At 60.8% G+C, this 56,744-nt stretch carries 47 protein-coding genes and 5 pseudogenes (1 of these 52 running past the window's edge); 25 read left to right on the plus strand and 27 right to left on the minus strand.

The window, feature by feature from the left end; all coding sequences use genetic code 11:
- The first annotated feature begins 132 nt into the window (after positions 1-132).
- The 8 genes from ACFOJE_RS13590 to ACFOJE_RS13625 are packed head-to-tail and all read left to right on the plus strand — an operon-like array spanning position 133 to position 10,608.
- The gene (locus tag ACFOJE_RS13590) at positions 133-477 is read left to right on the plus strand and encodes a hypothetical protein (RefSeq protein WP_377814926.1); all 345 of its coding nucleotides are present in this window, start codon (positions 133-135) and stop codon (positions 475-477) included.
- A gap of 41 nt (positions 478-518) precedes the next feature.
- Positions 519-1,091, plus strand: coding sequence for a restriction endonuclease subunit S (locus ACFOJE_RS13595; protein ID WP_377814927.1), 573 nt, complete (start codon positions 519-521; stop codon positions 1,089-1,091).
- Between the two features lie 3 nt (positions 1,092-1,094).
- Entirely contained in the window at positions 1,095-2,618 is a 1,524-nt protein-coding gene (locus tag ACFOJE_RS13600; RefSeq protein WP_377814928.1) for a type I restriction-modification system subunit M, read from the plus strand.
- Positions 2,608-3,828, plus strand: coding sequence for a restriction endonuclease subunit S (locus tag ACFOJE_RS13605; RefSeq protein WP_377814929.1), 1,221 nt, complete (start codon positions 2,608-2,610; stop codon positions 3,826-3,828). Before ACFOJE_RS13600 ends, ACFOJE_RS13605 begins: the two co-directional genes overlap by 11 nt.
- A gap of 13 nt (positions 3,829-3,841) precedes the next feature.
- Positions 3,842-5,377, plus strand: a complete 1,536-nt coding sequence (locus ACFOJE_RS13610) for a hypothetical protein (RefSeq protein ID WP_377814930.1) — start codon at positions 3,842-3,844, stop codon at positions 5,375-5,377.
- A gap of 36 nt (positions 5,378-5,413) precedes the next feature.
- Positions 5,414-6,526, plus strand: coding sequence for a PDDEXK-like family protein (locus ACFOJE_RS13615; RefSeq protein WP_377814932.1), 1,113 nt, complete (start codon positions 5,414-5,416; stop codon positions 6,524-6,526).
- Between the two features lie 11 nt (positions 6,527-6,537).
- On the plus strand, positions 6,538-9,813 hold the full coding sequence (locus ACFOJE_RS13620) for a type I restriction endonuclease subunit R (RefSeq protein WP_377814933.1): 3,276 nt from the start codon (positions 6,538-6,540) through the stop codon (positions 9,811-9,813).
- 6 nt (positions 9,814-9,819) lie between these two features.
- Positions 9,820-10,608: a M48 family metallopeptidase gene (locus ACFOJE_RS13625; protein WP_377814934.1), complete on the plus strand. Its 789-nt coding sequence runs from the start codon at positions 9,820-9,822 to the stop codon at positions 10,606-10,608.
- On the opposite strand, the gene ACFOJE_RS13630 is transcribed toward ACFOJE_RS13625, so the two are convergent.
- The 3 genes from ACFOJE_RS13630 to ACFOJE_RS13640 all read right to left on the minus strand — a co-directional run bounded on the left by ACFOJE_RS13630 (position 10,609) and on the right by ACFOJE_RS13640 (position 16,687).
- Positions 10,609-13,695 (minus strand): hypothetical protein, encoded by a 3,087-nt coding sequence (locus tag ACFOJE_RS13630; RefSeq protein WP_377815053.1) that lies wholly within the window; start codon positions 13,693-13,695, stop codon positions 10,609-10,611. It abuts the gene before it with no gap.
- A gap of 68 nt (positions 13,696-13,763) precedes the next feature.
- Positions 13,764-16,211, minus strand: coding sequence for a hypothetical protein (locus ACFOJE_RS13635; RefSeq protein WP_377814935.1), 2,448 nt, complete (start codon positions 16,209-16,211; stop codon positions 13,764-13,766).
- Positions 16,208-16,687, minus strand: coding sequence for a hypothetical protein (locus tag ACFOJE_RS13640; protein ID WP_377814936.1), 480 nt, complete (start codon positions 16,685-16,687; stop codon positions 16,208-16,210). The genes ACFOJE_RS13635 and ACFOJE_RS13640 overlap by 4 nt, the downstream gene beginning before the upstream one ends.
- A 504-nt stretch (positions 16,688-17,191) precedes the next feature.
- Between ACFOJE_RS13640 and ACFOJE_RS13645 the strand changes: the two genes are divergently transcribed.
- On the plus strand, positions 17,192-17,746 hold the full coding sequence (locus tag ACFOJE_RS13645) for a hypothetical protein (RefSeq protein ID WP_377814937.1): 555 nt from the start codon (positions 17,192-17,194) through the stop codon (positions 17,744-17,746).
- 122 nt (positions 17,747-17,868) lie between these two features.
- Here ACFOJE_RS13645 and ACFOJE_RS13650 read toward each other — a convergent pair whose 3' ends face one another.
- From ACFOJE_RS13650 to ACFOJE_RS13660, 3 genes are read right to left on the minus strand one after another with little or no spacing between them, the layout of a single operon-like run.
- Positions 17,869-18,471, minus strand: coding sequence for a DUF6088 family protein (locus ACFOJE_RS13650; RefSeq protein WP_377814938.1), 603 nt, complete (start codon positions 18,469-18,471; stop codon positions 17,869-17,871).
- Positions 18,472-18,485: 14 nt separating this feature from the next.
- On the minus strand, positions 18,486-18,749 hold the full coding sequence (locus ACFOJE_RS13655) for a BPSL0761 family protein (RefSeq protein WP_377814939.1): 264 nt from the start codon (positions 18,747-18,749) through the stop codon (positions 18,486-18,488).
- A gap of 58 nt (positions 18,750-18,807) precedes the next feature.
- On the minus strand, positions 18,808-19,368 hold the full coding sequence (locus tag ACFOJE_RS13660) for a hypothetical protein (protein ID WP_377814940.1): 561 nt from the start codon (positions 19,366-19,368) through the stop codon (positions 18,808-18,810).
- Positions 19,369-20,346: 978 nt separating this feature from the next.
- On the opposite strand from ACFOJE_RS13660, the gene ACFOJE_RS13665 reads away from it, so the two are divergent.
- On the plus strand, positions 20,347-21,540 hold the full coding sequence (locus ACFOJE_RS13665) for an AAA family ATPase (protein WP_377814941.1): 1,194 nt from the start codon (positions 20,347-20,349) through the stop codon (positions 21,538-21,540).
- Positions 21,541-21,639: 99 nt separating this feature from the next.
- Here ACFOJE_RS13665 and ACFOJE_RS13670 read toward each other — a convergent pair whose 3' ends face one another.
- The 3 genes from ACFOJE_RS13670 to ACFOJE_RS13680 all read right to left on the minus strand — a co-directional run bounded on the left by ACFOJE_RS13670 (position 21,640) and on the right by ACFOJE_RS13680 (position 23,781).
- Positions 21,640-22,557: a hypothetical protein gene (locus ACFOJE_RS13670; RefSeq protein ID WP_377814942.1), complete on the minus strand. Its 918-nt coding sequence runs from the start codon at positions 22,555-22,557 to the stop codon at positions 21,640-21,642.
- 4 nt (positions 22,558-22,561) lie between these two features.
- Positions 22,562-22,726 (minus strand): hypothetical protein, encoded by a 165-nt coding sequence (locus ACFOJE_RS13675; protein ID WP_377814943.1) that lies wholly within the window; start codon positions 22,724-22,726, stop codon positions 22,562-22,564.
- 65 nt (positions 22,727-22,791) lie between these two features.
- The gene (locus tag ACFOJE_RS13680) at positions 22,792-23,781 is read right to left on the minus strand and encodes a helix-turn-helix transcriptional regulator (protein WP_377815055.1); all 990 of its coding nucleotides are present in this window, start codon (positions 23,779-23,781) and stop codon (positions 22,792-22,794) included.
- A 213-nt stretch (positions 23,782-23,994) separates the two neighbouring features.
- On the opposite strand from ACFOJE_RS13680, the gene ACFOJE_RS13685 reads away from it, so the two are divergent.
- From ACFOJE_RS13685 to ACFOJE_RS13695, 3 genes are all read left to right on the plus strand, one after another.
- A complete protein-coding gene (locus ACFOJE_RS13685; RefSeq protein WP_377814944.1) occupies positions 23,995-25,869 on the plus strand; it encodes an inositol monophosphatase family protein in 1,875 nt (624 codons plus the stop codon).
- Positions 25,870-25,896: 27 nt separating this feature from the next.
- Positions 25,897-27,285, plus strand: a complete 1,389-nt coding sequence (locus ACFOJE_RS13690) for a hypothetical protein (RefSeq protein WP_377814945.1) — start codon at positions 25,897-25,899, stop codon at positions 27,283-27,285.
- A 580-nt stretch (positions 27,286-27,865) separates the two neighbouring features.
- Positions 27,866-28,264, plus strand: coding sequence for a hypothetical protein (locus ACFOJE_RS13695; RefSeq protein ID WP_377814946.1), 399 nt, complete (start codon positions 27,866-27,868; stop codon positions 28,262-28,264).
- A 255-nt stretch (positions 28,265-28,519) separates the two neighbouring features.
- Here ACFOJE_RS13695 and ACFOJE_RS13700 read toward each other — a convergent pair whose 3' ends face one another.
- From ACFOJE_RS13700 to ACFOJE_RS13715, 3 genes are all read right to left on the minus strand, one after another.
- A complete protein-coding gene (locus ACFOJE_RS13700; protein ID WP_377814947.1) occupies positions 28,520-28,717 on the minus strand; it encodes a hypothetical protein in 198 nt (65 codons plus the stop codon).
- A 140-nt stretch (positions 28,718-28,857) separates the two neighbouring features.
- A complete protein-coding gene (locus ACFOJE_RS13705; protein WP_377814948.1) occupies positions 28,858-29,037 on the minus strand; it encodes a hypothetical protein in 180 nt (59 codons plus the stop codon).
- A 237-nt stretch (positions 29,038-29,274) separates the two neighbouring features.
- The gene (locus ACFOJE_RS13715) at positions 29,275-29,625 is read right to left on the minus strand and encodes an antitoxin Xre/MbcA/ParS toxin-binding domain-containing protein (protein WP_377815056.1); all 351 of its coding nucleotides are present in this window, start codon (positions 29,623-29,625) and stop codon (positions 29,275-29,277) included.
- On the opposite strand from ACFOJE_RS13715, the pseudogene ACFOJE_RS13720 reads away from it, so the two are divergent.
- Positions 29,581-30,680: pseudogene (locus ACFOJE_RS13720) on the plus strand (IS3 family transposase). The gene ACFOJE_RS13715 and the pseudogene ACFOJE_RS13720 overlap by 45 nt on opposite strands.
- Before the next feature lie 28 nt (positions 30,681-30,708).
- On the opposite strand, the pseudogene ACFOJE_RS13725 reads toward ACFOJE_RS13720, so the two are convergent.
- From ACFOJE_RS13725 to ACFOJE_RS13735, 3 genes and pseudogenes are all read right to left on the minus strand, one after another.
- Positions 30,709-30,864, minus strand: a pseudogene (locus tag ACFOJE_RS13725) (IS3 family transposase); the annotation flags it as partial.
- Positions 30,865-30,999: 135 nt separating this feature from the next.
- Positions 31,000-32,904, minus strand: a complete 1,905-nt coding sequence (locus ACFOJE_RS13730; protein WP_377814949.1) for a type IV pilus biogenesis/stability protein PilW — start codon at positions 32,902-32,904, stop codon at positions 31,000-31,002.
- Positions 32,901-35,708, minus strand: coding sequence for an ATP-dependent DNA helicase (locus ACFOJE_RS13735; protein ID WP_377814950.1), 2,808 nt, complete (start codon positions 35,706-35,708; stop codon positions 32,901-32,903). The genes ACFOJE_RS13730 and ACFOJE_RS13735 overlap by 4 nt, the downstream gene beginning before the upstream one ends.
- 180 nt (positions 35,709-35,888) lie before the next feature.
- On the opposite strand from ACFOJE_RS13735, the pseudogene ACFOJE_RS13740 reads away from it, so the two are divergent.
- A pseudogene (locus ACFOJE_RS13740) lies at positions 35,889-36,020 on the plus strand (IS5/IS1182 family transposase); the annotation flags it as partial.
- On the opposite strand, the pseudogene ACFOJE_RS13745 reads toward ACFOJE_RS13740, so the two are convergent.
- The 4 genes and pseudogenes from ACFOJE_RS13745 to ACFOJE_RS13760 form a co-directional block, all read right to left on the minus strand.
- Positions 36,018-36,179, minus strand: a pseudogene (locus ACFOJE_RS13745) (SbcC/MukB-like Walker B domain-containing protein); the annotation flags it as partial. The pseudogenes ACFOJE_RS13740 and ACFOJE_RS13745 sit on opposite strands and share 3 nt — an antisense overlap.
- 489 nt (positions 36,180-36,668) lie before the next feature.
- The gene (locus tag ACFOJE_RS13750) at positions 36,669-36,995 is read right to left on the minus strand and encodes a hypothetical protein (RefSeq protein WP_377814951.1); all 327 of its coding nucleotides are present in this window, start codon (positions 36,993-36,995) and stop codon (positions 36,669-36,671) included.
- A gap of 62 nt (positions 36,996-37,057) precedes the next feature.
- A complete protein-coding gene (locus ACFOJE_RS13755; protein ID WP_377814952.1) occupies positions 37,058-37,606 on the minus strand; it encodes a DUF5384 family protein in 549 nt (182 codons plus the stop codon).
- Positions 37,607-37,614: 8 nt separating this feature from the next.
- Positions 37,615-38,124 (minus strand): hypothetical protein, encoded by a 510-nt coding sequence (locus tag ACFOJE_RS13760; protein WP_377814953.1) that lies wholly within the window; start codon positions 38,122-38,124, stop codon positions 37,615-37,617.
- A gap of 470 nt (positions 38,125-38,594) precedes the next feature.
- On the opposite strand from ACFOJE_RS13760, the gene ACFOJE_RS13765 reads away from it, so the two are divergent.
- From ACFOJE_RS13765 to ACFOJE_RS13775, 3 genes are read left to right on the plus strand one after another with little or no spacing between them, the layout of a single operon-like run.
- The gene (locus tag ACFOJE_RS13765) at positions 38,595-39,242 is read left to right on the plus strand and encodes a CsgG/HfaB family protein (RefSeq protein WP_377814954.1); all 648 of its coding nucleotides are present in this window, start codon (positions 38,595-38,597) and stop codon (positions 39,240-39,242) included.
- Between the two features lie 39 nt (positions 39,243-39,281).
- Complete coding sequence (locus ACFOJE_RS13770; protein ID WP_377815058.1) at positions 39,282-39,644, plus strand: DUF4810 domain-containing protein; 363 nt, start codon at positions 39,282-39,284, stop codon at positions 39,642-39,644.
- Complete coding sequence (locus ACFOJE_RS13775) at positions 39,641-40,300, plus strand: DUF799 domain-containing protein (RefSeq protein ID WP_377814956.1); 660 nt, start codon at positions 39,641-39,643, stop codon at positions 40,298-40,300. The genes ACFOJE_RS13770 and ACFOJE_RS13775 overlap by 4 nt, the downstream gene beginning before the upstream one ends.
- Before the next feature lie 134 nt (positions 40,301-40,434).
- On the opposite strand, the gene ACFOJE_RS13780 is transcribed toward ACFOJE_RS13775, so the two are convergent.
- Positions 40,435-41,385: a MerR family transcriptional regulator gene (locus ACFOJE_RS13780; protein ID WP_377814957.1), complete on the minus strand. Its 951-nt coding sequence runs from the start codon at positions 41,383-41,385 to the stop codon at positions 40,435-40,437.
- A 166-nt stretch (positions 41,386-41,551) separates the two neighbouring features.
- Between ACFOJE_RS13780 and ACFOJE_RS13785 the strand changes: the two genes are divergently transcribed.
- Both ACFOJE_RS13785 and ACFOJE_RS13790 read left to right on the plus strand, forming a co-directional pair.
- Positions 41,552-42,004 (plus strand): PAS domain-containing protein, encoded by a 453-nt coding sequence (locus ACFOJE_RS13785; protein WP_377814959.1) that lies wholly within the window; start codon positions 41,552-41,554, stop codon positions 42,002-42,004.
- Between the two features lie 671 nt (positions 42,005-42,675).
- A pseudogene (locus tag ACFOJE_RS13790) lies at positions 42,676-44,136 on the plus strand (ELM1/GtrOC1 family putative glycosyltransferase); the annotation flags it as partial.
- 337 nt (positions 44,137-44,473) lie between these two features.
- Here the strand turns inward: ACFOJE_RS13790 and hemH are convergent.
- Together hemH and ACFOJE_RS13800 are read right to left on the minus strand one after the other, a co-directional pair.
- Entirely contained in the window at positions 44,474-45,499 is a 1,026-nt protein-coding gene (gene hemH, locus ACFOJE_RS13795) for a ferrochelatase (RefSeq protein ID WP_377814960.1), read from the minus strand.
- Positions 45,500-45,512: 13 nt separating this feature from the next.
- On the minus strand, positions 45,513-46,433 hold the full coding sequence (locus ACFOJE_RS13800) for a TIGR01777 family oxidoreductase (RefSeq protein WP_377814961.1): 921 nt from the start codon (positions 46,431-46,433) through the stop codon (positions 45,513-45,515).
- A gap of 282 nt (positions 46,434-46,715) precedes the next feature.
- On the opposite strand from ACFOJE_RS13800, the gene ACFOJE_RS13805 reads away from it, so the two are divergent.
- On the plus strand, positions 46,716-48,065 hold the full coding sequence (locus tag ACFOJE_RS13805; RefSeq protein WP_377814962.1) for a methyl-accepting chemotaxis protein: 1,350 nt from the start codon (positions 46,716-46,718) through the stop codon (positions 48,063-48,065).
- An 18-nt stretch (positions 48,066-48,083) separates the two neighbouring features.
- On the opposite strand, the gene ACFOJE_RS13810 is transcribed toward ACFOJE_RS13805, so the two are convergent.
- Both ACFOJE_RS13810 and ACFOJE_RS13815 read right to left on the minus strand, forming a co-directional pair.
- Entirely contained in the window at positions 48,084-48,845 is a 762-nt protein-coding gene (locus tag ACFOJE_RS13810) for an EAL domain-containing protein (protein ID WP_377814963.1), read from the minus strand.
- Between the two features lie 104 nt (positions 48,846-48,949).
- Complete coding sequence (locus ACFOJE_RS13815) at positions 48,950-50,215, minus strand: GGDEF domain-containing protein (protein WP_377814964.1); 1,266 nt, start codon at positions 50,213-50,215, stop codon at positions 48,950-48,952.
- A gap of 581 nt (positions 50,216-50,796) precedes the next feature.
- Here ACFOJE_RS13815 and ACFOJE_RS13820 point away from each other — a divergent pair.
- Genes ACFOJE_RS13820 through phrB form a run of 3 tightly spaced genes read left to right on the plus strand, consistent with a single transcriptional unit; the run spans position 50,797 to position 54,148 of the window.
- On the plus strand, positions 50,797-51,759 hold the full coding sequence (locus tag ACFOJE_RS13820; RefSeq protein WP_377814965.1) for a YbgA family protein: 963 nt from the start codon (positions 50,797-50,799) through the stop codon (positions 51,757-51,759).
- Positions 51,760-51,761: 2 nt separating this feature from the next.
- Complete coding sequence (locus ACFOJE_RS13825; RefSeq protein WP_377814967.1) at positions 51,762-52,703, plus strand: MerR family transcriptional regulator; 942 nt, start codon at positions 51,762-51,764, stop codon at positions 52,701-52,703.
- 5 nt (positions 52,704-52,708) lie between these two features.
- Complete coding sequence (gene phrB / locus ACFOJE_RS13830; protein ID WP_377814969.1) at positions 52,709-54,148, plus strand: deoxyribodipyrimidine photo-lyase; 1,440 nt, start codon at positions 52,709-52,711, stop codon at positions 54,146-54,148.
- A 70-nt stretch (positions 54,149-54,218) separates the two neighbouring features.
- Here phrB and ACFOJE_RS13835 read toward each other — a convergent pair whose 3' ends face one another.
- From ACFOJE_RS13835 to ACFOJE_RS13845, 3 genes are all read right to left on the minus strand, one after another.
- A complete protein-coding gene (locus ACFOJE_RS13835) occupies positions 54,219-54,539 on the minus strand; it encodes a hypothetical protein (RefSeq protein WP_377814970.1) in 321 nt (106 codons plus the stop codon).
- Positions 54,540-54,723: 184 nt separating this feature from the next.
- The gene (locus ACFOJE_RS13840) at positions 54,724-55,032 is read right to left on the minus strand and encodes a DUF6482 family protein (protein ID WP_377814971.1); all 309 of its coding nucleotides are present in this window, start codon (positions 55,030-55,032) and stop codon (positions 54,724-54,726) included.
- A gap of 78 nt (positions 55,033-55,110) precedes the next feature.
- Positions 55,111-55,686, minus strand: a complete 576-nt coding sequence (locus ACFOJE_RS13845; protein ID WP_377814972.1) for a chalcone isomerase family protein — start codon at positions 55,684-55,686, stop codon at positions 55,111-55,113.
- Positions 55,687-56,069: 383 nt separating this feature from the next.
- Between ACFOJE_RS13845 and ACFOJE_RS13850 the strand changes: the two genes are divergently transcribed.
- Positions 56,070-56,744: the 5' portion of a glutamate-cysteine ligase family protein gene (locus ACFOJE_RS13850; RefSeq protein ID WP_377814973.1), read on the plus strand. It continues 474 nt past the right edge of the window; the window shows 675 of its 1,149 coding nt (coding positions 1-675); the start codon lies at positions 56,070-56,072; its stop codon lies off the right edge, out of view.

Below are 56,744 nucleotides of genomic sequence, written 5' to 3' on the forward strand. Positions count from 1 at the left end.
AGACTGTTCGGAGGGAAGCCCTGGCGTTTTCTGTAGGATCGCTACTGCATAAAAATAAGTTGACACTGCGCGAGAACAGGACGATATTCGCCCTGCCGCCGAAAACTCTGTACGAAAGAAACAGAGAAAAAGTTGTGCGGCAGGTTGCAGCCTGCCGCAATTGCGATAACTGACCCGTTAGGAGAGCTAAAGCACACGGGACTCTACCAAATCACCTACGACCTGCGTAAGCAGCGCGACTATCAATCCCTCCATGCCCGGATCAAGGCTTATGGCGCCTGGTGCCGGCCGCTGGAGTCCACATGGATAATCAGCACCCCCCAGAGTGCCGCCCAGGTACGGGACAACCTCAAGGCAGTCATGGATCGGGATGACGGACTTCTCGTCACCCGCCTTCAGGGCGAGGCTGCCTGGTATGGGGTGCCGCCTGAAGTCAGTAGCCGGCTGAAGAGCCTGCTGGAAAGCGGCGCGGCCTGACCATCCTGCGCCAAGGATGGCGCTTCTAGCCAGAGGTAAAGATGCACACTCAAATCACCAAGCTGGGCGAGCTGGCTGACGTGCGAACAGGCCACACCTTCCGGGGGGCGCTGGAGCACGATCCAGCAGGCGATGTCCGCATCCTGCAGATCAAGGATCTGCGTCAGTGCGCCGAGATCGACCACGGCAGTCTGATCGCGATCTCCTGGGAGGCTCGTACCGCCCCTCACTTGCTGGAGCAGGGGGACATCGTGGTGATCGCACGTGGCGAGAGCAATACGGCAGCACTCTATAAAGGTGAGCTGCCGATTGTCGCCACCAGCCAGTTTTTCATCGTCAGCCCCAGGCAACCAGGCGTTCTGCCGGAGTACCTCTGCTGGATCATCAACCTCCCGCAGAGCCAGCGCCGCCTTGAGCGAAGCGGCAGCAGCATCCAGGCGATCAGCAAACCGGCACTGATGGACCTGCTCATACCACTGCCCTCTCTCGAAGCCCAGCACAAGCTGATCGCCCTGCAACGCCTCTGGGGCGAGGAAGATCAGCTGATCGCCCGTCTGCAAACGAATCGCCAGCAAATGCTCCAGGGCATTTACCAGCAGCTTATTAAGGAGTGAGCCATGAACGACAAAGTGAACCAGGATGCCATCAACAAGGCGCTGTGGGCGGCTTGCGACACCTTCCGCGGGACCATCAGCGCGGACACCTACAAAGACTTCATCCTCACCATGCTGTTCCTCAAGTACATCAGCGATGTCTGGCAGGATCACTACGACCAGTACCAGAAGGAGTATGGCGACGAGCCGGAGCTAATCGAGGAAATGCTCAAGAACGAGCGCTTCGTGCTGCCGCGCGAGGCCAGCTTCTACCGCCTGTGGGAGCAGCGCCACGAGCCGGGCAACGGCGAGCGGATTGACCAGGCTCTGCACGCCATCGAAGAAGCCAACGGTACCAAGCTCAAAGATGCCGGCAAGAGCGTGTTCCAGGACATCTCTTTCAATACCGACAAGCTCGGCGAAGAGAAGCAGAAGAACACCATCCTTCGTCATCTGCTGGAAGACTTCGCCAAGCCCGAACTCAACCTGAGCCCCAGCCGGGTCGGCAATCTCGACGTGATCGGTAATGGCTACGAATACCTGATCAAGAACTTTGCCGCTAGCGGCGGGCAGAAGGCTGGCGAGTTCTACACCCCGCCGGAAGTCTCCGAGCTGATGGCTGAGCTGCTCGACCCGCAGCCGGGCGACAGCATCTGCGACCCGGCCTGTGGTTCTGCCTCGTTGTTGATGAAGTGCGGGCGCAAGGTGCGTGAGCACCATGGCAGCAAGCAGTACGCCCTCTATGGCCAGGAAGCCATCGGCTCCACATGGTCGCTGGCCAAGATGAACATGTTCCTGCACGGCGAGGACAACCACCGCATCGAGTGGGGCGACACCCTGCGCAACCCCAAGCTGCTGGATGCCAGCGGCATGCTGATGCAGTTCGACATCGTCACCGCCAACCCACCATTCTCGCTGGACAAATGGGGTCATGAAGAAGCCGAGCACGACAAGTTCGGCCGCTTCAAGCGTGGCATCCCGCCGAAGACCAAGGGTGACTACGCCTTCATCCTGCACATGATCGAGACGATGAAAGCGAAGACCGGGCGCATGGCGGTGGTGGTGCCCCACGGCGTGCTGTTTCGCGGCGCCAGCGAAGGCCGGATCCGCCAGAAGCTGATCGAGGAAAACCTGCTGGATGCAGTGATCGGTCTGCCGGAAAAGCTGTTCTACGGCACCGGCATTCCGGCGGCGATTCTGCTCTTCAGCAAGGCCAAGACTGGCGACGGCGTGCTATTCATCGACGCCAGCCGCGAATTCAAGGCCGGCAAGAACCAGAACCTGCTGAGCGAGGAGCATATCCACAGGATCCTGCGTACCTATCGCTACCGGATCAACGACGAGCGCTACAGCCACCGCGCCAGCCTCGAGGAAATCCGCGAAAATGACTACAACCTGAACATTCCGCGCTATGTGGATACCTTCGTGGAAGAAGCCGAGATCGACCTGCAGACAGTGCGCAAGGAGCGCGAGCAGCTCAAGGCACAGCTGGCAGCGCTGGAATTGGAGATGGACGGCTATCTGAAGGAGCTGGGTTATGGTGCCTGAGGGGTGGAAATCTAGAGAATTCGGAGAAGTAACTAGGATTGCGAATGGCCAGGTAGACCCAAGAATTGAGCCTTATTCTAGCCTTCCGCACATAGGGCCTGAGAATATTGTGTCTGACTCGGGGCAAATAGTCGATGTTAAACTTTGTAGTGAGTTAGGGCTTATTTCCGGAAAATACCTGTTTGACGAGAACGCTATAGTTTACTCAAAGATCCGCCCTAACCTAAATAAGGTTTGCAAGCCAGGATTTTCCGGAGTATGCAGTGCGGATATGTATCCAATATGGCCAAAAGATGGGGTAGATTCGGGTTTTCTGTTTCAGTTAATGCTGAGCCAAAAGTTTGTCAGTCACGCTATCGCTGTCTCAATGCGTACTGGGATGCCGAAGATTAATCGCGCTGAATTAACAGCGATTCCTGTCAATATTCCTCCGATTAATGAGCAAATAACAATTGCTAAAATCCTTGCAACTTGGGATCAGGCCATCACTACTGCCGAACAACTGCTGGCCAGCAGTCAGCAACAGAAAAAGGCGCTGTTGCAGCGGCTACTTACAGGGAAAAGGCGTTTTCCGAAGTTTCAAGCAGGCAGCGGATACAAAAAAACAAAATATGGAGAAATTCCGGTCGACTGGCAATTTACATCTCTCGCCTCCATTGCGCGACAGGTCTCAAAGAGGAATATAGATGGGAAGGACTACCCGGTTCTTTCGTGCTCGAAGCATTACGGCTTCGTGAACTCACTGGACTATTTTAGCAAGAAAGTATATAGCACTGACGTTTCCGGCTACAAAGTCATCGAGAGAGGTTGTTTCGGATTTCCGTCCAATCATATCGAAGAGGGATCGATTGGCTACCAGAATATATGCGACGCAGGCATCGTCAGCCCGATCTATATTGTATTCAAAGCAAACGAGCAGATGGTTGACAGCCAGTTTCTTTATGCACTACTAAAGACCGAGTATTACAAACAGATTTTCTCTGCCGCCACAAATGCTTCGGTCGACCGCAGGGGTAGCTTGCGCTGGGACGATTTCTCCAAAATAAAGGTGCAACTCCCTTCATTGGCAGAGCAGAGATCTATTGTAAGGGGGCTCTCTGCCGCCGACCGCGAAATCGAAACCCTGCAACATCAGCTTGCCGGTTTAAAGAAGGAAAAGAAAGCGCTGATGCAGCAGTTGTTGACTGGAAAACGTAGGGTGTCTATTTAATCAAGGCGGATGTATGAGGCTTGGATTGTTTTTTGGAGCTGGGGCGGAAATTGGATATGGGCTTCCAAGTGGTGGTAAGTTTGCAATAGATCTTTTCCGACAGGATCCTAGTGGCTATAAGTCTGAACTTAGACGACAGTTGTCAAGCTTGGACGCACGATCTGCGTATGCCAGCAACTGGTTGCCACAAGGCTATGCCGAGAAAAGCATATATGCGTTCGGACGTAACGAATTTACGACCTTGATCGAGTCCTCGGTTGAGTACAAACGATCGGAAATAATTAATCGTCTTAATGCGTTTGATGAAGAGTGTGATCGGGCAACCCAGGAGTTAGGGATTGACCGAGCCGTCCTTGAAAGAAAATATAACGAGATCTCTGATAGCGCTTTCGGGGAGCGGCTGTATACCCATACGATTCGGCTTAATGAAATGTTGTCCCGCGATGTGCGCCTGTTTGGATCTGAGTACTACTCAGCAATGCTCGATCTAATTAGATCGGAAGAGCAAAGTGATGATCTGCGCCGATATGTGACATCTTTTCTCCAGTTGCTGGTTGGGGCTCATGGGCAAGCGCTTGTGCAGCGACTGAATCAGGAGCTGTTTGAAGAGGCGCCAGATGATTTGCCTATTTTTGATGATATTTCCGGCATGTTTAAGCTGGAGTTTAATCGTGTTGGATCCACAGCCTTGGAGTTGCTGCTTGAGGAAAACAGATCTTTTGATGTAGGTGAATCGGCGTCGGCGCTGTCTATTTTTTGCGCAATCGCTCAAAAGGTTCTGGAGAATATATTTACAACAGTCTTGGATTATCAGAAGCTTATTGATGACCACTTTAGGTATTTGTTTTCGCCAGACACAGAGTGGGCGAAATTCACAAGAATGGTGATTTTTCTTAAAACAGCAAGAGATTATATAAGCTCTCAGGCTCCAGACATATCGGATATACCTAATTCTGGTTATTATCATGACTTGGCCAGCCTTTCTTGCGAGATTAACGCTATTGGCACAGCAAATTATAACAGTATTCTCTCGCAAGTCGCCTCTTCTATAGGCTTGTCTTTGCCTGAGGTCCTCCATTTAAATGGAAGCACGAGCGACTATTATAATCCGTACAAGAATACTGTAGTTACATGCGCATCCGAAGATGAGGTCCCTCAGGAGCAAATACATGTTCCGTTTATATTGACGCAGAGCGGCTTGAAACCGTTAACCTCTGTGGCAATGTCGCGTAGATATGTTCAGCTTTTTGATGGATATAGAGAGTCTGATGCTATTGTTGTCGTGGGTTTCGGATTCCACAAGGATGATAGCCACATTAATGGGCTGTTCCGCGAACTCGTAGAGAGCGAAGAAAAGCCTCTTTATTGGATTTCAAGATCTGCAAACGGAACTTCTCAAGAGCAGCAGCGAAGGCTCATGAAAAAACTTAGGATTGGTCATGAGTATCGTCATTTGGTGCGAGTCGTTGCCGTTGATGCTCAGACAAGGATTTCTGATGGACAGCTATGGATTAATCAAGTTATTGCAGATATGAATCGAGAAATTTAAGTATTCATGAGGAAGAACCAAGCTGGTCGTTAGTGCATGGCAAAAAAGGTAAATCTGCCAATGGAGTTGGGACAACTACGTGCGTTACTCAAGGAAGCCCAGCGTTATAGCCAGCCGGAGCGAGAGCGAAGCATCTTCGCCGTGGCCGGAAGAGGCTATTTTGAGAATCCGACCACTGACTTGCTGGCATTTTTTCTGGATCCATCCAAGGACCATGGTTTGGGGGATTGCTTCCTAAATGCCTTGCTGGCGTGCCTACCGAACGCCGAGCGTCTGAGCCCCAGTCTGCGCAAGCCACCACAGCGTGAGGTAGCAACGCACAAAGGCAATCGTATCGACCTGGTACTGTCGGGTGATGGTTGGGATCTGGTGCTGGAAAACAAGATCTTCCACGGACAAGTGAACCCTTTTGCCGACTATGAGCGCTATGCCGAGCATGAGCTTAATGATGGTGAACGCCGTCTGCTGTACGTGGTGCTATCGCCTTCTGGAAAAAGCGCGAGACAGTCATGGCAGGGCTTGAGCTATGCGCAGCTCATCGACGCTATCCGTCAGCAGCTAGGCCAGCGCCTAGTCGCGCAGCCGCTGGACAAATGGCAGGTTTTCGCGCGCGATTTCCTGCTTCACCTGGAAAACATCACTGTGGAGCAGGCCATGGATGCCAACGCCATCAACTTTGTCTTTGAGAACCTGCATCAGATCAACAAGCTTACCAGGCTCAAGGATCAGGTCATTGACGCACTGGACAGGAAGGTTCTCGCCAAGCTGGAGGCCGAAGTGCCCGGTTATCAGCGCTATACACGCCGGCACAACTGGAAGAATGGCCCTGCGTTGCGCTATGCCTCGAATAACTGGAAAACCTGGTCCGATGTCGTGCTCTACCTCAGCGGCGCCAGCGAGGTCATGAAACCGTCTGTGCGTGTGTATCTGTGCGATGTAGACACAGTGCTTGCTGAGCGGGGAAAGGCCTTTTTCGCGGAAAACCAAAGCAAAACCTGGAGCGAGGGCAAGGGTAACAGCATTCTCGCTTTTAGCTGGGGGATGGAGAGCTACAACGAGCAGGCTGTGTTGGATTTGGTGACTGAGAAGATGCAGCTATTGATGGAGTTTGAAAGCCAGATCCGCCCGCAGTTTTCTGGCAACCAATAAGGGGCTTTTTGATGATTTCCGCGCCAAAGTTCCAGGAAGAATACAGCGCCAAGCTGCCTACGCTGGCGCTGCTCAGCAACCTGGGCTGGCAGTTCCTGCCGCCCGCGCTGGCGCTGGCCATGCGCGGCGGCAAGACCGACGAGGTGGTGTTGCGCGAGGTGCTGCGCGAGCAGCTGGTTAGGCGGCGCTTCACCTTTGCCGGGCGCGAACATGGGCTCTCGGCCAAGGCCATTGACAATCTGATCTCCGAGGTGTGCAGCCCACCGCTGAACGAGGGGCTGCAGGCGGCCAACGAAAAGCTCTACAACCATCTACTCTACGGAATTTCGGTCACCGAGTTCGTCGACGGGAAGAAGGCCAACCCGACCATCGCGCTGATCGACTGGCAGAACCCGGCGAGCAACAGCTTCCTGTTCACCGAAGAATTCAGCGTGCTTCGCGCTAATGGTGTGGAGACGCGCCGACCAGACATCGTCTGCTTCGTCAACGGCATCCCGTTGGTGGTGATCGAGGCCAAGCGCCCGGACGGCAACGCCAACAAGGGGCCAACCATCGACGCCGGTATTTCCCAGAGCCTGCGTAACCAGCGTCCCGATGAGATTCCGCAGCTGTTCGTCTACAGCCAATTGCTGCTATCGATTAACGGTAATGAGGGGCGCTACGGTACCTGCGGGACTGCGGCCAAGTTCTGGGCGACCTGGCGTGAGGAAGATGTTCCCGATGCTGATATGCAGGCGCTGAAAAATCAGGTGCTGTCGGACCCGCAAAAGGCGGCGATATTCGACCATCGCCCAGCTCAAGATCGCGACTGGTATGAAACCCTGATCGCTGGTGGCGAGCTGGCCGTTACCGGGCAGGATCGCTTGCTGATCAGCCTGCTGGCGCCTGCGCGTCTGCTGGAAATGATCCGCTACTTCACTTTGTTCGACCGCAAGGTCGGCAAGATCATCGCCCGCTACCAGCAGGTGTTTGGCATCAAACGGCTGATCGAGCGGATTAGTCTCAAGCGCAAGGATGGCGGTAGAGAGGGCGGGGTGATCTGGCATACCACCGGCTCGGGGAAGTCATTCACCATGGTATTCCTGAGCCGGGCGCTAATTCTGCACGATGCACTCAAGCAGTGCCGCATCCTGGTGGTGACTGACCGAGTCGATCTGGAAAGCCAGCTGAGCAACACCTTCGCCTCTGGTGGCGAACTGACCGGAAAGAAGGACCGCCTGGCGGCCATGGCTACCTCGGGCACACGGCTGGCTGAGCAGATCGGCAAGGGCAGCGAGCGGATCGTGTTTTCGCTGATCCAGAAGTTCAACACTGCCACTAAACTGCCAGAGTGCTACAACCCCAGCGCCGACATCATTGTGCTGATCGACGAAGGGCACCGCAGCCAAGGTGGTGAGAACCACATCCGCATGAAGCAGGCGTTGCCCAATGCCGCTTTTGTTGCCTTCACAGGCACGCCGTTACTCAAGGGCGACAAGACCACCAACAAGTTCGGCCCCATCGTGCACGCCTACACCATGCAGCGAGCAGTGGAGGATCACACCGTGACGCCGCTGCTCTACGAAGAGCGAATCCCTGATCTGGATGTGAACGAGCGTGCCATCGACAGTTGGTTCGCGCGCATCACCGAGGGGTTGACCGAGGAGCAGCAGACCGATCTCAAGCGCAAGTTCGCCAAGAAAGGGCAGATCTACACAGCCGATGACCGTATCCGGCTGATCGCCATGGATATTGCCAATCACTTCGTGAAGAACATCGATGAGGGGCTCAAGGGGCAACTGGCCTGTGAGAGCAAGGCGTCGGCGATCCGCTACAAGAAGTATCTGGACGAGGCGGGGTTGTTCGAGAGCGCGGTGGTGATCAGCCCGCCTGATAGCCGCGAGGGGAATACGGATGTGGATGAGTCCGCCATCCCGGAAGTGACCCAGTGGTGGAAGGCGAATGTGGGCAGCACAGATGAGCAGGTCTATACCCGCCAGATCATCGATCGTTTCGCCACGGATGATTCTCTCAAGCTGCTGATCGTGGTGGACAAGCTGCTGACCGGCTTCGACGAGCCCCGCAACGCGGTGTTGTACATCGACAAGCCGTTGAAGCAGCACAACCTGATCCAGGCGATTGCCCGGGTGAATCGCCTGCATCCACTGAAAAAGTTCGGCTTGCTGATTGATTACCGCGGCATCCTGGCTGAGCTGGATACCACCCTGCAGAAATACCAGGATCTGGCCGCACGCACCCAAGGCGGTTACGACCTAGAAGATATCGCCGGGCTCTACAGCCAGATGAGCACCGAGTACAAGCGATTGCCCCAGCTGTACAAGAATCTCTGGGCGATCTTCGCGGCGGTCAAGAACAAGGGAGATATCGAGCAGTTGCGCCAGGTGCTGGTGCCCAAGATGCAGGAGCTCGACGGCGAGCTGGTGGATGTGAATCTGAAAGTTCGCGAGGATTTTTACGAAGCTCTCGGGGAGTTCTCCAGCTGCCTCAAGGTAGCCCTGCAATCGGCATCCTTCTTTGAGGACAGCAGCTTCAGCGAAGAGGATCGTCGTCATTACAAGGAAACCCTCAAGCAGTTCTCCAGCCTGCGTCAGTTGGCAAAGCAGGATGCTGGCGAGACGATCAGCTATGACCAGTATGCCGAGCAGGTGAAAAAGCTGCTGGACAAGCACGTGGTCGGTGTTGAGGTGAAAGACCCCGGCGGAGTCTATGAAGTCGGCAAGATAGGCCAGCAAAAGCCGGAGGAGTGGAGCGAGGATAAGACTCGCAATGAAACCGACATCATCAAGACCCGCGTCAGCAAGATGATCGAGCAGGAGCTGGGCGACGACCCTTACGCGCAGGAAGCTTTCTCTCGATTGCTGCGCAAGGCCATCGAGGAGGCAGAGAAACTGTTCGAGCATCCGCTCAAACAGTACCTGCTGTTTCACGAGTTCGAGCAGCAGGTGCAGGCGCGCAAGCTGGACGAGTTGCCCGATGCTTTCCAGAGCAACCGGCATGCACAGGCCTACTTCGGGGTGTTCAAGAAAGTGTTACCGGAAACCTTTGCTGCCCTGGATGCACAGGCGCTGGAGCAGTGGGTCAAGCTTGCCTTCAGCGCGGACGAGTTGGTGGATGTTTCGGTCGCGGAGAACTCCATCAATCCTCAGAACATTGAGGCAGACATCCGCAAGAAGCTGCTGCCGTTGCTGTTCCGCGAGTGCAAGGCCATCGGTGCCGGCATGGATCAGGCCAAGGCCATCGTCGAGTGGGTTGTGCAGATCACTCGCGTCGGTTTAGCCGGGAGCTGATCGGCGATGAGTGTCCCCATCGTGCGCAGCGAGCCGACTGCTCCAGACGACCGGCCTACCCTGGCATTCCACTATGGCGGCGAGCGTATCACCGTGGAACGGTCGCACCGCTGCCGTGACGTACAACGTGTCCTGATCAAGGTTGATCCTGATGGCCGAGTGCGGGTGCAGGCTCCGGTCGGCGCCAGCGATGCCGAAGTATTGCAGGCGGTGAAGAAGCGGGGGCGCTGGATATACGAGCAGCTGCGTACCTTCCGTGCCCAGTTGGCGCATGTGACGCCACGGCAATACCTGAGTGGCGAAAGCCACCATTACTTGGGCAGGCGCCACGTACTGAAAGTGATCGAGGCACCGAACGAGACTCAGCAGGTGCGCCTGTTGCGGGGACGGCTGGAAGTCTCGCTACACCGCAAATCACCCGAGAAGGTCCGTGCACTGCTGCACGACTGGTACAGAGAGCGGGCTCGCGAAGTGTTCGCCAGGCGCCTGCAGGCCATGTTGGCGCAAGCGCTATGGGTAACCGCAGCCCCACCGCTGCGCATCCAGAGCATGCAGACCCAATGGGGTAGCTGCTCGCCCAATGGGCGCATCACCCTCAACCCGCATCTGGTGAAGGCGCCGCGTGATTGCATTGACTACGTAATCCTCCATGAACTCTGCCACATCGCCGAGCACAACCACAGTGAGCGGTTCTATCGATTGATGCAGCAGGTGATGCCGAAGTGGGAGACGGTCAAGGCACGGCTGGACGGGATGGCAGCTGCATTGCTCAATGACACCTCTCGTCAGACGTAATCAAATGCATGGATATGTTCTGTCATGCCAGTCAATCGATGCCATGAGGAGCAGGTAACGTAGCGCAGCTCCTGAATGGTGGTTCTGTCGCGCCTCATCCTTCAACTCCAGTTTCGCCCGGATGCCCAGGTGGAGGTTCCCCACATCCGGGTTTTCGGGCATATGCTGGCTGATCGGTCGGCGAATGTTCCCGAGTTGCTGTCGCCAATAGGACTTGGTGGTCTTGGGCATACCGGTGTCGTAGATGATCAGCTCGATGGATCGGGCAGGGATCCCGATGGCCGTGAGCAGCCATAGGTAGTCCCGCGCATGATCCTCGTCGCGATCGCGATAAAAGCGCAGCGTCGTTTCCGTCGCCCAGCAGCGCTCGACGAAGTCGTCGATTGCTCGCTGGGCGCGTTCGCTGTCGGGACCTTCGAGCAGCTCGTACAGGCGTTGTGCATACTCCGCCACGGCATCTCGACCACCGTGCTTCGGCGACATAGGCATGAGAGCGGCATGTGACGAATCGTCGGCATGCAATGAGATCTGTAGCCTATGCTTGTAATCTACTGCTGGTTGCCCTGGAACGCCGGTACGCGAGCGCTGCCCCAGATCACGGATATAGCGTGCCCGCTCCAGCATCAGCGCTCGATCCTCTGCGGAGAACTCGAGCCAGTCAAGATTGACCTGGCGGCCTGTTTGCTCGGCATACGAGACATAGGCCAGCATCGACTCGATCCTGCGAATTCGCGCGATCGCCCAGTTGTTCTCCACCTGCTGAGCCTGGCCTCGGGATGCTTTTTGCCGGGTGCGCCTGCGCTCTTTCAGTAGCCTGATCCGGCCGATGATGTCGAGCAGGGATCGGCACTCAGCAGGAATGTCGTCACTGGACTCGGCCTTCATGGTGGGTTGGCTCACCCCGGCAATGGTGGCGACGTTGTATGCGCTGGACAGCCAGTTTCGAGAATTCCACTGCCAGGTCATCGCCATGACCTGAGGCAGGCTGTGGATGTAGTGCAGCAACGTGGTCTTCGGGCTGCCGTGACCGAGGATGGCGCTGACGATATGCACGATGCGTCGGGTAGGGCCGTCTTTGGCAGAGAACAACGCTCTACGCAGTCTGAAGTCATCTTTCAGCCACTGCAGGGTCCGAGGGAGATCGCGGAAGAGCAGTTCCGGAGAGGGCCCGCTGAGCGTCCCCATCAGCTTGAGCAGCAGCCAGGTAGCGCAGGAGTGGCGCAGGTGGTGGTAATGAACGAACTCAGAGCCAGTGACTGCACGCATGCAACCGTGCAGAGCGGGAAGCAGGCTGCTCTCGCTGATCCACTGGGTTCTCAGTTGCGGAATGCAGAACAGATACTCCGATGCTGGGTTGGTGCCCTCTTCCTCCTGCCGCTGCCGATACCAGTCGATCAGCAGCTCCAGCTCATCGGGCTCCAGCAGCACGCGTAGCGGTAGTCGCCGGACGGCATTCTGGGTTTTCAGCCCGCGCTGCGCATGGGGACGAATGAGCAGATCGACCGGCAGATCCAGCCCGGCCAGTTCTTCGCTGGACAGCCTGCGCATGTTCGGATGCCGCTTTTGAATACGTGCGCTCGCTTCTGTCGATAGCTCGGGTAGGTGCAAATCACGGAGGCGTAGCTTCAGAGCCTCGTTCCGCCGTAGCCCCAGCCTGAACCCCAGGATCAGGAACAGCCTGGCTGCAGTGACCAACTGTGGCGTCCGCAATTCCAGCCCGCAGGTACCGAGTGCTTGCAGAACCGACTGGTACTGATCCTCGCAGAGGACGCGTGCATCCACTCGGGTCACGCCCTTGCCGATGCCCAGCAGAGAGTAGGGACTGATTGGCGGGTAGCTGTAGCGGCGCTGCAGGAATGTATGGAATTCGTGGATGGCCTTGGCCAGAGTGCGACGCTTGCCATCGGTCGCCTGGGCCTCTAGTGCCGACTCATAGATGATTTCCAGGGCGTCGGTTTCGAGCGCGAAAATACTCATGCCGTCCAGTTGCGACACCAGCGCAGGACCGAGCAGTCGAGCATAACGGGCGATGGTGCTGCGCCCGATGTCGTGGCCGTATGCGGATACTCCACCCAGCATGGACGTGGTCCAGCTCTGGACGAGACCGGCAAGCTCTGCCTGGGTCTCGGCTTGCAATGGTATCTCGATAGATTCGCCTGCCCGGATCCGCTGGCACAGCTCCAGCACCCAGTCGGGGGCATCGAAATCCTTGGCGGTATCCGAACGAATGCCATCCCCATAGACTCCGGCTGGGTCTTCCAGATCGGCATGGTCGAACATGCTCCCCCAAGATGAAGGGCGTATCGACTGGGATACGAACGCTTGCCGGCAGGCGAAATTCACCAGCATCTGTGGCAGGCGCAATTGCATCTGCATTCGCAGCAGATGCAGCATCTCGGTCAGGTTGCGAGGCAGATCCTGCTCAGGCATGCCTGCCGCTCTCAAAAAGGAGTGGATGCACCGGAGCTTTCCCCTCTTACGCTGCACTTGCTCCTTCATTTCGCGCGCATCATCGGCACAGCGAATCAGCAGAGCCAACGTGGCCGGGTCAGGGAACCACTGACGGTACTCGGCCTCGTCCGTGCCGCGGATCGAGAGTGGCAAGCGGAGCTCGGGAATTCCCGCCAGCCATTCGATGCTTTCCAGAGGCGCCTTGAGCACGGCATTCAACTGGGCCACATCCATCAGGCCGCCGCCATAGGCTGCGTTCAGCAACAACAGGCCAATGCGCTCCTGCGAACCAATCAAGTCGAGATCGAGCCTCAGCCCCTGCTGCAGGGCCTGAAGCAGCTGATGGCTGCGCTGAAGCCGTTCGGCTGTGTAGATGTCGGGGTTAATCGGGTTCGCAGGGCGTTCTACTGCGATGGCGATGCGTGCCAGCGGAAATCCCGGGATCTGCTGCCGGAGTCGTTGAGTAACGCTGCGCAGCATGTTCCTTAGCGTGTGATTCGTACCGAGTTGCAGCTCCAGTTCACGAACGTCCTCGACCTGGACCTCCCGCATGGAGCCTTTTCCCAACAACCACTGACCCAGAGGAGCTACAGACTCACCAGCTATCGTTTTCAGGCGCGCCCGTACTTCGGGCATCCAATCCGGCTCATGAGGCCCGGCGGACCACAAGTAGTCGACCTGCTGATTGTTCAAACGCATCATGCTCATTCCACTCCCCACGGGCTGCCGAGTGCGCACCAGCCGAGCTCTTTCAGCAGCGGAGTAACCCACTCGTCGATGACCCTGGCGTACGTCGCCGGGCAGAACGACGAATACGTATCCTGGGGCTCTTCCCCTCGTAACCAGTGCCCCATGAATGCGGACATGGCTTCGGCAGGGCAGCCGCGTTCAGACAGCTCTGTTCGGAGGAATTTGCGGTAGGCGTTGATGCGGTTCGGGGTATATCCAACCACCTGCTCCATCTGTTGGCGAATGGTGGCTGGTCTGATTTCCACGCGGCGAATGCCGCTATCGCTTAGCGATAGAAAAAAGCCGCGCGACCATCCATTGCTGCCGTCATCCCGTGGCAGATAGCCGATCATTTGCCGGGTGATGGCTTCACAATGCATGCGATACTGCGCCAATTGCCGCTGCAGCATAGGTGGCATACATACCAGACGGCTCATGTGGCGATCATCGCTATCTTTGTCAGACATCGCTCCCATGCCCAGTGCCGGCTCGAATTCATCGATATACCGCAGAGGGTTGCGAATCGCTCTGCAGCCTGTCGACAGCATGAACATCTGCACGACCCAGAGGGTGTAGTAGTTGTGCCAGGTGAGCATTTCGCTGAGACGACCTGTCGGCTTTTTACGCAGGACCCCGGCCAGTGCGCTCACATTGGCGGCAATGGTTTCGGGGAGCAGGCAGTGAGTCGCCCCCACCGCGCCGCGCTGAACCTGCTTGATCCCGACGGGCTCGTACGCCAGGCCGGCACAAGCATAAACCTGCTGCAATACTAGCTGCAGGGAGTCCACATAGATCCGACGTAGATGGTTGGTATCGAGTTGGAGGTAATAGCGAGGTGTCTGTGCCGATGGCACAGACACGCCGGATAGCATCGAGGCGGCGGCCACATCGTGAGTGTCCGAAACGAGCTGGTGGAACAGGTAGTTACGTACCTTGGTCAGTGTGAAGCGGGGATTGCTCTTGCCCAGTTCGGCCAAAACAGCTTTGGCCTCAGCTTCAAGCTCGCTTGTTTGATACGTGAAAATTTGACTGGATGAGCGAGGGAAAGCCCTGAGGAGCGCATCGATCAAGGATGAGCTCCCAGCTAGGTCGGGCAGTAGAATACGCAGCAGCGAGGGCCGAATCCCTGCGGTAGCCTGCCAACGATCATCGCCAGCCAGTTCTGGGCGACGAACGATCATGCTGAACTGCGCAGGCTCGCCCCTGATCAGGGCCAGGCCGTCGACGTCTTTATCTTCATTATCCATCACGGTCAGTTGCACGATCTGTACAGTGGCCTGCCCCAGCCACAGGCTGATATGGAGCAGCAGGATGGCCTCTATCCTGAGCTGTACCCGAGCCGGATCCCGGGCATGAAGCAGCTCTTGCTGGCAGGCTTCAAACAGGTCACTGGCGCCGAACAGTAGATCCCTCAGCTCCGCCAGGGTGAACTGGGAATACGCGAAGGGCAGCAGTTGCCGACTTCGAACGATATGCGCCTCTATGCCCTGCCGGCTGAGTTTATCCGCAACATAAGGGCGCTCACTGCCATCATCATCCAGCACCCATATTTCAACCGACGGGCTCAGCTCGTCTGGCGCCAACTCCCCTTCATGGGAATCCGTCGATTCCGTGAGGATGTTGTAACGCCCCGGCAACTGGTCTGGGTCATCCGGATCGCCCAACACGAAGCCACGCGGGTCCTCACTAATGAAGTAGGTCAGCTCTGGCTGGCCCTGCTTTGGGCGCCGGCCTCGACTACCGCCTCCCCCTGGTCTGGTCAGCGGCTCTTCTCCGTGGCTATAACGAACCAAGCGGCTGATAGCGGCAAAAAGCTCGGCGTCTTCTGACCTAGACTCACTGGGAGAGAAAAGCCGGGAGCCCGCCAAGAAGCTTTCCGCCGTCCCCCATACATTCAATTCGGGCGGGATCGCGCAATAGCGCAATGTGCATAGTCGACGCAGATCCAGAAATACCGCATAGCGCTGCTGGTACAAATGATCGGAGCCTTGCTGCTGAGTCGCGACCAACAGTTGGGCGAGTAGCCGTTCATAGTCCTGCGTATTCTCTGTATCGCTAGGCACATGCCAGAGAGCCGCATAGGGAAACCCGAACTGCTTGACGCCCTTGTTCAATACGGGGTTTCTGGATGGCGCCGCCTCCCCTAACCAGAATTGCTCGCCCAAAAGGCTGGAGGCACGGGGCTGGAGTCTCAGCTCGATCAGCCATTCGCATGCTTCCCGCCATACGACCGGATCGCAACCCTTGAACCAGATGGGGTTACCGATACCGGCAGCGCGCAACGCGCGTAGCAGACCCGTCACCATTCGAGGCAGGTCTATCAGGTCTGGATGGGCCCCCATAGTATCGAGAATGGACTCGATAACCTGAGTGAGCTGCCCCTGCTCCGAGGCTAGCCTAAGAAGCGCATTTTTCCTGCTCATGCATCACCCCGTTTTTTCGGGGCGGTACCCGTGAGCGGTTTTACCCCGACTAGCTGGGCCAAGTGCGCATAACTGCGATATTCGTGAGGCCATTGCTCCGGAGCATGGGTGATGTGGCGGTATAGATCCCGTACCTGTTGTGGAGTAATCCGAGCGAGTGCGGGGGCGATCAGACGCTCTGAGAGCACGAGTTGATAGATAAAAGCCTTCGTGAGCTTATATGGCCACTCAATGCATCGAACGGATGTTTCCGGGTCCATGTAGGCCATGAGCCATCTATAAAGCGTCGTGTGGCCAATACAGAATAAATCCGGACTACTGATCACCAGCGGATAAATCTCACTGATCCTCAAGGCTATGGCCTTGGGTATCAGAGCAAGATCAGGAAGGTTTACTGGAGCTAGATCCAGCTCTCGCTCGACATGGGAAAAATCGGGATGAATGCCGTGGATATCAGTTAATTTGAGTATTCGCATAGAACCTTCTCACTTTTTGGACCATTACTAAACAGTGAGAAGACGAAGGGCACCGTTCGGGAAAAGCTCTATCCGCCAGAAGAGATTTTTACTGCTTCAGCCACTATCGACTCCAATTTCCGCGCATGCGCGGAAAAATCGCCAGACCAATGTTCCGGAAAGAAAGCGTGCCATGTTCAACTACAGGCACTACAAAAATGGGCCGGCCATCTCTTCGCTTTAACCAAGCCACTCTGAACTCAAGGTCAAGCAGTCAGCCCACATGAAATTCCGCGCATGCGCGGGATCTCGCGCTTGCCACCCTGTTTTTACTAGAGCCTGGTGCCTGGGCAAATAGCGCGCTGTCGCTACGATCAACCTCGACCACCCACCAGCGTATTCGGCATCGAAAAACGCATGGCTTATGCAGTCGCCACGGAAATCAGGGGTATTCCAGGAAGCACTCTTAATACGAGGCCGTATGCAAATCGTTGCGAGGCCGACCTCAGATTAGGAGTACGCATAATGAGTGACTGGAAATCATACGCAGGAAAAATGAGCGACCGTGACGTGTCCAGACGTTTCGGGATAGGCGCCAGCACTGTTCGGCGCTTCCGCCAATCGAGCAGCATTCCGGAGTTTTCACCCAAAGACACGGAGCTGCCTCATTCACTGATTGCACAACTGGCGGTGAAAACCAATCATCGTCTGGCGAAGGAGTTTGGAGCTCCTATCAAGCGCATCAAACAAGCCAGAATAGAACTGAAGATCCCAGAGCCAAAGACAATCCGAGAACGATTCAAACCGCTTGAAAACATTTGGACCAGCGAAGCCATAGCATTGCTGGGAAAAATGCCGGATACAGAAGTAGCAGACCGATTAGGCATCAGTAACTTTCCGGTCAAGAAAAAACGTCAGGAGCTTGGAATACAGGCCTACAAACGGCCACTTCCAGAGATAACACCCGAGATTGCATCTGAATTCGGATCCGTTTCCGACGGAGTTATTGCTCGACGGCTTGGAGTGTCGGTGAGCTATATCCGCAAAGCCCGGCTCAAAACTGAAAACGGCTGGAGATAGAAGCAGGTATGGGGCTAAAGAGGCAGCAGCCAAACCAACTTCTGGTTGCTGCCTTTTGTTTGTTAGTGGGACAAGGCGAACACTTACGCCAATCGTCTGCGGGCCGACCTGATGCGAGCTGGTCATGTCAGCTCCAACGCCCTCCTCATCCATTTCGGCATTTTGCAGGCCATTAATGTGGCTAGGTCTTCGGGCCTGAGCGCTTTCTTGATGGCGGCAATACATCCCGGGGTAGATCCGTCCTTGCCGAGATAAAACAACGCGCTAATGGCCATTCCCACTTCCGTCCTGGCATGCTGCATGACCATTGGCGGCGCATGTACCAGCCTGACTTCAGCTTTCCCCATAAATAGCGATCGGCTGGGCCCGCTGGTGTAATAGATTGAAATGAGTGGCATCTGGGTGCTCAGCCCAAACCTTCTGACCGCATCAGCACCATGGATCTGCAGCGTCTGACGGCTCTGCTTGGCAATGACATTCACCACTGCCCATGGGCTAGGGCGAACCCGCGCAATGTATCGACTGGACTTCGGGCGCATGTAGATTCCCCGATACACCCGCTCAAGCTCGCCTCGGCTGACCAGCCGGCTTATTGCCTTGGAGACGGCGCTGCGCGTCCCCAGTGCCGCAAAGCGCCTGATGCCAAAGGGCCGTCCTTTGGGCAGGTGCTTGACCCGTTGCGCGATGCGGGTGGATACCGATAGGGCACAATCAGTACGGGACATCGCGGCTCCCGTTTCTATAGCGTGAAGTCCAGCGACGAGCTGAACAACGGTTGATGGAAAGCAAGCATCCGCCGCCGGTATTCATCATCTGGCTCACCGCTCACCAGGCACTCCTCAAGACGCCCCAGAGAGAAAATTTGGTCGGTGGACGGGTAGTGCCTGAGCAGGCTATTCGCATAACTGCGGATATCCTGGGGCAGTTCAGTGTTTCGCGCGAGCTCACGCAGGAACTCTTCGGTCTTGATGACGCTGCGGGTCCTTTCGTGTGGAAGGGTCAACGCTGCTATCTCCTGATTCAGTCATGCGCCAGATAGTATTGAGCGATCCGCGCGCTGTTCAGCACCGCCATCGGTGCACCGCGCAGTCCAGAGCTTCGGCCATCAAGACGAACGTGCCCCAACTGGTCGCCCGGTCCGGGGCCGTGCCATCGATACAGCGCACCTCATAGCGAACCCCGTCTGGCCAGGCACCGAACCAATGCGCCCGCCGCATAGCGATGAACTCATCCACGTCCTGCGTCGCCAGTGCCGGGCTGAATTGGGCCAGCGCGACCTGCCCGGCCCGGTGACTGGCTTCCAGGCCGTAGGGACCATCCCAGGCGCTGCACTCGATAAAGGGTCGCTTCCACCAGCGGGCTCGCTGTACGTCGTCGCGCTGTTGATGAGCGGTGTCGTCGAACCCAGCCGGCAGCGCAGGGTCCACCAGCACTCCCTCGACCAACTCCACCGCGTAAAACAGCAGCCCGTCCAGCTGGAACGCCTGCAGGTCTGCCCGCCCGCTGTGAAGCCTCTCCAGATAAGGCGCGATCTCCACCAGAGTTTGCCGCGCCGAGTGTTGTACGATCTCCAGCGCCGCGAGATCAAGTGCAGCCAAATTTCGGTCAATGCGCCTGATCATGGTTGAGCTCCTTCCTGGCCTCCCACCATTCCATCCAATTCGCTAGGCCCCACGTCAGCGTTCCCAGCACTAGCAGCGACCAAAGCCCCCACTGTGGCACCTGGTAATGGGCGCCCAGCCAGAAGCCGGCGCCGCCACAGAACACCACCGCCCAGATCCGTCTCATTACTGCACCCTCCCGATCACATTGGAGAGACGACGTTAACCCGGTATTTGACTGTGTCAGCGGCGGCGGTGCAAAAATCGTCAGCTCTCAAGTTGGGAAGCGGGGATGGCAAAGCTTCTGCTGCAGCATTGTTGATCTTCAACAATGAAGTCTGTACGCCCCCATAAGAACTGCAGGCTCCAGCCTGGTACTTTTTGGCCCAGGCCCTGTTGACGTATCAGCGTAACCACAGCAAAGCAGCCGCGAAGGCCAGCATGGACTAGAAATGGCGGGCCTTCTTCTCATACCGTGTGGCGATCCGTAGTGCCTCAACTTGCCGAACAGGCACTCGATGACGTGACGTTTCTTGTAGAGATGCCAATCGCAGGAGCGCTGCTCAAGCCGGTGGCTCCACAGTGGAATCACCGCTCGAATCTGACGCGTCTCCCCCAGGCCAAAAGTTTGTTGGCGTGATAGCCCTTGTCGGCCCGCAGCGGCAGCGTACTGATCCCCCTCCAGAAGCGAGACCGCCTGGGAACTATCGACCACCTGGCTTCCCGTCAAAGTGAAGCGGATCGGCAGGCCCAACGCATCGGTCTGTGCGTGGATCTTGTAGCCAAAGCCGCCCCGCGAGCGCTCCAATGCCTCCTCGGAAGCCGAGCTGCCGGTCATGGCAAAGCCAAATTTTAGCGCAGGGCTTACGCCAACAGAGCCAAGGGCCAGGGGCTATGGATTTGGTTTTCACGCCTCAAAACAGCAGCTTTTCTTGCGATTTGTAGCAATATTAGCCAAGTTATCTATTTAAGATAATATTGCTAATTTAGGTATCAGCCATGGACCCAATTCTGAATCCTTACACCCCTGGCGCCGGTTCTCCGCCGCCTGAGCTTGCTGGCCGGGATGCGATACGCGAGCAAGTACGCATTGCCATTGCCCGGATCAAGACAGGCCGAGCGGCCAAGAGTGTGTTGATAGTAGGCCTGCGCGGTGTAGGCAAGACCGTGCTACTCGATAAGATGCGATTAGAAGCGGAAGCCTCTGGAGCTCAAACCATTCGGATTGAAGCCCCCGAGAACCGATCCCTTCCCGCTCTCATTGCACCACAGCTGCGCCTTGCCCTGCTGCGTCTGAGTCGCGTGGAATCGGCTAAGGACATTGCCCAGCGTGGGCTGCGGGCACTGACGGGCTTCGCCAAAGGCTTGAAAGTCAAGTTCAATGACATTGAGGTGGGTTTTGATTTCGATCCAGAGCCAGGACTCGCCGATAACGGTGATTTAGAAGGCGACCTTGCAGCGCTTCTCGAACAGACCGGAAAGGCCGCGCAAGGGGCGGGCACAGCAGTCGTGATGTTCATTGACGAGCTTCAATACGTTCCAGAGGAACAGCTCGCTGCCTTGATTTCCGCGCTGCACCGCTGCTCGCAAGCACAGTTGCCAATCACGCTGGTCGGTGCTGGCCTGCCGCAATTGCGTGGCCGCTGCGGTAACGCGAAGTCTTACGCAGAACGTCTGTTTGACTTCCCAGAAATCGGCCCACTTGCTGGCCCGGCAGCATACCAAGCCATTGAGAAGCCAGCGCTTGAAGAAGGCGTGGCTTACCAGCCCGGTGCAATTGATCTCATATTGGAGAAGACTCATGGTTACCCCTACTTCCTACAGGAATGGGGCAAACACGCTTGGGATGTAGCAGCAGCGAGCCCTATCACTATCGTCGACGTGGAAACGGCATCCATCGAAGCTGTTGCCGCGCTGGATGAAAGCTTCTTTCGAGTTCGTTTCGACCGGCTGACCCCAACCGAAAAGAAGTACCTCCGCGCTATGGCAGAGCTTGGACCAGGGCCGCACCGCTCAGGCGATATAGCAGAGCGTTTACGGCGGCCTGTTTCCGGTCTGGCGCCAATCAGGAATGCGCTGATCAACAAGGGGATGGTCTGGAGCCCTAGTCACGGCGATACCGCGTTTACCGTGCCGCTATTCGACGAGTTCATGCATCGGATCATGCCTGGCAACGATTGGAACACCGTGTAAGGACCAGCAAGGCCATAGCACTGCCGGGAAAAATACCAGACACAGAAGTAGCTGACCGGCTAAACATCAGTAACTTCCCGGGCAAGAAGAACGTAAGGGTCATGTAACGCTGTCCTGTTCTGCATCGCGATCCTGATCGCCTTCTTCTTCCCTCAAACGAGCCAGGTCATTGGCGATCATGGCGAGGAAGTCATCCACATCTACCTCTTCAAACTCACCAGCAGCGGCCTCCAGAATCATCTCTGCAAATTCGGGACTGTACTCAAGGTCATCATCTGTGTCGTCAACATCGGCAGCAGCTTCAGGCACCGTTAGTAGCAGCACCGCGGAACATCCCCTCTCTGCACCGGACAGAACAGAGACAGTAGTCAGGCAGCTTGCGGGAAGCCTGCTTTCCAGCCACTCGACGACCTCCACGTAGTCGCCCAGCGTGCAATTCCGGCCACTGCGCAAAAAAAGAATGACAGAGGTTGCCTGCCGAGCCTGTTCCGGCGAAGCCAGCAGGACCGGCAGCAGCGATTGCCAGTCGCCCCCCCTGGCATATCGACCGAGGCGCCGGCCCGCCTGCTGGCGATGCAGGCAGTAGTCTTCCCAGGATATCCCGATCAGGGCCAACCCATTCAGATTGGCGAACAGCGTTTCGAGGTAGGTGGCCAGGGCTTCCTCGTCCGCCCAAGAGTAGGAGTCCGCCCCAACCGTCTCTGCATCACCGACGCAGTGCAGACTCAGCAACCCGGCATGTCGACCCAGGCTTTCAAACACCTCGGTCGGTAGGGCTCTAGAGCCGATCACGTGGACCTCGTGAAGGCCTTCGGGCAGCACCTCGTCCCAGGACCGAATCTCCATTCGAATCGACGTATGAATGCCTTGCTCCTGCGTCGCAGTCACTGCCGGATGCAGACGCTGTCGCCACCAGTGGACCCGCTCCCCCTCTTCGACCCAAAGGGCGAAATGCAAAATCGGCACCCTAGGGGTCTCCAACGCGCCGGACAGTGAGCCAAACAGATCCGAGCCCATCCGCTCAGCGCACCTGAACCGGCGCGCTCGCGCACTTGTACCCGGGGTACTGAGCTTCGGCCGTCACCCGTGCCATCTCCGAACTGACGGCCTGGACAGTGACGGTGAAATTGGCCTTCTGACCGGCACTCGGCTTGATGCGTTGCAGGAAAGCAGAATAGGTCTTCATGACAGGTCTCCTCTGAACCGTGGAGACAGTATCCGGGCAACCCACGACAGCTTTTGTCGCACGGATCAGGTGCCCTGGTAGAGCGCCGCCATGCGCGCCACCGTCGCCGCGATCTCCTCTCGCAAGGCAATGGGCGCCACTACCTCCAGCATGTCGCCCTGGCTGAGCAGCCAGAGCTTCAGCCCCTGGCTCAGGTGCAAGGTACCGGTCATGAGCCAGCGGCCATCGGACTCGGGTAGCAGTTCCTGGTCCTCGGTGAGGGGATTTTCCACCAGACGTTCGTACATTTCCTTGCCCAGGCGCAGGTGCAGTCCGACCGGAACATCGGATTTGAGGTCGACCAAGCTGCGGCGCGCCTCGACTGAGTTGATGTCGAAACCCTCGGGCGCGGGGATGTCCTCGCGAATGGTCCGAACCGAAACGAAGCGGTGCAACGGCAGCGCCCGCGGTGGATCGCCCGGCTTGTGCCCCTGGAAAACGCAGGACAGATAGATGTTGGAGTCCTGGTAGGACAGCCCCAACGGCTTGAGCCGGTAGGTCTTGGGCTCCTGCGCTCCACGCTTGAGATACATCGCCTCCACCGCATAGTCGTCCAGCAGGGCATGCTGCAAGATGCTGAGGATCGCGGGATCGATCCTGCTGGGGCGCAGCGTGATGAAGCGAGTGGTGCTGACGACCTTCTTCGCCCAGTCCTCCGCCGGGCGAGCGTCCTTCAGAATCGCCCTGGCGTAATCCCGTAGTGCCGCCAGGTTCTCGACCTGCGCCTGCATGCCGAAACGGGCAGCATGATCCATGATCATGGTCAGGTTCATCGCATCGGTGGGTAGCAAGCTCAGGCGCGACAGCGCCCGGTCGGCCCACCAGCGATAGCCGCTCCCGGTGTCCTCGCGATGAATGTGGGGGTAGTCCTTGGCCAGGCGGTCCAGGTCCCGCTGGATCGTTCGCGGGCTTACCGTTACCCCCTGCTCCTTCAGGCGCTCGTGGAGAGTCGCGGTATCCATCGCCTGCGACTTGAGCGGCAGTAGTCTCAGCAGAAGTTCTCCACGCTTGCGCATGTTCACCGGGGTTCTCCCTAACGGACGACATAATGTGTCGTCAGTATGGAGATAATGCCCAACTGATATCAATTAGCTATAGGCCGGAGTCCAAATCGGCATTGAACTCCGCCCCATCGGCAACGCCCAGGCCAATGATTGCAGCGCTCCAATTCGCCGTCCATGCGCACGGAGAGCCACAATCTTTGCCAGAAGACCGGAGACAAGAGCGCCATGAGCACTACCCCGCTGACCGAAATACTGCCTGACGTCATCTCGCTGGCCGAGGCGATGGGCGAATTGCTGATTCAGGAGTGGCAGCGCGAGGGAGGCCCTCGAGGGGCTGGAGACAAGGCCGACATCGATCACGAGATCGAAGTCCGGCTGCGCAAGGAGCTGCTTGCCCTGCTGGACGTGGACTTCTGGGGGGAGGAAACCGGTAGCCGGCTGACGGGCCATCCCTACTGCTGGGTCGTCGACCCGCATGACGGGACCTCCGACTTCCTGCGCGGCCTGCCCGGCAGCTCGATCTCCATTGCCCTACTGCACAACCAGGTTCCGGTGCTCGGCGTGGTGCATGCCCCGATCAGCCCGGACCGGGGTAAGGACTGCATCGCCTGGGCGGAAGGCTTGCCTCATCTGCTGCGGAATGGCGAGCCGCTGCAGGTCGACCTGAGTGTGGGCGATCTGGATGAGAAGAGCATCGTCTGGCTGAGCGCTGCAGCGATGAAAAAGCCAGCGATCAACAGCGAACTTTGTCACCCGGCGCGCTTCATCGCCCAGTCCAGCATCGCCTATCGGCTGGCGAGAGCCGCCGCCGGTGACGGTGTCTGCGGCGTGTCGCTGGTCAGCCTGTCGGCCCATGACGTCGCCGCCGGCCATGCCCTGCTACGCGGTGCCGGTGGTGTCCTGTTGCGCCAGGATGGCAAGCCGATCAGTTACCATCACTCGATGGAGTTGGTGTCGTTACGCTGCTTCGGAGGCGCGCCCAGAGCCTGTGAGGCGCTTGCTACACGCTTGTGGGGGAAGGCACTGAAGGCACCTGCTGAATGCGAACGTGTGGGCGAAACGTCGCCGAACTTCCCGCCAGCCGAGTTGATGGGCCGTGCAGCGGGCTGCCTGGCCGGGCTGATCGCCGGCGACAACCTCGGTGCCCAGGTGGAGTTCATGGATGCGGCCAGCATTGCCCAGCGCGGCCAGGAACAACCGCTGCGGATGGAGGATGGCGGCGTCTGGAACATTCTCGCCGGCCAGCCCACGGATGATGGGGAACTGGCCCTGGCACTGGCCCGCAGTCTGGTCGAGCACAGTGGCTATTCGCCTGATGGCGCTGCTCGCGCCTATGTCCATTGGCTGAATTCCGGCCCTTTCGATGTCGGCAACACCACCCGCCAGGCCCTGATAGGTCCTCTGCGCTACCCGTTCCTGTCGATCGCCGAAGCCTGCCGCACCGCAGCCAGCCCCAGCAGTCAGGCCAACGGCGCGCTGATGCGGGTCGCGCCGATCGGCATTGCCGCGCATGGGCGACCGAAACTGGCCGCCGAATGGGCTCGGCACGATGCATCGCTCACCCACCCCCATCGCGTCTGCCAGGAAGCCAACGCTGCGATGGCGGCTGCCATCTCAGTCGGGGTGGCCGGTGGTAGCCGTACCGCCATGTTGGAGTCCGCTCTTGGCGTAGTGGCGAACGACGAAGAAACCTCATCAGTACGGCAGAGTCTGGAGGCTGCTGCCGCAGGCGAGCCGGTACAGGAGTTCCAGGTGCAGATGGGCTGGGTGCTGATTGCGTTGCAGAATGCCTTCTACCAGCTGATGCAGGAGAGAGGCGTCGAGGAAGCGATCATGGATACCGTATTGCGCGGGGGCGATACCGACACCAACGCCTGCATCGCGGGGGCGCTGGTTGGCGCGGTCGAGGGCATATCCCGTATGCCGGCTGCCTGGAGTCTGTCGATCGCCGCCTGCCGCCCTCAAGCCACAGCGAGGAGCCGCCCCCACCTCTTCTGGCCCTGCGATATCACCCTGCTGAGCAAGGCACTGCTGGGTACCGGTGATTTCGCTGCTCGCGAGACTACGCAGACCCCGCCCCTCAACCCTGATCACTTCTGAGAGCCCGCACTCACAAGGAAGCTACAAGTGAAAAAAAACGTCTACCTCCAGACCCCAGTCGTCATGCAATTCATCGATTGGCTGAGCGCCAACCTGGACAACGGCACCCTCGCCCACAGCTACACCAACCGCAGGACCGGCAATACCTGGAGCTGCAGTAGCCTCCATGACGCCTATGTCCAGTACCACTGGCCTCATTCGGAGCTGCCGCGCCTGTCGCGGCCCAAGGGTTCGACCTTCGCCGCCAATGCTGCCACCCTGAACGCGTTGCGCCAGAACCTCCAGCAGGCGCTTTACCCGCCCCCCAATGATGCGGCCGCCTGCACCGCAGCAATGGACGTGATGACCTGGGGCGGAGTGCGCGCCGGCAATGCCCGCTGGCTGAATGCGAACGAGCTCGATCTGGCAAACCTGCTCATCGATATCCGCGATGCGCTGAATGCAAATGACACAGGGCATCCGCGGCTGAGGGACTCGGACCTGCGCTTCAATGCGGGCATGACCAAAGTGTACTCCCTGATCTGCGATAGCTTGGCCATCTACGACAGTCGCGTTGCGGCAGCGCTGGGGTGGATCGTGGTCAAGTTCTGTCAGGCCATGGAGCTACCCCAGATTCCGATGGAGTTGCGCTTCCCTTGGGCGCCGGCGAAAACCGCTCCGGGTCATCCCAATCCCAAGCAGCGCAATCCGAGCGTGGCGGCGCTCGTCTTCCCCGCCCTGAAAGCCGGCCCGCTGCACGCAGAATGGAACTTGAAAGCCAGCTGGCTGCTGGAGGCCGCTCTGACCTCCCCCAACGCGCAAACCAGCCAGTTCAAGCAGGTTGGATCGCAGACCGAGCAACTGCGTGCCCTCGAGGCAGCCCTGTTCATGATCGGCTACGACTTGGCCGGTGGCTCCACCTCCAGCACAGCCGCCAGTCCAAGCCCAGCCGTCCCCAACCAACCGACAACCGCAGTGTCTCCTGTGACGGAGGAGCCCGGCCCCGTCTGGTACGACTGCTATACCCTGGGTAAACGCGTGTCCTTCCACTACCGGATCACAGCCAACGGCATTGAGATCGACAATGACAAGGCCTTCGACATCGGTGACATCAACGCCATGCTCAACAGCTTGTGGAATCACTTCGGCTATAACCCGTTCCCGCTGGCCAACAGCGCGACCAAGGTACGCAACGGCACCGCCCCTATGGGAATGGGAACAGCCTATTTCCAAGCTACCGACAGGAACCCACCGGAGACCAGCAAGCTGGCTGCGGTACTAGAGGAACTGGACATCATCATCCCGTTCAACCCCGCCCCAGCCAAGGGTATGCACTGGACCTTGAACACGCATCTGCTCGGTCTGAACCAGCCCCAAGATCAGGTGAACATCAGCTCCATACTGGGCGAGTTCCTGGCACTGGCGGACGAGGACTGACTCCCACCTCCAAGCGAATATTAGGGAGTTGCAATGTAGCAATTGCTCAAAAATGCTCGACCACTTTGCGCAAGATCTTGAGTAAAGTGTGGTTTTAACTGAGTGTCCGTGAGGGCGGGAAAATTCAGGACTGGGTTTTACAATAACAATGTTTCCTCGCCAGCATTGAGGGATGCGACAAGGCTAATGGCAGAAGCCTCTAATATTAATCCGCAATAGAAAAGCGCAATAAACAGCACACTTAAGTGCCCCAACAGCTTGGATTTCAAGGGGGAAATTACGTACATGAATGGCCTATTGTATTGCCGAGCCAATATCTTTGACTGGGCAGACGGAGTTTTTCTATACGAAAGAAAAAATGATGGCCGCCTAGAGAAGACTGCTATCGAATAAGAATAGAAAACGGGCATTGAAAAGCAAGAAAACTCAAGGCGAGCTCAAACAAAAAATACGGAAGAGCCTACCCTCTTGACATGCCTGCCTTTCCAAGGATATGGAATAGCCCCAAAATTATAATCGCACGCCACAAGAATCGCTCACAACAAGATCTAACTCAGGACTCTCTTAAAAAGATTTTTCTATGCCAATCTTAGTTCGAACCCCCGAAGAAATTATGCGAGAGGATCCCAAGGACCTCTACTTTATCGAGTTTGCTAGCGTGAGCGGAGAAATATTTCCACTCAATCCGCTGGGACATATTGAGAGTGGCCGACACCCAAACCCGAACGATCCGCCAGGTCGTGCAGAGTTGCTGGCATGGTTGGAAGAAAACTTACCGAATATGGAAATAGAGCCTCTTGCTCCTCATGAAGACTCCCACATCATTAGCGGCGGAGTTCTCGGCCGACTGCGTTTGGACTTTGACGAAGAAAGTTTGAAGGCCTATGTTCAGCGCTGGGAGGATGAAAAAGGAAAACCTCTAGATCCACGATTTGCCTGCTATATTCTGAGTTACGAAAAAATGAAGGATAGTCTCTAGAGATGGTCTTATATGGTGCCTGAGGTGCTGCGTAATTTGCATCAGACAATTAGCGAGGTTTTTGCGAAATTTCCTGAGAGCTCCGCTGTCTGTATGAAACTACGGCTGCGTTCGCTTGGCAAAGTCATTTTTATCTGCGTGGTTCAAGGTGGTAATTTTCCGCATAAAAATATACTTGCCATTCGCAGACAAAGGTAGGCGCCAAGTCACCTCAATTTACAGTAAGAAGTTTGAGGAATGCAGATTATCCCAATGTCAATTATCCGGAGTTTCTCTGCAGTTTTCGTGAGGTAACGACCCGCCTGCGAAGACAGACGACTCTACTTTGGCGAACGCATCGATTGCCTCCAGGCTGTAAAAGCTGCGGTAACGTGGTGATTGCTGCAGTCGGCGTAACTTTTCGATGGCGACTTCGTGGATATTTGCAGATGCACTCTTCGCGTCAATGGTCATGTCTGACTCCTCATCCTCGCCCCAGCATCGTAGAAAATTGGAGTGTCAGCAAGTTGTATCGACCGTGTTAGCCTCTAAGCGTCCAACAGGAAATCAGGTTACCATCTTGCCTCACATGGAATCCCGATAGAAACCCAACCTCAGATGAGCACAAACTCTTGCCGTTGACTGAGGATGAAATCCTCAGTCAACGGCAAGAAATCGTCCACAAGGGCGCTGATTGGCGCCGCTATGATCGTGCGAAAACCCTGCTGCTGTCTCGCGGTGTGCCCGCCAGAACAGTGGTCGAGGAACAGGGTATCTGCAGAAAAACGGTTCATGAGCTTCGTCAGTCGTGGCTGGACAAAGACCCGCATCGAAAAGGCGCTCCCAGCAAGCTGTCAGCCTACTTGCCGACGATTGAGGGTTGGGCACAATCTGCACCGATGACAGTCAGCAATGTGCAGAAGCGCCTGGGTTCCAGCGACCACCCAGCTTGTAGGTGCCCATGACGCTGTCTAAAGTGTCCTTGTAGACTTCGCGGTCGAGGTGCCATGAGCCAGACCACTGCAACCGGTTTACTGATAGACCCCGTACTCGATGCGCTCGAGATAATCCTCGATGGCCTGAAACCCCGCGGGGTTATCGATAACGTCCAGCGGCACATCGCCGTCCAAATATTTGCAGGGACGGCCAAGCCATTCTTCGGCCAGCGTCTGAGTGCCGAACACATTGATCGCGTGCTGGAGGGTCATAGCACTCTGTTGGGGATTGAGGTGTGCTGGCTGCTTAATGCTTTGGCGCTGAATATTCCTGATGGACTTGCCCATGATGCGGCTCATGATCTTCTTCGTCGAATATAGATCAGAAGGATAGCTCGTTAAATGGAGTTTGACTTCGCTGAAGCCGTGAAGCTGGTCTTCGAGCAGGGACTGAGCCAAGGGGAGGCCGCCAGGCCGGGGGACGTAAAGCCTGCCCCAGGGGCGCGCACACTGGCCGAGCTAGAGGCCGAGAACGCCTGATTGCGCAAGGAGTTGACCGAGGCTCGCATGGAGCGCGATATTGTAAAAAAGGCTGCGGCGTACTTTGCTCGGGAATCACTGCCCGGTACGAGTGGATAGAAGAGCATCGGCACACATTCCCGGTAGCCGTAACCTGTCGAGTGCTGAAGGTATCCCGCGCGGGTTTCTACGGCTGGCGTGGTCGCCCTGCCTCAGCACGAGCGCAGGAGAACGAGCGACTGAAGGTGGCGATTCGAGTAGCCCATACTCGGACACGTGAGACCTACGGAGTACGCCGCCTGCAACCGGAGCTGGCGAAAGACGGCTTTGTTGCCGGACGTGACCGTATCGCCCGTCTGCGCCGTGAGCTTGGCCTGTGATGCCGACAAAAGCGCAGATTCAAGGCGACCACTCATTCGGCGCATTCGCTACCGGTGGCAAAGAACGTGCTGGGCCAGGTATTCGAGCCAACCCGCCCCAATGAGGTCTGGGCGGGCGATATCACCTACATCCCTACCGATGAGGGGTGGCTGTACCTGGCTGGCCTGAAGGACGTATTCACCTGTGAAATCGTCGGCTATGCGATGGCAGATCGCATGACCACCGAACTGGTGAGCCGGGCACTGTTTCGGGCCGTTCAGCACAAGCGCCCTTCACCGGGGCTTGTCCACCATACCGATCGTGGAAGCCAGTATTGCGCCAAAATCTGTCGTGGCCTACAGGAGCAGTTCGGCATGGTCACGTCGATGTCACGCAAGGGAAACTGCTTCGACAACGCACCGATCGAGAGCTTCTGGGGATGCCTGAAGAACGAATTGGTATACCACCGCCGCTTTGCCACCCGAACCGAGGCCGAAGCCGAAGCCGCCATTAGGGAGTACATCGAGATCTTTTATAACCGCCAACGTCGCCACTCGCGGCTTGGCTATTTGGCCCCTGCTGAATTCGCCAACAGGTATCAGGATTCGGCAGCGGCCGCTTGAGACGGGGCTGTCCGTCATTGACAGGACACCTCACCCAGAGCCGCAGTGTTTCAGGCGTACAGCCGATCTTGCCGGCGATGGAGCAGATGGCTGCCCACTGTGATTCATGCTCGTCCTGATGCTCGCGAACCATGCGTACGGCGCGCTCGCGGACTTCCGGGGAGTACTTGCTGGATTTCTTCATGGCTCCATCCTCTCAAAGGTTGGAGCCTCCGGGAAAGGCGGGGCTGTTCATGCCACAAGTCCGTCCTCTACATCTATTTAGAACCGCCGGGCATCGGCGAGAAACGCTCCTCTATGCCTCCGAGAGCGGCTTCGGTCACCTCTGATCAATTGATACTGCTTTCCAACCCCAACAAGAGCGCTTCATGTTGTAGGTCAGTACGGCGGTGCCGGATACTTTCTGATCATCTTCAATCTGGTGCTTTGCCAATAACTGAGGGGGGAGAAATATTTCGTTTGGCGTAAAGCCCATACCGTTAGATACACGCACCTGTTCTGAAAAGGTCTTTTTTAAGAGCTCGCTTGGCTTTTTATCGGTCGCCCGAGCGAGCAGAACTCGGTACATGGGGCCACGCTTTGAAACGTAACGAGCAAGCCTTACCTCGATTGCGTCGCCCTCTGCAAAAGCTCCAGGCAGTGCTGACATGGGGATTTCGCCATTAACCTCTCGGTCGACAATGTAGCGAATGACTTGTTTCCCCTCATTAACGTTGTTTACAACGCCTATTTTTTCGGAAAAAACGTCCCACGGCGTTTCGGTGTGCCGGCTTTCTAGCACGAAGAAATTGAATCGTTGATCTTCATCAAACTCGCCCTTGACCCTTACTGCATCGCCCGGAGTCAGTTTCATACGACCTAGCTTTGACTCTGGAATGGATATTTCAGTGGGTATAGACGACGTTTTTAAGAACACTTTACGTTTCGTCTTATCCTTTTTGCCATCCTTGCCGGGGACAATAAATGTGTCGCCAACATTGGCATCAATCCAAGGCAAATCATTAAAAAGCAGCACCTCAGCTGCTTTCGCATTAGTTCGATAGTAATCCCGGTTGGATGCCTTAGCCTGCGTATTGGAAAACCACGACTGCGAGGCAATCTCTGCGATGGACACGGGGATTTTTTTCCCCTCATGCTCCTTAGATTGAAGAATGGCCTCTATTTCATGCTTGGCTGCGGCATAGTCATTAACTTCCAGCATGCGCTGGGCGACTTTTAACCTGATTTTCCCCGTGAATTTATCTTCAGCCGGGCAGGTCAGTGCCTTGCAATAGCAGCCTAACGCGGCGTCCCGATCCCTCTGAGAAACAATTTCACCAAGCAACCCCCAAGCCCAATAGTCATTTGACTTCGCCTTGGTGACTGCAATTCCAAAGGCCAATGCCTCCTCGTGCCGGCCCAGTGAGAGAAGCACTTTCGCCTTGTTCAGTTTGAGGAACACATTGTCAGGGAAACGTTCGATGGCCAGATCGATGAACAGCAGCATGTACGCCTGTTCTTCAGCCTTCTCAGAGGAGGCGGCTTCCTTGCCCGCGTGCAGGATGGCCTTCTCAGCCAATGACGGATATTCCTTTCCATCCTCAGCGCGGTAGCGCTCGAAATCCTCAGGACGCAGGTACTTGAAATTCCACTGACGGGAAAACGCCAGCATGCTGAGTTTGTCCTGGCCGGCCAGTTTTGCGGCCAACTGAAGTACGCAGGAGTGGAGAATAGACGGCTTGTCGAGGTCAAGTTTTAGGTAGTCGCTTAAATTGCGTTTGACCGCTCCAAGGTTAAAGTTTTCGCCAGCCATCAGCTCCTTGGCGTGCTTGTACAGTTCCCATCCGAAGCTGGTCTGGATTTCCTGATCGGCGTCACCATTCGCCCAGACCTTGCGGTAAATGGCTATGGCTTCTGCATGCCGGCCATTCTTGCTCAGCGCCTTCGCTTCACTGATCTTCTGGCCGAATGGGTTGCAGAGCGATAACGCATTGCAAATGCCCTTGGTGAGGACATCGTCAGATGGATCGAACTCGATACTTTCCAATTGCCTGCGGTAATGGGGCAGGTTCTCCGTACTGCCATTCTTGACGTCGCGCTTGATGAGGTCGATCAAGCACCAGCCGAATGCTTTTCGATCCCAGGCATCAACCTGCGGGGATGCCATCAGTTCAAGAGCCATCTTGTAGGCCTCGTCGATGGCTCCTTCTTTGCGCTTGGCGAATACCTCCTTGCTGGTAATCACTCCTTCATTCCTTCTGTAAGGAGCTGGCCAATTTCTCCTGCCAATGCGCCGGGAGAGCATGCGGTTATCACCGGCTGGCACCTCGTGAATTGGTCCCTGCCGTTGTACCAGACATCGTAAACGGCAACCTCGCTGTCCCTGGAAAAGCTGTAGCGCTGGCACCATTGCTGTTCGACGACTCTCTGAACAGTGATACCTCTTGCGTCACACAGTTTGAGAACCTTCTCGTGAAAGTCGTTGAGGAACTGCTTGGCGAAGTGCGCACCCGCGACGGTGGATGCACCGCCCGCTACAAGCGGCAGCCCCTTGAGAGCAGAAAGCAGTGAAGTCAGCTCGACACCCAGATCCGAGAGGTAGGGGGCTGCCACTCCGGTAACCTTGTTCCTGCCGTTATAGGTGACATCTATACGGGCAGACTCCGCTTCGCGCTTGAAGTGGTAAACTTCTTGGTATTGGTGGTGAAAGACGTCCTCGATGGTCACGCCACGGCCATCAATTAACTTACGCACTTCGGCCAGCAACGAGAGCAGTAACGTCGCACCAGCGGGGATGCCAAAGGTTTCGGACTCCCCCGGAGAGACAGCCGCAGCAATAGGCGACGGGGCAACGGGGGCGGCGGCTTCTTGTGACTTTTCTGCGCTGAGCATCGCCAGAGCGGGGTTCGAAACCATTTCGATGCCGCTCCATGGCTGGATGTTCGGCGGGTCGAGCAGATACAGGCAGCGCGCAGTTCGCGTGATCGCCGTGTAGAGCCAGCGAAAATAGTCGGCCGTCAGCTGGCTTTGGTGGCTTTTGCATTTCACAAACACGTTGTTCCATTCACTGCCCTGGGCCTTGTGACAGGTAATGGCGTAGCCGAATTTGAGCCTCAAGGCGTTGAAATACGGATCCGCCTTCAAGGCGTGCTTGAACTCCGTACTCTTCCTTTTCAAGTCCGGGTTGCGGATGCAGAAGTCGATGTAGAGAGCCTTATGCTCGTCTGAGGAGAGCGCCGGCTCCTTGCTATACAGCAGATCCTCGATGATCTTGGCCGGGAAAAACCGGGGGCTGCCATCAAGATCCCTGAAGCCGACAACCACATCCTTGAACAGAAGAGAAACGGGTATTTCCTCTAGCGAGCCGGAGTCGGGATTTTTCCTTTTCAAGGTAACGGCCCGCTTTTCGGCGGCCCCGAGCACTCGACGTATCACGCCGAAATCGCCGTTGGAGATGAACATCCCGTAGGCATCGCTATTGGTGACAGCCATCACCTTGTCCCCCGGCATCACTTCCTCGCAGCCGGGGAAAAAGTGCTCGCGAATTTTCCGGTTGTAGTCGCCTACGTCAGAGTTTGAATGGGCGATGACGATGGATTCCCCATTGATCTTGCCGCCGCAGGACTCGAGGTAACGCTGCAATAGCGCCTGATGTTCCACCTTCTCAACATCTGGATAGTCGAAATCCATTGTCAGGCGATTGAACACCTTGGCTTCTAAGGAAAGACGCAGCGGCAGTGCGTTGGCGATGACTCCGCTTGCCGATTTCTGTCGCACCACCTCCGACAACTCGTACCCGGTGGCACGCGCGTGGTGATGGCGAAACAGATAATCCGCGTCTAAAGCAGGTGAAAAATTCATGCCCACCGGTGGAAGCTGTGCGTCGTCGCCGATGAAAATCACTTTCTTGCTGTGATCGTTATGGTCCAGATTCACAAACTTGAGAAAATCGGCCAGCAGGTAACCCGTGCCGAAGCGGAAAAACTCAGCTTCCTGGTAGATATCGGCCACCATCGACGCCTCATCGACGATGTACACCGTATCGGCCGAAAGGCTGTTGACCGCCAGTTGCGCGTAAAACTTGAAGGTCTCGGTGCCGTCGGTGTCCTCGTCGCGATACTCGGCAATATCGTCGAACGAATAGATGGTCTTATGCAGTGTGTAAGCAGGTGATTGGGTTTTGCTGGCAATCACCTTCGACGCCTTGCCGGTGGGTGCGGCGAGTACATAGTTGCGGCCAATCGCCCGGAAATACTCGGTCAGCCCCTTGGTGATGAAGGTTTTGCCAGTGCCCGCATAGCCTTTGAGGAGGAACACGCTCTCCGTCTTGCTGGCGAGGAAGCGCTCGATCTGATTGACCAGCTCAGCCTGCCCGTTGGTCAACGTATAGCCGGCAAATGCGTCGTGAATGGTGAGATACCGACGCGTGTTCGTGGCGTTGAAATCGATAGTGTCCCGGGCCTGAGCCGAGGCGCATTTGAAATCATCGAGCCTGGCCTGATCTGGTACTGGGGTGATTGACGCGGCTCCCGCTTGAGCCGCTTTCTCTGCAGCTTCCAGGCGGCTCAACTCGTCTTTCGCCAAGGCCAACTGCTCGGCACGGTCTTCTGCAGGACTGCCCTGCTCCGAGACTTCGACAGGCGCCGTGAACGGCGGATAGCTGTCGACAGACTCACCGCTGTAGGTCTTGTAGAACCACTGGCCGATCAGATACGCATCCCCAATCAGGGCAAGCGAGACGCTGGCGTCGATAAAACCGCCATGGGCGGCTTTATTACCGATCATTCGCAGCGCGTGCAGCTTCTGCAGCACGATGTCGCCTACCACCTCTTCAAAGGCTGGGTATTTGAGCTTCTCGAAGAACCCATCGCTCGGCTCAAAGGGCAGGCGTAAATCTCGGTAGAGCACGCCAACCAGCACCTCTGCAAAGCAACGGAGTTTGATGGCGGCGGTGTGCGGGTCGGCAAACACATAGCGCTCTGCAAGCGAGGCATGCTGATACAGCTCAGGCCAGCGAGACTTCAGCAGCACAAAGTTATCCGAAACCATTCATTTTCCTTACACGACCGGGCGACTGCCTTACGATCAATCGTTTCCCTTAGCATCCCGACGCGCTACAGGATGCCGCATGCGCCCTAGGGTCTGTTGACGCTTTGCACGAGAGGCAGAAGGAGGGAGAGCAAACCCGCAGAATCAAGGTTTCCACACCGAAGATCATGCGAGTTTGCAATGCCCCGACTGACGCTCAGCGACGAGCTCTGGTCGAAGCTGGAAAAAATTCTCCTCCAGCACGCCATCTACCACAAGCCCGACCTGCGCCTGACCGTCGAGGGCATGCTCTACCGCATGCGCGTCGGTTGTCAGAACATAGGAAGCGATGATCTCCTTCTCGCCACCGCTACCGCCCTGGGAGCCTGTTCGGGTTTCGATGACATCTTTGCTCTCACGATCGATCACCGAGACCGCGAACTCCAAGCGGAAGCGCGGATCCAGAAGCGCCTTTGTAGTGGTCACCCTCGACCAGCCCGTAGCCCGCTCATCTAGCTAGGGATCAAAATCGACTTCGCTGATTTCGTCTTTTGTGCCCGAGATAGCCAACCTTGAGTGTCAGTAGGTGCTGTAAACTGCTAACAGAACAAATGGCTCAACTCCCCGCGCCGCGCAGTCTAGAGCCATTTAAAGCCATTTTCGGTCAGCCACGATCCCTGTACCGCATTGGCCTCCGAAGGGGGGTCGTGGGTTCGAATCCCGCCGGATGCGCCACATACCTGTTTCTAGCTGTCTCTAACAGTCTCCGAAACACCCTGAAAAGCCCGCCCTGTGCGGGCTTTTTTGTTTCCGGTCGTCTTTGCCTGGCGCATGTTCATATGCGACGGAAAGCTCGAGCCGAAGAATATTCACCGCCCATCGTTTGATCTGCAGACTCAGATCTGCGAATCGTTCACTACCGTAAACTCACGAGCTGCCACTTGACCACGCGGAAGAGCCCATCAAGTGGCGACTCAGGAATCACTGCAGCCCGACCGGCAGGAATTTCGTGGCCCCGCCGACATCGTCGATCTTCTTGATCCGAAATGCCTTCTGGCACGTTTCGTTTCTCGTATTCGGGTCGGGACAATATTTGGATAGAAACTCATTGAACGTCATATCCGCGCCGTTCACCGTCAGGATGCGCTGATAGTATTCACCCTGGATACCTTGCGCCTGACGCTGCTCAGTGATGGCCGAGTCGACGACCAAGCGGCCGCGCAGATCGACGGCCGGAAACTTCTCTTCCTTTTCGCCGCACCCGGCCAGAGCAAGACCGGCCATAGCGATAAACCAATAGCGGTTCATAACGACTTTCCCTCAATAAACAAACGGCCCCGGCGCATGCACCGGGGCCGGCTCGTGTCGGCTTATTCGAAGAGCTTCTTCGAGCGATTGACTTCGGCCTCTCCCGAGTCCTCAAGCAGAGACTTGGCCCCGGAAGAAACATTGCGAGTGGCATCGGCCCCCGATTGGATGACATCGGTGTGCGCCGCGCTTTCCCGCAGTTCCGCGTCGATATACTCGTTCGAGCGGGCCGCTTTGGCCTTCAGCATCTGAAGTCTGAGTTTCGCTTCTTCGAGCTGCAGTTCGCGCTGGGTATCTTCGTATTGCTCGTCTCGTGCACGGAGGCGCTTTTCTTCCCCCGCCTGCTCCAGGCGAAGCCGCTGTTGCTCTTCTTGCCTGGCCTTTTGCACTTGCCTGGCCTTCTGCTCGGCCGCCAGTCTTTCCCGGCGAAGCTTTTCTTCGCGAGCATCCTGCTGAGCACGGGCCGCGTCGGCCTGTCTTTGCCTTTCGGCCTGAGCCGCAGCCTCCGCTCTCTTGTTATCCATCTCGACGCTATGGATCTGATCGAAAGGACCGGCAATGCCGTGACCGGCGACAAGAGCGAGGGTCGAAGCCAAAACTATTCGACGCATGTTATGACTCAACCCTTCTTGGCCGACGCGGGGCATTTCGCATTCGGCTGGATGCGAGTCTCGTTTTCGGTGGTCTTGACCATCAGCGAGATCTCACCCGGAGTGAATTCGCACACCCGGCCTACCTGCGCGGACGTATAGATCTTTCCGTCTTCCGAATAGCCGATCAGTACGCCTGGCACCAAGCTCGTGTCATTCACCAGAGAGCCCGCGAGCGCTCCCGCCGCACCGCCGCCCACACCGGCCGCTACAGCCGTGCCGGTGTTCCGGGTTGCGCCGAGTGCCGCACCGCCCGCGGCGCCCAGCAGACCGCCGACCATCATCGCGGTGTTCTTGTTCTTCTGGTTGCTGACCTTAATTTTCGTTTCCGAGACCGTAATGATTTTGACGGTCTTCGCTTCTTGCTGCAGGTTCACCTGGCTGCTGTCGAAAACGTTCGCCTGATATTCCTCGCCGCTCGTCTGGCAACCGGAAATCGCTGCGCTCAATGCCAGCAATACCATTCCTTTCTTGAACATTCTTTCTTCCCCCAACTGCGATAAATAGAACTAACTACTTGATTTTTAAAGTAAAAATATGATATCAAATTGATATTATAACAGCCCACCCAACCTAATCCACGCCCTGCTGCGAAAAAGCCGGTGCCGTCTCGCCCGGCGAACGCCATCCGCCCGGGGCGCCGACGCCTGATTCGGATGGCCCCCTCACGCCCATCCGCTCTCCAACCGCGACAATCGCCAAGAAAGCCCGATCCTTGCCCCCGCGCCCATGCTTCTCGACGTCTTGCCGGCGCCGGGTCTCGTGCCCGGTTGCCGGCAAGGATCACAGTTCGAATGATGGCATTATGCTATTTTGGTTTCGCAATACTTGCCGTGATTGAAATCAGTCGCGGGCGTCGTCGGCATCGCTCGATGCCGGAAACCACCAGCCACCGTTTTTTTGAGGAGAGTGCCGAGTGAGAAAGGTGTCACAGGGATTGTTGTTGGGAATGGCGTCCGCAGCCGTGCTGCTGACTGCCGGTTGCGCGACGGAAAGCTCCAGGGCCTTGTACGTGCCGCAGGTCGAGAGCGTCAGTCGTCCCTATTCCGGGGTGCGCACGCCGATCGCGGTGGGCAAGTTCGACAACCGCTCCAGCTATATGCGCGGCATCTTCTCCGACGGAGTCGACCGCCTGGGCGGCCAGGCCAAGACCATCCTGATCACCCATCTGCAACAGACCAACCGCTTCAACGTGCTGGATCGCGACAACATGAGCGAAATCCAGCAGGAAGCTTCGATCAAGGGCCAGACCCTGCGCCTGAAGGGCGCCGATTTCGTGGTGACCGGCGACGTCACCGAATTCGGTCGCAAGGAGGTGGGCGATCACCAGCTCTTCGGCCTGCTCGGCCGGGGCAAATCGCAGGTGGCCTATGCCAAGGTCGCGCTGAATATCGTCAACATCTCGACTTCGGAAGTGGTCTTCTCCAGCCAGGGCGCAGGCGAGTACGCCCTGTCCAACCGCGAGATCATCGGCTTCGGGGGGACGGCCAGTTACGACTCCACCCTCAATGGCAAGGTGCTCGACCTGGCCGTGCGCGAAGCCGTGAACAAGCTGGTCGCGGCGATCGACTCGGGAGCCTGGAAGCTGCAGAACTGACCGGAAACAGGGAGTGTACGAAACATGGCTACTGCACTGATGCCGCGGCGCTGGCTGGCGGCCGCGGGGACGATCGCCTGCGTCGCGGCGCTGGCCGGGTGCTCCTCGCACAAGACGCTCTACCAATGGGAAAGCTATCAGTCCCAGGTCTACGAGTACTTCAAGGGCGAATCGCCGAAGGAAGCGCAGATCGAGGAGCTAGAGCGCGATCTGCAGAAGATCAAGGCTGCCAATGGCGCGGTTCCTCCAGGTTATCACGCGCAGTTGGGGCTGCTCTATTCGAGCCTGGGCAGGGATGACCAGATGGTGCAGCAATTCCAGACGGAAAAGGCGCTGTTCCCCGAGTCGGCCACCTATATGGACTTTCTGCTGAAGAACGCGAAGAAGGAAGGCAAGCAATGATGATGCGTCTACTCAGGCTGTGCGCCGGGCTGCTGATCGCGACGCTCGCCGCCGGTTGCGCCCAGACCAAGACGGTCGACTACTCGGCCTTCAAGCAGAGTCGTCCGCGCACCATCGTCGTGCTGCCCCCGCTGAACGAGTCGCCCGATGTGAAGGCCACCTACGGCATGCTGTCGCAGGTGACCTACCCGCTGGCCGAGGCCGGCTACTACGTGGTGCCGGTGGCGCTGATGGACGAGACCTTCCGCCTGAACGGCCTGACCACGCCGGGGGACATCCACCAGGTGTCGCCGCAGAAGCTGCGGGAAATCTTCGGCGCCGACGCCGCGCTGTACGTGACGGTCTCGAAATACGGCACCAGCTACATGGTGCTCAGCAGCGCCACGGTGGTCACCGCCGGCGCCAAGCTGGTCGATCTGAAGAGCGGTGCCACCCTGTGGACAGGCAGTGCGAGCGCCTCCAGCGAAGAAGGCAACGTCAATGCAGGCGGCCTGATCGGCATGCTGATCTCCGCCGCGGTTCATCAGATCGTCAGCAGCGTGCAGGACGATGCGGCCTATCCGGTCGCCGGCATCGCCGGGCAGCGGCTGCTGTCCGCGGGCCGGAACTCGGGACTGCTGTACGGGCCGCGCTCGCCGAAGTACGGCACGGACTGATGTCCCGCCGTGCGCGGCGCCGGCTGCGCACGGCATCGATGGGGAAAGGGAGTCCCCGGACCGACCCGCCTCGCCCCCTCTCAGCCGGCGGCCCCCGTCGGCCACACGCTTCCGTTCGCCGGCCTCGACGCGCTTCAGGTATCCAGATGTCCCGCCAGGAACTGCGCCAGACGTCGCGCCATGAGCCGGCCGGAGCTGCCCAGGCAGGCGATGGGCGAGCCTTTCAGGTCGCCTTCGGCCAGCTCCGAAGCCTCCCCGGCCAGGGCCAGGGGGCAGTCGAGGGTCAGGGCCAGCTTGTCCAGCTGCCGTAGCAGGAGGGCGCTCGGCGGGCGCTTGGAATAGAGCACCAGGGCCTGCGGGCGCACTTCCTGGCAGACCAGGCCGAGCTCCTCCAGAGGCTGGCCAATGGCGAGCGTGCGTACCGCGCCGCTGTCGCTGCCCAACAGGAGGCCGGCGACCAGCAGTTCCAGCTCGTGGCAATGGTCGGGAATGGCCGCCAGCAGCACGCATTCGTCGGCGGCCCCGCGGGCCAGTTGCAGACGCTGCAGCACCCGGGCGCGGAGGAAGGCGTCGAGGAACAGCCACCGGCTGGCATGACCGAAGCCTTTCTGCCGCTGCAGCTCCTGCCACACCGGCAGGAGGATGTCCTGAAAGACCGTGGACAGCGGATAGGTCGAGAACACCTGGCCGTAGATCCGCTCCAGCCGGCCCTCGTCGAAATGGCCGACGGCTTCGCGCAGCCGGGTCTGCCACTCGCCCAGGTCTCCGCCCGCCTCCGCTGCGTCCGCCGGGGCCGCGGCGGCCTTGCCCTCGGCGCTGCGCGCCAGGAGGCTGCCGACCTTGCTCACCGCCACGCCGCGCTCGGTCCAGGCCAGGATGCTGCGGATCGCCTCGATGTCCGCCTGGGAATAGAGCCGGTGCCCGCCCTCGGTGCGCACCGGCTGGATCAGTCCGTAGCGGCGCTCCCAGGCGCGCAGGGTGACCGGATTGACACCGGTCAGACGCACGACTTCGCGAATGGGGAACAGCTCCTCCTGGGCCGGCAGGTCCGGGGCCAGGGGCGAAGCACCGGGAAGTTTGGTCATGGTGCTGGCAGCTCGGATCGAAAGGACGCCGGCATTGTACTCCAGTGTCGGCTCCGGCACGGGGTGCCAGGTCCCCTCCCCGCCGGCCGGCGAAGGATCCGCGGACAGGGGCACGGGCCGCGCGAGTTGATCTAGAATGCCGCGACAGGCACGGAGAACAAGCACAATGATCAATGCCAAGCTGTTGCAACTGGTCGTCGACGCCTCCAACGACGGCATCACCGTTGCCGAGTCGGAAGGCGAGGACAACATCCTGATCTACGCCAACCCGGCCTTCGAGCGGCTGACCGGTTACCCGGTCGACGAGATCCTCTACCAGGACTGCCGCTTCCTGCAGGCGGACGAGCGCGACCAGTTGGCCCGCCGGGTCATCCGCGAGGCGCTCAGGAACAGGCGACCGTGCCGGCAGGTCATCCGCAACTACCGCAAGGACGGCAGCACCTTCTGGAACGAGCTGTCGATCACCCCGGTGTTCAACGAGGGCGACCAGCTCACCTATTTCATCGGCATCCAGAAGGACGTCACCGCCGAGGTGGAAGCCAAGGCGCGGGTCCGCGAGCTGGAGGCCGAGGTGCGTGAGCTGAAGGCCCGGCTGGCGGCCCTGGAAACCAAGGACTGAGGCACCGACGAGCCCACAGCGGGCAGAACGGCTCGGCGGTATCCGACGACCGGCCTTCCCCGTGCGCGCTCCCCGATGCGGGTCGACGTCTAATCTGTCGATACAGATTCAGGCGCTCTCGGGATTCGCCGCGCGCCTCGACCGATGCCCTGGCGAGGCGGCAACTTCCCATGCATCGCCCACCAGGGAAAAGCATGGCTTGGTTCAGGCACGTGCCGGTCGGCCGGCCCTCCGCTCCATCTCGACTGCCCGGCGGCCCCGACCAGGACGTGCCGGTACCGCACGTGACGCCCGTCGTGCTGGAGGCCCGCCCCGGAGCGCCGCAGGCACCGGCCGTGCGCATCTATCTCGGCACCCAGGCGGAGCAGTACCGGGCCGAGCGGGTCTTCTTCTATTCCCTGCTGCAGGTGCGCGATCCGGACCGGCGCTACGAGATCTATCGCATGGTCGATCTGCCGGGCTTCAACCGGCGCGGCTGGCGCACCGGCTTCACCAACTACCGCTTCGCCATTCCGGATCTGGCCGGACGCCGGGGACGGGCCATTTACAACGACGTGGACCAGATCTACCTGGGCGATCCCGCCGTCCTGTTCGACCAGTCCATGGACGGGCACGGCTACCTGGCGCTGCTGCCCCAGGATACGGCGGTGATGCTGATCGACTGCCAGCGCATGGCACGCTGCTGGACCTACGCCAAGGCCTGCCACCGGGGCAAGAAGGCCCTGTGCGCCGAGGCCGCCGCCGAGCCGAGCCGCTGGGGAGCGCTCGATCCCGTCTGGCATGCCCGGGACCTGGAATACCGCCACGGGCAGTCCCGGCTGCTGCATTACACGACCCTGCACCTGCAGCCGTGGCGCCCCACCCCCGACCGCTACTCGTATCACATCCACCCCTACGCCGAGTATTTCCACGGTCTCGAACAGGCGGCCGATGCCGAGGGATACGAGGTCTTCACCGCCGACCGGCCCAGCCCCGGTTTCGCCGCCGCCTGCCGCGGGGCGACCGACGACGGCCCGGCGCTGCTGGCCGACGAAACCTGCCGGCAGGCGCTGGAGCTCAATGCCAGCCGGCTGACGCTGGTCGGTCCCTGGCGCGCGACGCCCGGCGTCGCCCGCTGGCCGTGGCAGGCGCTGCGCCGCGACGACCTGCCGCGGCAGGATGCGGTCGCCGCCACCGGCCTGGAGCGGCTGCCCACGGAGGACATTCCCTGGCTCCTCGACCGGCTGTTCCGGCTCGCCCGCCACGGGGTCCTGATCCGAGTGTCGAGCGGCGCCGAGGGCTCGCCGGTCGGCAGCCCGGAGGCCTGGCGGGCGCTGCTGCTCCGGGTGGCCCGGCGTTATCCCGAGCACGGCTGGCAGCTGGACTGCCTGGACCGGGCGGGACGGCTGCACCGCTACCGGGCCGATCCGGCTCGGCGCATCACGCCGCCGCGGGTCTGGGCGCTGCGGGGAGTCCATCCCGGCGACAACGCGCAACTGCGCGAAGTGACCACCGCCCTGGGCTGGCCCCACGAGACGAAGCGGCTGCGCCGCTGCCTGCACAAGCCGCCCGAGGGCTGGCCGGACCTGCTGCTCAGCGTCGGCTGGCTGCCGTCGCTGGTCGCCCGGGCGATCAGGTGGCGCGCGGGCCGTCGCCCCCGCCTGGTGGTGCTGGGGCGACCGTTCGCCCCGCTGTCCCGTTTCGACCGGGTGATCACCACGCCGCAGTACGACCTGCCGCTGCGGGAAAACGTCGTCGACCTGCCCGCGCCCTTCGCCGTCGTCCGCACGCCCGACGGCGCGCAGCTGGAGACCTGGCGACAGCGCCTGGCCTATCTGCCGCGGCCCTGGATCGTGCTGCTGGTGGGCGGCGACAGCAAACCCTACCGGTTCGACACCGATACCGCCGCCGCCCTGGGTCGCGCCGCCAGCGCGGCGGTCCGCCCCCTGGGCGGCTCGCTGCTGATCAGCACCAGCCCGCGCACCGGCGGCAAGGCCGCCGACGCGCTGCTGGGGGCGATCGACGTACCCAGATGGTGCTATCGCTACGGCTGCGGCGGCGACAACCCCTACCCGGCGCTACTGGCACTGGGCGATGCCTTCATCGTGACCGCCGAGAGCGTCTCCATGCTGACCGAGGCCTGCATGACCGGCCGGCCGGTGACCCTGTTCCCCCTGCCGGCACGGCGGAGCCCGCTGGCCCGGCTGCGCCACGGCGTCGAGCGCCGGGTCGCGGCCATCGGCCGGAAGGCGAGCATGCGCGGCACGCCGTTGCAGCAGACCGTCTTCGGCCGGCTGCGCGACAAGGCGATCGAGATCGGCCTGTACAACGGCGAGCGGCGCTGCTCGCCGGCGCCCGGGAGCGCGCCCTGCGGGCGATCCGCGAGGTCATGGAAGTCGAGGCGAGCCCGGCCCCGGCCATATCGGCGAAGCGGCGCACGGCGCCGGATGCCGGCGCTTCCGCGGCGGCCGACGAAGGCGCGGGTGCTCCCTAGAGCTCCACCGGTGCCCGCTGGCAGAGCTGGACCAGCGCCTGCGCCCAGGCCGGATCGTCGTTCAGGCAGGGAATCAGGACGAACTCCTCGCCGCCGGCGGCGAGGAACTGCTCGCGCCCGCGCTGGCCGATCTCCTCCAGGGTTTCCAGGCAGTCGGCGACGAACGCCGGACACATCACCAGCAGCTTCTTCACCCCCTCGGCGGCCAGTTCGTCCAGCCGCGCCTCGGTGTAAGGCTCGATCCACTTGGCCCGTCCCAGGCGCGACTGGAACGACAGCGACCACCGCTGCGGCCCCAGGCCGGCGCGCTCGGCGAAGCCGTGCGCGGTGCGCAGGCACTGGGCACGGTAGCAGCCCTCCAGCACCGAGCCCTCGGCCCGCCGGCAGCACTCGGCGCCCTTCAGGCAGTGCGCGCCGCTGGCGTCGCGCTTGTGCAGATGGCGCTCGGGCAGGCCGTGGAAGCTCAGCAGCAGGTGGTCGAAACCCTGCTCCAGGTAGGGCCGGGCCCTGGCCAGCAGCGCATCCAGGTACTCGGGCTGGTCGTAGAACGGCGGCAGGACCGAAAGCTCGAGGTCCAGCTCTTGCTGGCGGATGACCCGGCGGGCTTCTTCCACCACCGTGGTCAGGGTGCTGTCGGCGAACTGCGGATAGAGCGGCGCCAGGACGACGTGGGAGATGCCCTGCCCGGCCAGGCGCAACAGGGCGCCCTCGATGGACGGCTCGCCATAGCGCATGGCCAGCTCCACTGGGCCGTGCGGCCAGTGGGGAATCACCGCCCGGTGCAGGCGGCGGCTGATCTCCACCAGCGGCGAACCCTCCGGCCACCAGATCGAAGCGTAGGCGTGGGCGGACTGCGCCGGCCGGCGCCGCAGGATCAGCGAGACCAGCAGGCGGCGCAGCGGCCAGGGCAGGTCGATCACGTAGGGATCCATCAGAAACTGGTCGAGATAGCGCCGCACATCGGCCACTTCGGTGGAGGCCGGTGAGCCCAGGTTCACTAACAACAACGCCTTGTCGGTCATGCACTGTTCCTGTTCAGGAGTTCGCCGGAGCCGGTCGCGCCGACAGAAGATCCGCCAGCGCCGCCTCCGGATCGGAAAAGCGGAAATCGAAGCCGTCCGCCAGCAGACGCGCCGGCAAGGCGCGCTGGCCGCCGAGCAGCAACCCGGAGAGCTCGCCCAGGCCCAGCCGCAGGGCCACCGCCGGCACCGCCAGGAAGGCCGGTCGATGCAGGCAGCGACCCAGCGCCCGAACGAACTCGGCATTGCGCACCGGCTCCGGCGCACAGGCGTTGTACGGCCCGCTCGCCTGCGGCCGCTGCAGCAGATGGTCGATCAGGGCGACCTGATCGTCCAGGTGGATCCAGGGCATCCACTGCCGGCCGCTGCCCTGGCGCCCGCCGAGGCCGAGGCGGAACAGCGGCAGCAGACGGGACAGCAGGCCGCCGTCGCGGGCCAGCACCAGGCCGGTGCGCAGCAACGCCACGCGCATGCCCAGCGCCTCGGCCTGGCGCGCGGCATCCTCCCAGGCACCGCACAGCCGGCTGGCGAAGTCCTCGGCGGCGGGCGGGCAGTCCTCGGTCAGCTCGCGGTCGCCGCCATTGCCGTACCAGCCCACCGCCGAGCCGGACAGCAGCAGCGACGGGCGCTGTTCGCGCCGCGCCAGCCAGTGGATCAGGCGCTCGGTGAGCCGCACCCGACTGTCCCACAGCAGCTCGCGGCGGGCCCGGGTCCAGGGCCGGTCGGCGATGGGGGCGCCGGCCAGGTTGACCACCGCATCCAGCGGCTCGCCGTCCAGCTCGTGCAATTCGCCGATACCGCGCACCTGCGGCCCGCACAGTGTGGCCACCTGCTGCGGCGAGCGGCTCCAGACCGAGAGTCGATGGCCCCCGGCCTGCCAGTGGCGGCACAGGGCCCGGCCGATCAGGCCGGTGCCGCCGGTCAGCAATATGTGCATGGTGAGCTCCTTGCATGCCGTTTGCGCCCATGTCCCCTGTCAGCATGCGCGGCTCGGGGGTTGCCGCCCGAACAAGTCGATGACGAGCGCATAACAACCTTATACAAAACTAAAATATTGTACAATTTTTTGCGGCAGCGTAGCCTGCGCAAAGGCAGGACATGTCGGAATGGCATCAAACCCGAGGCACAGTCCCGCAACCGGCACGGAACGGCTGCCGGCGCCTCCCCATCCCCAGAAGGACCTGTGCCCCCTAACCCATGCGTTTAGCAGGAGCATGAGATGTTCTCCCTAAAAACAAAAACCGGGCTGGCTACCCTACTCGAGCGACAGCCGCACGGCCGCGAACTCGCGGCCGAACGCGAAGCCCTGCGCCAGGCGATGGCGATGATCGAGTTCAGCCCCGACGGCCTGATCCTCGACGCCAACCCGCTGTTCCTCGACCTGCTCGGCTACTCGCTGGACGAGCTGCGCGGCCAGCACCATTGTCTGCTGTGCGAAGAGGAGTTCGCCGACAGCCCGGAATACGCACGCTTCTGGCAGCGGCTGCGCGAGGGCCAAAGTTTCAGCGACCAGGTCCTGCGCCTGGCCAAGGACGGACGCAGAGTCTGGCTGGAGGCCAATTACCTGCCGGTGCGCGACCGCCATGGCACGGTGACCCGCATCCTCAAGCTGGCCTCGGACGTCACCGAGCGCACCCTGCGCATGCAGACCCAGGCGAGCTTCACCCAGGCCATCGACCGCTCCATGGCGGTCATCGAGTTCGACCTGCAGGGCCAAGTGCTCGACGCCAACGCCAACTTCCTCAAGGTCATGGGCTACCGCCTGGAGGACATCCGCGGCCAGCACCACAGCCGGTTCTGCCCGACGAGCGAGACGCAGAGTCCGGCCTACGCCCAGTTCTGGGCCAAGCTGCGGCGCGGCGAATTCGTCAGCGGACTGTTCCGCCGCGTCGGCAAGGCCGGCAACACCATCTGGCTGCAGGCCACCTACAACCCGGTCTACGACGTCAAGGGGCGGCTCTACGGGGTGGTCAAGTTCGCCTCGGACGTCACCGAGCAGGTGGAACAGCGCGAAGCCGAATCCCGCGCCGCGACGCTGGCCTTCGAGACTTCCCTGCAGACCGACCGGCACGCCCGCCAGGGCACCGAGGTGGTCCAGCAGACGGTGAACGTGGTGCAGGACATCGCCACGGAACTGCAGCGGGTGGCCCAGAACATCGGCGCGCTGAACGCGCAGTCCGACGAAATCGGCGCCATTGTCGTGGCGATCCGCAGCATCGCCGAGCAGACCAACCTGCTGGCGCTGAACGCCGCCATCGAGGCGGCGCGGGCCGGCGAGCAGGGCCGCGGCTTCGCCGTGGTGGCGCAGGAGGTGCGCAACCTGGCCGCCCGCACCAGCCAGGCGACCCAGGCGATCGCCGAGGTGGTGCGCAAGAACCAGGAGCTGGCCCAGCTCGCGGTCAGCAGCATGGAAGCGGGCACGCGCCAGGCCGAGCAGGGGGTGAAACTGGCCAACGAGGCCGGCGCGGTGATCCTCGACATCCACCAGGGCGCGCAGAAGGTGGTCGAGGTGATCGGCCAGTTCGCCCGCACCGTCGAACGCCAGCAGCAGGCGCCCAGCGGCGCCTGAGCCGGCTCCCGCGGCGCCTCAGGCCGCGGGCCACTCCACCGCCGGCAGGCACTCGAAACCGGGCCGGGCCAGCAGGTACCCCTGGAACAGGTGGATGCCCAGCGCCTGCAGCTCGCGCAGCTCGCCGGGGGTCTCGATCCCCTCGGCGATCACCTCGATGTTCAGCGCCCGGCACACCCCGACGATTCCCTGGACGATGGCCCGACGCACCGGATCGGCGTCCACGCCGCGCACCAGCGCCATGTCCAGCTTGATGATGTCGGGCTGGAACTCGGCCAGCAGGTTGAGCCCGGAATAGCCGGCGCCGAAGTCGTCGATGGCGGTCTTGAAGCCCTGGCGGCGGTACTCGCGGATGATGCTCTTCAGGTGCTCCTTGTCCACCAGCTCTTCGTTCTCGGTGATCTCGAAGACGATCCGCTCGGTGGGAAAGCCGAAGCGCTGCGCCGCTTCCAGGGTGGCGCGGATGCAGGTGGCCGCCTGGTACACCGCGTTGGGCAGGAAGTTGATGCTGACGTGGCAGGGAATGCCCAGGCGCGCCGCCAGCTCCACCGCCTTGACCCGGCAGGCCTGATCGAACGCGTAGCGGTTGTCGCCGTCGACCCGCTGCAGGATCGTCGCGGCGCCGCTGCCGTCGGTACCGCGCACCAGTGCCTCGTAGGCGAACAGGCGCCGCTCGCGCAGGTCGACGATGGGCTGGAAGGCCATGCTGAAGTCGAAATCGAGGGATTTGCCGTCGCGACAGGCGCGGCAGGGAGAGGGAGGCAGGCTGGTTTCGGTCATGGCGAGGGTTTTCCGGATGCCGTCAGACGAGGGTTCTCGATCAACAGGAAGCGTCGCGGCCGGAGCCGCGAGCAATGGATTCGATGGCTCGCGCCACGGTCGCCTCAGCGGGGGCTCTGGCCGGATACGCAATAGCGCCCGCGCCCTTCTCCCTTCGCCGCGTAGAGGGCCTTGTCCGCGCCGCGCAGCAGGCTGGGGACGTTGTCGCCCTCGGCGTAGATGCTCACCCCGGCGCTGAAGCTCAGGCGCAGGCCCTTGGCCGAGAAGCGCAGCCTGGCGCACTCGGTGCGCAGCCGTTCGAGGAAGCTGCAGGCGCCTTCGGCCGTGCTCTCCGGCATGACCAGCACGAATTCCTCGCCGCCGATGCGGCCGATGCTGTCGCTGTCCCGCGCACAGGACTTGAGCAGGCGGGCGAAGCTTACCAGCACCTCGTCGCCCACCGGATGCCCGTGGCTGTCGTTGATCGTCTTGAAGAAGTCCAGATCGATCATCATCACTGCCAGGGGACGACCATAGCGCCTGGCCACCTCCACCCGCTCGTGCATGATGTCGAGGATGCGCCGGCGGTTGCACAGGCCGGTCAGGCTGTCCGTGGAGGCCATCTCCTCCAGCTCGCGGTTGCGCTCCTCGAGCTTCTGCTCCAGCAGCTTGCGCGCGGTGATGTCGATGACGAAGCTGATGCGTCGGTAGCGGCCGTCCGGCCCGCTGATCCGGCAGGACTCGGAGAGGACCACCCGCGGCTTGCCGTCGCGGGTGACCAACTGCTGCTCGCTGCGCGGCTCCTGGCCGGTCTCGATGAAACGGCGATGGCGCTCGGCGATCTCCGCCCGCGCCTCCTCCGGCACCACCAGGGTGAGGAGCTGGCCGACCAGTTCGGCGGCGGTATAGCCGGAGAGCTGCTGGTAGGCCGGATTGACGTGCTCGAAGCGGCCCTCCTCGTCGATGATGCAGATGCCGACCGGGGCCGCGTCCAGGACCTGGCTGAAGCGGCCGAACATGGAAAGCTCCTGCTGCCGGGAGGCGGTGATGTCCAGCAGCAGCAAAAGCAGACGCGGCGGCCCCTCGCCGGCCGCGCCGCTGCGCAGGACGTGCACGCGCAGCCAGCGACGGTCCCCCTGGACGCACACCCCGACGATCAGGTCGTTGATCGGGCGATTCTCGTCGAGCACCTGTGCGGTGAAGTCCTGCAGGGCCAGTGGCCGGTCCTCGGCGTCGCTCAGCGGCCCGAGCGCCTGCAGCCGCTGACCGGCCAGCGGCTCGGTCCCCAGCACTCGACAGGCGGCAAGGTTGGCGTAGTCGATCACGCCATCGACGCGGACAATGAGAACGCCCAGATCATCCGACGCCATCAGCTGCGCAACTGCGCCCATGGCCTCGACTTCGGGAGTGCTGCCGGAAACCCGCATTTCTTCTGCTTTCCAAGATGATTGAGTCACCAGCCCCGGACCGGGGCCGGACGATACCGCCTAGCATATAACCCGCGCGAACCGCGGGATATGGGGCCGAAAGCCAAACGTCTTCGCCGCCCCTGCCGAAACTCCCCAGCAAGAAACGCGATCCGGGCCGATCACCTGACCCGGCGGCAATCCCGCTTCACTGCGACTACAGGGTAGCCCCATGGAACGCCCCGAAGAACGGCCCCTCGAACAGGGCGCCGTCGCGGGAACCACCGCGCGTCCGCCCCTCGGACTGCGGCCATCATCGGGCCGATTCCGATAGACCGCACTGATGTGACTCAAGTCACGTTTTATTCGCCGATCCGAACAAGCAACTTCACCGGCCCGCGCCATGGCATTCGCGCCTCGCCTTCTGCCCGGCAGGGCATCACGCATCCTTCGGCCGTCAATCCTACACAAAACCTATACACAGTGTTTGACTTGTATAACAAAACTCCTATCCTTGTGCATACTTATACAAAAGCAGCCGTGCTGTACACATAAGAGGTCATGCCATGTCCGCGTTCGCCTCCGGCTCCATCAAGATCGGCATCAGTGCCTGCCTGCTCGGCCAACCCGTGCGCTTCAACGGCGGCCACAAGGAATCGCGCCTGTGCAGCGATATCCTCTCCCGCCACTTCGAGTTCGTCCCGCTCTGCCCGGAGCTGGCCATCGGCCTGGGCGCACCGCGCGAGCCGATCCGCCTGGTCGGCAACCCGACCAATCCGCGCGCTCTGGGCTCGGTGAACCGCACGCTGGACGTGACCGGGGCGCTGGACGACTATGGCCGGGAAACGGCCGAGCGGCTGGACGATGTCTGCGGCTTCATCCTCATGCAGAAATCGCCGTCCTGCGGCATGGAACGGGTCAAGGTCTACCAGGAGAACGGCGTACCGTCCGAGGGCGGCGGCCGCGGCATCTTCGCCGCCGCGCTGATGCGCGCCCGGTCGGAGCTGCCGGTGGAGGAAGACGGCCGGCTGAACGACCCGGTGCTGCGCGAGAACTTCCTGACCCGGGTCTTCGCCTACGCCGAATGGCAGCGTCTGCTGCGTTCGGGGCTGAGCCGCAAGGCGCTGATCGACTTTCACACCCGCTACAAGTACCAGTTGATGGCGACCTGTCCGGTGCAGTACCGGGCGCTCGGCCGCCTGGTCGCCGGCTGCAGCCGGCAGTCGCTGGAGGAGCTGGCGCCGCGCTATTTCACCCAACTGATGGCGGCCCTGAAGAAGACCGCCAGCCGCGGCACCCACAGCAACGCCCTGCAGCACCTGTGCGGCTATCTGAAGGGCTTCCTGAGCGGCGCCGAGAAACAGGAGCTGCACCATCTGATCGAGCAGTACCGGCGCGGCATCATCCCGTTGGTGGTGCCGCTGACCCTGATCAAACACCACTTCCGACTCCATCCGGACGCCTACATCGAGCGGCAGGCCTATCTGCAGCCGCACCCGGAGGAGCTCGGCCTGCGCAACGCCATCTGACCATGAACGACACCTTCGATCCGGGGGCCGGCGCCCCCCTCGACGACTACCGCGCCGCCCTCGCCCGGGGCCTGCTGCCGATCCGCGAAGTGGCTAGGCAGACCGGCGTCAACCCGGTGACCCTGCGCGCCTGGGAGCGCCGTTACGGCCTGATCGTGCCGCGGCGCACGCCCAAGGGCCATCGTCTGTACTCCCCGGCGCAGGTCGGCCAGATCCGCGAGGTCCTCGCCTGGCTCGAGCGCGGCGTGGCGGTCGGCCAGGTCAAGAGCCTGCTCGGCGACGGCCTGCCGCCGCCCGGCGACGAAAGCTCGCCCTGGCGCGAGCAGCGCCGCCAGCTGCTCGACGCCATCGGCCGACTGGCCGAGCGGACGCTGGACGACAGCTTCAACCACGCCATGGCCCTCTACCCGCCGGCGACCCTGTGCCGGCAACTGCTCCTGCCGCTGCTCGACGAGCTGCAGCTGCGCTGGCGCAGCCAGACGGGCGCCCGCGCCGAACAGGTGTTCTTCCTCTCCTGGCTGCGCAGCAAGCTGGGCGCGCGCCTCTATCACAACAACCGCCTGCACAGCGGTGCGCCGCTGCTGCTGCTGAACCTCTCCGAACTGCCGATGGAGGCCGGCCTGTGGCTCTGCGCCTGGCTGGCGAGCAACGCCGAATGCCCGGTGGAGGTGTTCGACTGGCCGCTGCCCGCGCCCGAACTGGCCCTCGCCATCGAGCGCCTGCAGCCGCACGGCGTGCTGCTCTACAGCAGCCAGGCGCTCGGGCCGGCGCAGCTGCAGTTGCTGCAGCAGAACCTCGGCCGGCCGCGTCTGCTGTGCGGCCCGGCGGCCAGCATCCACCGCGACGCACTGCTCGAAACCGACGACCTGCACCTCGCCGAAGACCCGCTGGAAGCCCTGCGCTACCTGCAGGACCGCGGCCTGCTCGGCAACATCCGAGGATGATGTCCATGCATCAACTGATCTGGTTCCGCAGCGACCTGCGCGTGCAGGACAACAGCGCCCTCGCCGCCGCCATGGCGGCCGGGCCGACCATCGCCCTCTACCTGGTGAGCCCCGGCCAGTGGCGGGAGCACGACGACGCGCCGTGCAAGGTCGACTTCTGGCTGCGCAACCTGGCCGCCCTGCAGGTCAAGCTGCAGCAGCTCAACGTGCCGCTGCTGGTCCGCCACGCCGAGTTCTGGAGCGAGGCGCCGCGGGTGCTCGACGAGGTCTGCCGGGCGCATCGCGTCGCCTGCGTGCGGGTCAACGAGGAGTACGGCATCCACGAGAGCCGTCGCGACCGCGCGGTCGCCGAGACCCTCGCCTCGCAGGGCGTGGCCTTCGAGAGCCACCTCGACCAGTTGCTGTTCCGCCCGGGCAGCGTGCTGACCCGCTCCGGCGGCTACTTCCAGGTCTTCGGCCAGTTCCGCCGGGCCTGCTACCAGCGTCTCTACGGCGAGCTGCCGGAACTGCTCGCCACGCCCGCCGCCCAGGCGCCGCTGCCGATCGCCAGCGATGCGGTACCGACCGCCGTGGCCGGCTTCGACCTGCCCGACCAGGCCCGGCGCCGGCTCTGGCCGGCCGGCGAGATCGCCGCCCAGCACCGTCTGGCGCTGTTCGCCGAGGAGCACCTGGCCGGTTACCGGGAGCAGCGCGACTTCCCCGCCATCGACGGCACCAGCCAGCTGTCGCCCTACCTCGCCGCCGGCGTGCTGTCCCCGCGCCAATGCCTGCACACCGCCCTGCGCGGCAACCGCGGCGAGTTCGAGAGCGGCAACCCGGGCGCCGTCGCCTGGATCAGCGAACTGCTCTGGCGCGAGTTCTACAAACACATCCTGGTGGGCTACCCGCGGGTTTCGCGGGGTCGCGCCTTCCGCCCGGAAACCGAGGCCCTGCCCTGGCGCCAGGTGCCGGACGAACTGGCGGCCTGGCAGGAGGGCCGCACCGGCTTCCCGATCATCGACGCGGCCATGCGCCAGCTGTGCGCCACCGGCTGGATGCACAACCGCCTGCGCATGATCGTCGCCATGTTCCTGGCCAAGAACCTGCTGATCGACTGGCGCGAGGGCGAGCGTTTCTTCATGCGCCAGCTGATCGACGGCGATCTGGCGGCGAACAACGGCGGCTGGCAGTGGTGCGCCTCCACCGGCACCGACGCGGCGCCCTACTTCCGCGTGTTCAACCCGCTGACCCAGTCGGAGAAGTTCGACCCCAACGGCACCTTCATCCGCCACTGGCTGCCCGAGCTGGCGGATCTGGGGCCGCGCGACATCCACAACCCGGTCGCCGCCGGCGGACTGTTCGGCCGTCCCGACTACCCGCGCCCGATCATCGATCTGGCGCGCAGCCGCGAGCGCGTCCTGCGGGCGTTCCAGGAACTGCCGCAGCTGGAAGCCGCCCCGGCCTGAGCGCGGTGCGCGGACGGCTCCAGAAAAGCGGCGCGAGCCGGGCATCGGCCCCGGCCCGCGCCGCCCTGGCCTAGTAGTTCGAGCCCGAACCGCCCTTCTCGAAGTTGCCCTCGGTGGGGGAGCCACGACCCTTGCCCTCCTGGCCCCCGAGCACCTCCATGGCCTGTTTGGCGTGCATCACGCAGCCCTCGGTGTCGCCGGCCTTCTGCGCATCCCGGGCCTGCTTGAGGTGCATTTTGGCTTCGTCCTTGTACTCCTTCTCGAGCTCTCCCCCACGGGATGACATCTCCCGGTCGACCTGCTGCAGGTAGTCGTGGCACTGATCCTTGGCGGCGAAGGCCGCCGAGCTGGCCAACACAATTCCGGTCGCGAACAATGCTCGAAGCTTCATCGTGAATCCTCCGGTCGGATGGATGGCGGCGCCCCAGCGGAGGGGGCACGCCGGTACGGAGCGCGCCTGGCGGCGGGCTCTGGATTCGGACTGCGGGAGAGGTGCGAACGTTCGGACGAAATTACCGGCGGCAAACCACCCGACGGCGCGGGACCGAGAGGCGGCAGGGCTCAGGCGAGCCCATCTACCAGGCCGCATCCTGGGAGATGGGAGTGCGCAGCGGCTGCTGCGGGCCGTCGTCGAAGCCGCACATCTCGTTGTGCACCACGCACTGCACCAGATGGAACGGTACCCGTGCCGGCAGCTTCTCCAGCAGGTTGCGCGCCTGGGTGGTCGAGCGCAGCCGCCAGATACTCCCCGCATCGTCGATCAGCGTCCGCCGCTGCCCGGCAATCAACGCCTGCAACACGTAGATGCCGCCCTCGATGGCGATCAGTTCGAGGGACTCCAGCCGGCCGGCGCCGGCTTCGGCGTGCAATAGCTCCAGATTCATCGGCTTCTCCTCACATCTTCTCGGACGAAGCGGCGGCTGCGCCGGCGAAGCGAACGGCCGCCGCGGGTGAATCTCGCGTCAACAGGTGCGCTCCGCCTCCGCCGCCACGCAGCCGAGGGCGCCCAGCAGGCGTTCGCGCAGCCCCGGATGGCGCGCGCGGGGATCCAGCCAGATGGCGAAGAAGGCGCGGGCGAAGTCGCTGTCGTGCACCTCGTGGCGCAGCTCGCCGCCGACGTAGAAGCGCATCCCCTGCCCCGGCAGGAACACCGCGGCGATGCGCTCGCCCGGCTCGACGTCGGTGAAGGCCTGGAGCATCTCCCCGCGCCACTGCTCCAGCTGTTCCGGGCTCACCTGCTCGCCGTACAGGCGGCGGATCTCCTCGAGGCTGACGCTGACCAGCCGGTCGCGCTCGATTCGCCGGTGGTAGGTCAGCTCCAGGGCGAAGGGCGCCTCCTCGCTCGGCGGCTGGACCGGGCTGAACAGCTGCGCGCTGTAGATCGGCTCGCCGAACAGGCGCAGCTCGCCGCTGCCGACCAGCCGGGCATCGGGAATCGTCTCCTGCCACTTGTTGTCGGCGAAGGCACCGCAACTGAGCAGACAGAGCATCCATAACCAGTGCCCGGAACGGGCTTGGCGGTCTAAACGGTCATTCATCGCGCATCCTCCCTGGCTGGACTAAGACGAGCCATCGGTCGGGTCATACCGCTGTCTCGACAACCCCGGACAGACTCCAACGACCGATGCTGGGTACCTGATCAGCATCATGCCAGCGAAGCCCCTCGATTAAACTTAATACGCGACTAATGATTTTGCACAGGTCAAGGGACCGAAATTCGCAAGTCCCGTACCGCTCCTGCGACCCCATGACCGCTCGTCCCCGCCGCACGCCGGGCGAATCGATGCCACACTGATAACCATCGCGAGCGGGGCTGGCTCCCCCGGCGAAGTCGCGCTCCGCCGACGGCGGGCGTGGCAGGGCACACCAGGCATGCCGGTGTCGACCGGCAGGCGCATGTCACCGACCACGGAGATCTGCGATGAAGCTGTACCGGTACCCCGCGCTGTCCTCCGCCCTCTGCGGCATCGAGTTCGAATACCTGCTGATCGACCTGCGCACCGGCCGCCTGCGGGACTTCCGCGACCTGGACTTCCGCCAGCTCAGCGCCCAGCTCGCCGACAAGCCCGGTCTCGACGATCCCGGCCTGGCCGTCGGCGACATGGGCATCCGCAGCGGTTACTGGTACCTGGAGGGCGACGAGCGCTACCACCCCGACGGCAGTTTCCGCACCCTGGCGGTGAAGGGCGTGGAGATCCGCACGCCGCCGGAGAACGGCGTGGAGAACGCCATCGCGCGGCTGCTGGAGATCGAGGCGCAGCTGGCGCAGCGGCTGGAGCGCCACGGACTCGGCCTGGCCATCGCCGGCCTCAATCCGCAGCACGAGCGCTACGAGTTCGACCCGCCGCTGAACGCCTTCGAGACCCGGCTGCGGGCGGAGGACCGGGAGTACGACGGCAGCGAGGTTTCGACCCTGACCTACGGCCCGGACATCAACCTCTCGCTGCCGGGCTGGAGCCTGGCGAGCAGCCTGGACGCGGCACGCAAGCTCAACTACTACGCACCCTACCTCGTGCCCTTCAGCTTCAGTTCGCCCTACTATGCCGGCGCCCCCTGGCACGGCTGGTCGCGCCGCACCTGGCTGCGCTGCGCCTGC

It is taken from the genome of Azotobacter bryophylli, from assembly GCF_042643485.1.
Classification (GTDB): domain Bacteria; phylum Pseudomonadota; class Gammaproteobacteria; order Pseudomonadales; family Pseudomonadaceae; genus Azotobacter; species Azotobacter bryophylli.

Bases quoted from the DNA above. Each gene is read 5' to 3' on its own strand.
- ACFOJE_RS13595 (WP_377814927.1), top strand. From the start codon at position 519: ATGCACACTCAAATCACCAAGCTGGGCGAGCTGGCTGACGTGCGAACA.
- ACFOJE_RS13600 (WP_377814928.1), top strand. From the start codon at position 1,095: ATGAACGACAAAGTGAACCAGGATGCCATCAACAAGGCGCTGTGGGCG.
- ACFOJE_RS13605 (WP_377814929.1), top strand. From the start codon at position 2,608: ATGGTGCCTGAGGGGTGGAAATCTAGAGAATTCGGAGAAGTAACTAGG.
- ACFOJE_RS13610 (WP_377814930.1), top strand. From the start codon at position 3,842: ATGAGGCTTGGATTGTTTTTTGGAGCTGGGGCGGAAATTGGATATGGG.
- ACFOJE_RS13615 (WP_377814932.1), top strand. From the start codon at position 5,414: ATGGCAAAAAAGGTAAATCTGCCAATGGAGTTGGGACAACTACGTGCG.
- ACFOJE_RS13620 (WP_377814933.1), top strand. From the start codon at position 6,538: ATGATTTCCGCGCCAAAGTTCCAGGAAGAATACAGCGCCAAGCTGCCT.
- ACFOJE_RS13625 (WP_377814934.1), top strand. From the start codon at position 9,820: ATGAGTGTCCCCATCGTGCGCAGCGAGCCGACTGCTCCAGACGACCGG.
- ACFOJE_RS13630 (WP_377815053.1), bottom strand. From the start codon at position 13,695: ATGCCCGAAGTACGGGCGCGCCTGAAAACGATAGCTGGTGAGTCTGTA.
- ACFOJE_RS13635 (WP_377814935.1), bottom strand. From the start codon at position 16,211: ATGAGCAGGAAAAATGCGCTTCTTAGGCTAGCCTCGGAGCAGGGGCAG.
- ACFOJE_RS13640 (WP_377814936.1), bottom strand. From the start codon at position 16,687: ATGCGAATACTCAAATTAACTGATATCCACGGCATTCATCCCGATTTT.
- ACFOJE_RS13645 (WP_377814937.1), top strand. From the start codon at position 17,192: ATGAGTGACTGGAAATCATACGCAGGAAAAATGAGCGACCGTGACGTG.
- ACFOJE_RS13650 (WP_377814938.1), bottom strand. From the start codon at position 18,471: ATGTCCCGTACTGATTGTGCCCTATCGGTATCCACCCGCATCGCGCAA.
- ACFOJE_RS13660 (WP_377814940.1), bottom strand. From the start codon at position 19,368: ATGATCAGGCGCATTGACCGAAATTTGGCTGCACTTGATCTCGCGGCG.
- ACFOJE_RS13665 (WP_377814941.1), top strand. From the start codon at position 20,347: ATGGACCCAATTCTGAATCCTTACACCCCTGGCGCCGGTTCTCCGCCG.
- ACFOJE_RS13670 (WP_377814942.1), bottom strand. From the start codon at position 22,557: ATGGGCTCGGATCTGTTTGGCTCACTGTCCGGCGCGTTGGAGACCCCT.
- ACFOJE_RS13675 (WP_377814943.1), bottom strand. From the start codon at position 22,726: ATGAAGACCTATTCTGCTTTCCTGCAACGCATCAAGCCGAGTGCCGGT.
- ACFOJE_RS13680 (WP_377815055.1), bottom strand. From the start codon at position 23,781: ATGCGCAAGCGTGGAGAACTTCTGCTGAGACTACTGCCGCTCAAGTCG.
- ACFOJE_RS13685 (WP_377814944.1), top strand. From the start codon at position 23,995: ATGAGCACTACCCCGCTGACCGAAATACTGCCTGACGTCATCTCGCTG.
- ACFOJE_RS13695 (WP_377814946.1), top strand. From the start codon at position 27,866: ATGCCAATCTTAGTTCGAACCCCCGAAGAAATTATGCGAGAGGATCCC.
- ACFOJE_RS13700 (WP_377814947.1), bottom strand. From the start codon at position 28,717: ATGACCATTGACGCGAAGAGTGCATCTGCAAATATCCACGAAGTCGCC.
- ACFOJE_RS13705 (WP_377814948.1), bottom strand. From the start codon at position 29,037: ATGAACCGTTTTTCTGCAGATACCCTGTTCCTCGACCACTGTTCTGGC.
- ACFOJE_RS13735 (WP_377814950.1), bottom strand. From the start codon at position 35,708: ATGGTTTCGGATAACTTTGTGCTGCTGAAGTCTCGCTGGCCTGAGCTG.
- ACFOJE_RS13750 (WP_377814951.1), bottom strand. From the start codon at position 36,995: ATGAACCGCTATTGGTTTATCGCTATGGCCGGTCTTGCTCTGGCCGGG.
- ACFOJE_RS13755 (WP_377814952.1), bottom strand. From the start codon at position 37,606: ATGCGTCGAATAGTTTTGGCTTCGACCCTCGCTCTTGTCGCCGGTCAC.
- ACFOJE_RS13760 (WP_377814953.1), bottom strand. From the start codon at position 38,124: ATGTTCAAGAAAGGAATGGTATTGCTGGCATTGAGCGCAGCGATTTCC.
- ACFOJE_RS13765 (WP_377814954.1), top strand. From the start codon at position 38,595: ATGGCGTCCGCAGCCGTGCTGCTGACTGCCGGTTGCGCGACGGAAAGC.
- ACFOJE_RS13770 (WP_377815058.1), top strand. From the start codon at position 39,282: ATGCCGCGGCGCTGGCTGGCGGCCGCGGGGACGATCGCCTGCGTCGCG.
- ACFOJE_RS13775 (WP_377814956.1), top strand. From the start codon at position 39,641: ATGATGATGCGTCTACTCAGGCTGTGCGCCGGGCTGCTGATCGCGACG.
- ACFOJE_RS13780 (WP_377814957.1), bottom strand. From the start codon at position 41,385: ATGACCAAACTTCCCGGTGCTTCGCCCCTGGCCCCGGACCTGCCGGCC.
- ACFOJE_RS13785 (WP_377814959.1), top strand. From the start codon at position 41,552: ATGATCAATGCCAAGCTGTTGCAACTGGTCGTCGACGCCTCCAACGAC.
- hemH (WP_377814960.1), bottom strand. From the start codon at position 45,499: ATGACCGACAAGGCGTTGTTGTTAGTGAACCTGGGCTCACCGGCCTCC.
- ACFOJE_RS13800 (WP_377814961.1), bottom strand. From the start codon at position 46,433: ATGCACATATTGCTGACCGGCGGCACCGGCCTGATCGGCCGGGCCCTG.
- ACFOJE_RS13805 (WP_377814962.1), top strand. From the start codon at position 46,716: ATGTTCTCCCTAAAAACAAAAACCGGGCTGGCTACCCTACTCGAGCGA.
- ACFOJE_RS13810 (WP_377814963.1), bottom strand. From the start codon at position 48,845: ATGACCGAAACCAGCCTGCCTCCCTCTCCCTGCCGCGCCTGTCGCGAC.
- ACFOJE_RS13815 (WP_377814964.1), bottom strand. From the start codon at position 50,215: ATGGGCGCAGTTGCGCAGCTGATGGCGTCGGATGATCTGGGCGTTCTC.
- ACFOJE_RS13820 (WP_377814965.1), top strand. From the start codon at position 50,797: ATGTCCGCGTTCGCCTCCGGCTCCATCAAGATCGGCATCAGTGCCTGC.
- ACFOJE_RS13825 (WP_377814967.1), top strand. From the start codon at position 51,762: ATGAACGACACCTTCGATCCGGGGGCCGGCGCCCCCCTCGACGACTAC.
- phrB (WP_377814969.1), top strand. From the start codon at position 52,709: ATGCATCAACTGATCTGGTTCCGCAGCGACCTGCGCGTGCAGGACAAC.
- ACFOJE_RS13835 (WP_377814970.1), bottom strand. From the start codon at position 54,539: ATGAAGCTTCGAGCATTGTTCGCGACCGGAATTGTGTTGGCCAGCTCG.
- ACFOJE_RS13840 (WP_377814971.1), bottom strand. From the start codon at position 55,032: ATGAATCTGGAGCTATTGCACGCCGAAGCCGGCGCCGGCCGGCTGGAG.
- ACFOJE_RS13845 (WP_377814972.1), bottom strand. From the start codon at position 55,686: ATGAATGACCGTTTAGACCGCCAAGCCCGTTCCGGGCACTGGTTATGG.